We start from the raw sequence: 54,044 nt of genomic DNA on the forward strand, positions 1-54,044 counted from the left end.
TCTTCAAATATACCGGGCCTTAAAGCGATTTCAGGAAAAGTGCGCAGCGGTTTTTCGTCCGGAATCGCGCAAAGTAAGGGAACGAAGCGACTGCTGACAGAAATCGGGTGGCGGTGATGCCAAAACTCGTCTCGATTGACCGAATGGTTTCAGGAAGGGATAGCAACGATGAGAAAACCGGGATCGATGAAGGGGCTTGAGGATCTCGGCCGTGTCAGGCTGTCGAAGAACTTCTTCTTTCGCGATTTCCTGCATTCGGAAATCGCGGATTTCTATCGCATCCCCAACATTCCGGAAGACCCGGATCTGGCGATCGAGACGGGCCGCAAGCTCTGCGAGGAATTGCTGGAGCCGCTGGAGGCGACATTTGGCCGGCTACATATCCGCTCCGGCTACCGTTCGCCCGAAGTCAACGCCTTCGGCAACAGGAATGGGTTGAACTGCTCGACCAATCCCCATACCGCCGCGCACCACATCTGGGATATGCGCGATCTCGACGGCTGCATGGGCGCGGCCGTCTGCATCGTCGTGCCTTGGCTGATCGATCATCACAGTCATGAGGGCGATTGGCAGAGGCTCGCCTGGTGGATCCACGACCATCTACCCTATGCATCGCTCTGCTTCTTCCCGAAGCTCTGGGCTTTCAACATCCAGTGGCACGAGCGACCCAAGCGGACCATTCAGAGCTTTGTCAGCCCGCGCGGCATGCTGACCAAGCCGGGCATGGCCAACTGGGAGGGCGACCATTCCGCCCATTACGAAGGCTTTCCGAAGCTTAGAAGCTGATGCGGTAGCGAATATGCCCGTCGCTCTCGACATAGCTGTCGTAAAGCTTGCGGGCGGTCGTATTGCCTTCTTCCGTGTGCCAATAGAGCCGCGCCCAGCCGTTTTTCTTGCAGAGCGCGACGAGATCGTCGAGCAGCGCCCGGCCGACGCCGTGGCCTCTGGCACTTTCATCGACGAACAGGTCTTCCAGATAGCAGTCGGGCGCGCGCACCCATGTGCCCTCATGCGTGAGGCTGAGGGTAAAGCCCTTCACTTCGCCATCGACCTCGGCCACGCGCATGAAGATCGCCGACGCCGGATCGAAGACCCGGCGCCACGTCGCATCGGTGATGTCTGGCGCGACGCTGACGCCGTAGAAGGCCAGATAGCCGTCCCACAGCGCACGCCAGCGCGCTTCGTCGTCAGGTCTGGCGTCTCGGATCGTCACGGTCATCGGCCAGCCTCCGTTTACTTGCCGGCTTCGTCAAGCAGGCGCATGGCATCATCGGAAAGCGAGAGCTTCGCCGAATTGATGAGCGCGTCAAGCTGACTGAGGCTAGTGGCGCTGGCGATCGGAGCGGTGACGCCGCGTTTGCGCAAGAGCCAGGCAAGCGCGATCTCGGCGGGCTTGGCGCCGGTTTCAGCCGCGATCTTGTCGAGCGCTGCGAGAATCCGCAGGCCCTTGTCGTCGAGATAGGCGGCAACCCGATTCTCGCGTGCCCGTCCCTCCGTATCCGCCTTGGTGCGGTACTTGCCGGTCAGGAAGCCGGCCGCAAGGCTGAAATAGGTGATGACGCCGATCTCTTCCTTGAGGCAGAGATCCGCCAGCGGTCCTTCGAAACTGTCACGAGCGTAGAGATTATATTCGGGCTGCAGCACGTCGTAGCGCGGCAGGCCGGCCTTTGCAGCAGCACTGAGCGAAGCCTGGAGCTGCGTTGCATCAAGGTTCGAGCAGCCGACATGGCGGATCTTGCCCTGTTCCTTCAGCTTGGCATAGGCGGCGAGCGACTCCTCATGCGGCGTCTCGGGGTCCGGCCAGTGCGAGAGATAAAGGTCGATGTGATCGGTCTGCAGCCGCTTCAGCGAAGCCTCGGCGGCCTCGATGATATAGCCGGCCTTGAGGCCCTTCTTGCCTGGCCCCATCTCCGATCCGACCTTGGTGATGATGATGGCCTTGTCGCGCGAAACGCGGCCCTGCTTCAGCCACTTGCCGATGATCTCCTCGGAATCGCCGCCCTTATTGCCCGGAACCCAGCGGGAATAGACGTCGGCCGTGTCGATCGTGTTGAAGCCGGCGTCGAAGAAGGCGTCGAGCAGTGCATAGGAGGTTTTCTCATCGGCCGTCCAGCCGAACACGTTGCCGCCGAAAACGATGGGGGCGACAAACAGATCGGTTCGTCCAAGCTTGCGCGTGTCCATGCTATTTCTCCAGGTCATTTGAAAGATAGACCGGCGAGCGGACGCCGGAGGAAGGGACAAGGCAGGCTATCGGCCTTTCGCGGCGAAGACCACACACAATTTCTTTATTCCGCCGTTGAGCGCCGATAGTGGCTGGGCGGCAGCGCGTTGTATTTCGACCAGACGCGCCGCATATGCCGCGGCGAGGCGAAGCCGGATTTTTCCGCCACGCGCTCCATATCCAGCCGCGAATTGGCAAGCACGTCGCGCGCCAGCGTCACGCGCATCAGATTGACATAGGCCGTCACCGACAGGCCGGCATGCTCCTGGAACAGCCGCGAAATATGTCGTGCACTCATTGCGCCGATGCCGGCAAGCTCGGCAAGCGACCAGCCATGGGCCGGATCGGCCATGATCGCATCCTGAACGCGATGGATGGCAGGGTGAACATGGTTGCGGCCGCTGAGCCAGGGCGAAAGCTGCGGCTCGGCGCCGGTCCTGCGCATATAGACGACCATGTGCCGGGCAATGGTCAGAGCGGTCATCGGTGAAGTCAGCTTGGAGGCGAGGTGCAGCATCAGGTCGGTGCCTGTGGTGATGCCGGCGCTCGAATAGCGATCGCGGTCTTCGACGTAGAGCCGGTTGTCGAGAACCCTGGCCGTCGGAGCAAATTCCCTGACTTCGTCGAGACAGGCGGCATGTGTGGTGCAGGCATAGCCGTCCATCAGCCCGGCGCGGGCGGCGAGCACGGCTCCGGAGCAGATGGTGACGAGGGTGATGCCCGGACGGATCGCCCCGTTCAGCCAGGTCGCGAGCGTGGCGAGTTCCGGCTCTATATCCTCGGCATCGTCGGGCGGCGTGACGCTGCCGGACAGGATGACATAGGCGCCATCGGGAATGTGATCCGGCAATGGTTTGAGATCGGCAAGCGTCAGCCCGACCGAAGTCGTCTGCGATGGCTGGGCAGCGATGAATTGATAGTCGAACAGGACGTCGTCCTGTTCGATATTGGCACGGCGCAGCACCTCCACCGGTCCGGCTACGTCCATCAGCAGCGTATAGGGCGGCAGGAGGACGTAGACGGGAATGATCCGCCGATGGAGGTGGCGGTCGCTTTGGGTCATGCGGCATTCCGGATCGTTGCATCGGCGAGCGCCTCTTCGACCGTTGCGATACGGGCGAAACGGCCCGATAGCACCAGCTCGCTGCGCTTCTTGATATCGTCGGCGCTGAAGACCGTGCCCGAGGCATGCGTCATCGGAAAGGTCAGCGTCGCCTCGGTGACATAGTCGACCTCATAGCCGAGATCGGAGGCGTGCCGGGTCGTCGTCTCGCAGCACTGCTCGGTACGGATACCCGAGACGATCACCTTGCGGATGCCGTTTGCCACCAGCCAGACATCGAGGCCGGAGCCGACGAGTGCCGAATGGCGGCGTTTGTGGAAGACGGCATCGGCCTCGAGCGAGATCTCATCGAGCTTGCGCACATAGCCGCTGTTCAGGCTGAAATGCGCGTCGTTATCCTCGACATGGAAAATCTGGACGATGGGAATGCCTTTCGCCTTGGCGCCATTGATCAGCGCCTGCAGGCGGTCGGTAAAGACCGGCAGGTCGTCCGTTCTCCAATAGGGACGCTGGCGAAAGGATTCCTGGACATCGATGACGAGCAGTGCGGTATCCGCATGGGACATTTTCGTATCTCCTGTGCTTGAAGGATAGCCGAGATTAGGCGTCGCTTGAAAGCTTCGAAAGCCATCTGGCAGACAGAAAAGGGACAAATACGGACACAGCTTGATGGTCCTTATGCCCTTGGGTTCGTGCCTGCGGGCCGCCTCGGGCGTTGCGCCTTTGGCAAGGGCCGAATAAGATTGGCGTCGATTTCGTCCAGAGCGGAATGCCCCGTTCCGCTTTACCCCACCGTGTTCACAAAGGATCCCGCCGGAAAGGCCGTGTTGCGATCATCGCCATGCGGCCGTCTGCTTCGGGACAATGCTTCAGGAGAGAGATCATGCTGCGTTTCGGAATTCTATCGACGGCCAAAATCGGCCGCGATCTGGTCGTCCCCGCCATTCAGGACGCGGAAAACTGCGTTGTGACGGCCATCGCCAGCCGTGATCTCGCCCGCGCCCGGCAGATGGCAGACCGCTTCTCCGTGCCGCATGCTTTCGGTTCCTATGAAGAGATGCTCGCCTCCGACACGATCGATGCCGTCTATATTCCCCTGCCGACTTCGCAACATGTCGAATGGACGGTCAAGGCTGCCGATGCCGGCAAGCATGTGCTGTGCGAAAAGCCGATCGCCCTCAAGGCGGATGAGATCGACAGCCTGATCGCCGCGCGTGATCGCAACAAGGTTCTGGTGACGGAAGCCTATATGGTCACCTATGCGCCGGTCTGGCGGAAGGTTCGCTCGCTGCTGGCGGACGGCGCCATCGGCCGGCTGCGTCACATCCAGGGCGCCTTCACCTATTTCAACCGCGATGCCGGCAACATGCGCAATATCCCCGCGCTTGGCGGCGGTGGCCTGCCGGATATCGGCGTCTATCCGACGATCAGCACCCGTTTCGTCACCGGCCGCGAACCGCTGCGCCTCCAGGCGGTGACGGAGCGCGACCCGGAATTCGGCACTGACATCTATTCCAGCGTCAAGGCAGACTTCGGCGATTTCGAACTGACCTTCTATATCTCGACGCAGATGGCCAACCGGCAGGTCATGGTCTTCCATGGCACGGAAGGCTTCATCGAGGTGAAATCACCCTTCAATGCCGATCGTTACGGCGCGGAAGAGTTGGAGCTGACCAATCGCGGCCATTCGGAATCGCAGATTTTCCGTTTCCCGGACAGCCGGCAGTACAGGCGCGAGGCGGAGGCCTTCGCTTCTGCTGCGCTTGGTCAAGGCGCGGAGGTCGTGTCACTGGAAAGCTCGAAGCTCAACCAGAAGGTCATCGACGCCATCTACCGCGCCAGCGAGAAGGATGGGTGGGAGCCGGTCTGAGGGCGGTCCTCATTTCATGACGCAATTCCGGACGGAAAACCGCTGCGCACTTTCCTGGAATTGCCTCAGGAATTTTGCCGGTGGCGGAAGACGAAGCGTGAATAGCCGAAGAAGCTGAACGCCGTTGCCGCCGCCGATGCCAGCGTCAGGGCGATGATCGGCCGCAGCGCCGGCTCTGCCATCAGCAACGAGCTGAACAGGGCATAGTTCAAGAGTGCCGAGGTCAGGCCGACCGAACCATAGCGGAAGCCTTCGGCCGCCAGCGACCGGTCGGACCGGCCGAAGGTGAAGTTGCGGTTGATAAACCAGGTGGCAAGCAGCGCACTCGGGATCGAAATGGCACGGCCGACGAAGGGGCCGAAGGGCGTGAACCACAGCAGCAGATGCAGCACGCCGGCATCGACGACGAAGCCGACGCTGCCGGCGATCAGGAAGCGAAAGAGCTTCTTCATGCAGCCTTGGCCCTTTTCTTCCGGCTTGCCGGTTTTTCAAGCTCCGCCATATAGACCGTCCGGTCGTCGCCGTTTTCACGCGCGGCGGGCTTGGCGAGGCTCATATAGTGGATGCGCAGCTGTTCGGCGCGGGCGCGGGCGACCGAATCGAGGATCAGACCGGCCGTGAACAGCATGAAGGCGATCATTGTCAGTACCATGGAGAGTATCCAGGTCGGCACGCGCAATACCTGTCCGGTATCGAAATACTCGATGAAGACCGGGATGGAGAAGCCGATACTGAGCTCCATGGCAACGGCGCTCAGGATGCCGAAGAAGGCGAATGGCCGCGTTTCCTTCATCAGCATCGCGAACATCCAGAGGATTTTCCAGCCGTCGCGGAAGGTGGAAAGCTTCGAATGCGAGCCTTCCGGCCGCCGGCCGTAGTCGAGCTCCAGTTCGCTGACGGGCAGCTTCAGCCGCGAGGCATGGACAGACATTTCGGTCTCGATCTCGAAACCGCCCGACACGGCCGGGAAACTCTTGATAAAGCGGCGCGAGAAGGCGCGGTAGCCGGAGAAAATATCGGTGAAGTCGGCACCGAAAATGGTGCGATAGAGCCAGTTGAAGATGCGGTTGCCGAAGGCATGGCCTTGACGCCCGGCATCGCTCTGAACGTTGCGACGGGTACCGACGACCATATCGGAGCCTTCCGTCAGCAGCGTGCGGATCAGCTCTTCGGCGTCCTCGGGCGCATAGGTGCCGTCGCCATCGGCCATGACATAGATGTCGGCCTCGATATCGGCGAACATGCGCCGCACCACATGTCCCTTGCCCTGGCGGCGCTCGCGCACGACGGTCGCGCCTGCGAGCATCGCATGCAATGCGGTGCCATCGGTCGAATTGTTGTCGTAGACGTAGACCGTCGCCTGCGGCAGCGCCTTGCGGAAACCGCGCACGACGTCGCCGATCGTCGCGGCCTCGTTATAGCAGGGCAGAAGAACAGCGATGCTCAGCTTCTCATTCCACATGGTCTTGGCCGGTTGTTCCTACGCGTAAAGTCAAGTTGGGGCCTGATGGACGATCCGGATGAGAGCTTATCCCGCTGGCTGTTAATAAGACCCTATGGTTGCGTAATAAAAATGGCGGCACCCTAGCTCTGCGAAAAACATTATCGTGATGAATTCGGCGGCTCACCGGCGCTTTACTGTTTTTTGATGTGCAGCCGCTAGCGTATCGCCTCGACTATAATTCCAGCATGGGGTTCATCGAGATGGCGCAGAGCTTGGCAATGCCGCCCGAAGCAGCCGGAGCGGCAGGGAAGGCGGTGCCACGGCACTGGTCCCATCCTGCCCTGGTTGCGCTCATCTATGCCGTCGTCGTCATCATCGCGCAGCTCGTCGTTCATCGTCACCTCACGGACTACGTCGGTCCCGACAACGACGATGCGATGCGCCTTGTCGAAGTGCGGGATTTCCTCGCCGGTCAGGGCTGGTTCGACGTGATGCAATATCGTCTCGGCCTCGAAGGCGGGACACTGATGCACTGGTCGCGCTTCATCGACCTGCCGATTGCAAGCCTGATCCTCTTCTTCCGGATGTTCTTCTCTCCGGAAGGAGCCGAAGCGGCGGCGCTGACCGTCTGGCCGCTTGTGCTGATCCTGCCGCTGATGTTCTTCATGGGCCTTGCAGGCCGCCGCATCGCCGGCGTGGAAGGCATGCATTTCTCGCTGATCCTGACCTCGCTGTCCGTGCTCATCTCGCCGCGCTTCGTGCCGGGCTCCATCGATCACGACAATGTCCAGCTCGGCCTTGTCGCCCTCACGGTCGCCATGCTCACCGATGAGAGCTATCGGCCACGCAACTTCGCCATCGCCGCCATCGCTCTTGCGATCCAGCTCGGCATCGGTGCGGAAACCACACCCTTCGTCGCAGTCGCCTGCATGTCGGTCGCCTGCCTGTGGGCTTGGAAGGGCGAAGACTTCGCTCCTGCTGCCAAGGCCTTTGCTTTGACGCTGACGATTGCCGTCAGCGCCGCCTTTTTCTCGCTGGTGTCGCCGCGCCTCTATTCGACGATTACCTGCGACAATCTCTCGCTTGGCTTCTATGCCATCACCAGTGCCGGCTGCGTGGGGCTCCTCCTGTCGGCGCTCTTTGCCAGCCGTCTGCCCCGGCCATGGCGCATCGCGGTTTTGCTCGCCAACGGCGCGTTCGTGTTTGCCACCGCCATCGCGCTGGCGCCGCAATGCCTGCGCAATCCGCTTGCCGATCTGGACCCGATGCTGGTGGATCTCTGGCTCAGCAGGGTGACCGAAGCGCAATCGATCTTTTCGATGGCCCGCATTGAGCCGGATACGCTCGGCGTCTTCTATGCGACGGGCTTCCTGGCGATACTCGTGTGTGCATTCCGCATCTTGCGAGGCGACCGATCGGCTCTGCACGCGGTGCTGATGGCTCTGGTCGCCATCAACTGGGTGATTACGCTGGTACAGGTGCGGGGAGCCGAATTCGCCAATCTGCTCGCCATTCCGCCGCTCGTCCTTCTGCTTGCAGAATTGCGACAAAACTACATGGCCGACACAAGAAGCCTGCGTTCGGCGCTGCTTTATGTGATGGCGGTGTTGGCTTCGGTTCCGGCGGTCTGGGCCGTTGGCGGCGCCTTGGCAGGCAAGGGGGGCGTCCATGGTTTTACCGTCACTCAACCCACCAAAGCGGAGGAGACCGCCAACTGCGCCTCGAAGGAAGCGCTGGCGCCGATTGCCCATCTCGAGCCCGGTGTGATTGCCGCCGCCTCCAATATGGGCGCGCCGCTTCTGCGCTTCACGCCTCATCGCACCCTCTCCGGCCCCTATCATCGCGATCCCGACGGAATGCTGACCGAACTGCATATCGGACTGGCGGAGCCACAGCAGGCGGAAGCGCTTCTGCGCAACGCAAAGGTAACGATCGTTGCCTTCTGCAAGGGTGATCCGCAGGTGGAGCTTGTGAGTGAGCGTGCTCCCAAGGGCCTCTATGCCCAGCTAAGCGCAGGTGATGTGCCGACCTATCTGGAACCCATTCCGGCACCAGCCAATTCCGACGTTAAGTTCTTTCGCGTCAAGCCGCAGAGCTGAGTGAAATTGAGAAATAGCCACGCGCTTCAGGCGCGGCGATGTTCCACCATGTCGATGGTGACGAGATAGCCGATGAAGCCGAGATTGTAGCCGCCGAGTGCGATGAACAGCGTCGTCAGCGGCGGCGGAACGATCGATGTGGCGACGGCGACCATGAAGGCGATGCTCACCAGTGCCACGCCGAGCAGCGCGCCGATCGTCGAGCGCTGCAGGCCGGCGGCTATTCCGATGATCGTGGCGGTCGCGAATATCATCGCTCCATATCCTCTTTACCAAGAACCAGTTTGCACAGGTTTACGCATGGATGGCTAAGAAAGCCTTTGCCAGTAAGGTTAACGCTTGATGAAGCGATAGGCTCCGCGACCTTTATGGGACACGCAAAGGCGGCGGCAACACCTCAAGTATGCGCACAATCCTGTCTTTCGATCGATTCAGACTTAAGCAGTACGCAGCAGGCTCCGCATTTACCGCGACATCGGGTAGAAGGAGGACATGAGCAGCTTTTTTGAGAATGATTCGCCTTCGAACCTGACGGAATACTCCGTCTCGGAACTATCCGGATCGATCAAACGCACGGTCGAGAATGCGTTCGACCAGGTGCGCGTGCGTGGAGAAATCTCCGGCTATCGCGGCCCGCATTCCTCTGGGCACGCCTATTTCTCCCTGAAGGATGACCGGGCGCGCATCGATGCCGTGATCTGGAAAGGCACATTTTCCAAGCTGAAATTCCGCCCTGAGGAGGGGATGGAAGTCATTGCGACCGGCAAGGTGACGACCTTCCCGGGCTCTTCGAAATACCAGATCGTCATCGAGACATTGGAGCCGGCCGGTGCGGGCGCACTGATGGCGCTTTTGGAAGAGCGCAAGCGCAAGCTGGGCGCCGAAGGCCTCTTCGATCCCGCGCGCAAGCGCAGGTTGCCTTTCCTGCCCAAGGTGATCGGCGTCGTCACCTCGCCGACGGGCGCGGTCATTCGCGATATTCTGCATCGCATCTCCGATCGCTTCCCCGTGCATGTGCTGGTCTGGCCGGTGAAGGTGCAGGGGGATGGCTCGGGCGACGAGGTGGCGAACGCCATTCGCGGCTTCAACGAGTTTGCGCCCGGTGGCCCGATCCCGCGTCCTGACGTGCTGATCGTTGCGCGCGGGGGCGGCAGTCTCGAGGATCTCTGGAGCTTCAACGACGAGGCTGTGGTGCGCGCCGCCGCCGCCAGCGATATCCCGCTGATCTCCGCCGTCGGCCACGAGACCGATTGGACGCTGATCGACTACGCCGCCGACGTGCGCGCTCCGACGCCGACGGGGGCTGCCGAAATGGCCGTTCCGGTCAAAGCCGAGCTGGATGCGCAGCTTGCCAGCCTTGCCGCCCGGCTGCAGGGCGGAATGACGAGACAGATGGACCAGCGACGACAGGCCGTCCGCGCGCTGTTGCGCGCCCTGCCATCGCTCGACCAGATCCTGGCCCTGCCGCGCCGGCGCTTCGATGAGGCCGCCGCCGGCCTTGGCCGCGGATTGGAGTTGAACACGCTGAACAAGCGCCGCTCTTTCGAGCGCACGGCCTCGCACCTCCGCCCCGATATCCTGTCGAACCGGATCGCTGAGCGCCGCCAGCAATTGAGCGAACGAATGACCCGCGCGGAGCGGACCATCGAGCGCATGCTCGACCGTTCGCGTGCCCGTATCGAACGGGCCGATGCCGTCTTCGCCACGTTGCCATCGCGTCTCGAAGCGCAGACGGGCAGGGCTCGCGACCGCCTCGGCAATCTCGTTCGCCACGCCGATACCGCTATCCGCCATCAGCTGACCCGAGCGCGCAGCGAGCTTACGGCGCAGGAGCGGATCCTGCAGTCGCTCTCCTACAAGAATGTCCTGAAGCGCGGCTATGCCGTCGTGCGTGACGAAGATGACCGTCCGGTCTCGCTGGCGGCGGCCCTTTCGACGGGTGCAGCCATCTCGATCGAATTCGCGGATGGTCGCATCGCCGCGGTTACCGGCGATGATGCCTCCCCGCCGCTATCTTCATCAGCATCAGGCGCTCCGCCTGCGAAGAAGCGGGCGCCCAAGCCGACCGAGCCCGCTGTTCCGCCGAAACAGGGAAGCCTCTTCTGATGCGCATCCTGCTGGTGCTGGCCCATCCGCTGGAGGACAGCTTCGCCGCCGCCGTGGCGAAGGCTGCGCAGGAGACGCTTGCTGCCGGCGGGCACGAGGTCGATCTGCTCGATCTCTATCGCGAAGGCTTCGATCCGCGTCTGTCCGAAGCCGAGCGGCGCGGTTATTTCGACCAGCCCTATGATACCACCGGCGTCGATGCCATCGTCGCGCGGCTGCGAGCGGCCGAGGGGCTGATCCTCGTCTTTCCGCAATGGTGGTTCAATTTTCCGGCGATCCTCAAGGGCTTCTTCGATCGCGCCTTTGCGCCCGGCGTTGCCTTCACCCATGATCCCGCCGGCGGGCGCATCGTGCCGAAGCTCACCAATATCCGCCTGTTCTGGGCGCTGACGACGACCGGCTCGCCTTGGTGGATCGTGCATCTCTACATGGGCAATCCGGTGCGGCGCCTATTGAAGCGGGGCATTGCCGCCTTCTGTGCCAAGCGGCTGAATTTCCGTATGCTGGCCCTGCACGACATGGACCGCGTGAGCGAAGCCGGACGCAAGACGCATCTCGCCCGGATCAGGAAGGCGCTGGCCGCGATCTGATCCACGTTTCCAGCCAAAAAAGATGCCGCGGCAGGGATACCGCGGGATGATTGCATTCAGAGTGTCGGGACCTCGTCAGGCCCACTCGCCCTTGCGCATGACGGGCACGCGCGAGCCATCCGCATTGATGCCATCGATATCGACCTTGTCGGAGCCGATCATCCAATCGATATGGATAAGGCTGGAATTGCCGCCCTGTGCCTTGATCTGTTCAGGGCTGAGCTTGGCGCCGTCGATGAAGCACTTGGAATAGCACTGGCCAAGCGCGATGTGGCAGGAGGCATTTTCGTCGAAGAGCGTGTTGTAGAACAGGATGCCGCTCGCTGAAATCGGCGAGGAATGCGGCACCAGCGCCACTTCGCCGAGCCGGCGGGCGCCTTCGTCGGTGTCGAGCACCTTGTTCAGCACTTCCTCGCCACGCGTCGCCTTGGCTTCGATGATCCGGCCGCCTTCGAAGCGCACCTGGATATTGTCGATGAGCGTGCCCTGATGCGACAGTGGCTTGGTGGAGGAAACATGGCCTTCGACGCGCAGCGCATGCGGCGTGGTGAAGACCTCTTCCGTCGGGATATTCGGGTTGCAGGTGATGCCGTTTTTGGCAGTGGAAGCGCCGCCGTGCCATTCATGGCCATCCGCCAGGCCGACGGTCAGATCCGTGCCCGGTCCCTGGAAATGCAGGGCGGAAAAGCGCTGGCCGTTCATCCATGCCGAACGCTTGTGCAGATTGGCATTGTGCTCCGCCCATGCCGCGATCGGATCTTCGACGTCGACACGCGAGGCCGAGAAGATCGCCTTGGCGAGCTTGGCGACTGCGATCGCTTCCGGATCATTCGGGAAGACCAGCTTCGCCCAGGAGACGTTCGGATAGGAGACGATGTTCCAGTTGGTGTCGAAATTCGAGATCTTTTCCAGCGCCGGCTTGTAGGCGGCCGAATTGGCGCGGTTTGCGCGTGCCACCTTGTTCGGGTCCTGGTTGGAAAGCAGCATCGGATTGTCGCCGGCGATGGCGAGGCGGGCCGTATTGTTGGAGAAAGCCTTGGCCATGCCCTCGTAAAGCCATGTCGCTGCGCGGTCGAAGCTTGCATCCTGGCCGTATTCGTAACGGGCAAGCGTCGTCTCTTCGTCCGAATAGAAGGTGGAGACGAGACCAGCGCCGGCCTTGTAGGCCTCACGCGTGATCAGCCGCACCAGCGGCATCGCCGCCACCGGCGCCGTCATCAGCAGATCCTGACCTGCCTGCAACTGCAACCCGACCCTTACGGCTACTTCCGCAAGCTTTTCCAGCTTGGCGTGATCGACGGGATATTGGTGGGGGGAGGCTGATGTCATGGCAGAACCTGCTTGGCTGATATCGAAAGAATGGTCTGAAGACTTAGACCGGTTTGCGGCAAAATTGAAGGCGCTTTGTCCGACCTCGGGAGATCGTCAGGCGATCAGCGGCGCAGCTTTGGCCTTCAGAGCAGCCAATGCATCCTGCGGACTGAGACGCACCTGCAGCCCGCGCTGGCCGCCGTTGATATAGACGTAGGCTTCGGTCATAGCCTGCGCCTCTATGGCCGTCGGCACAAGCTTCTTCTGGCCGAAGGGGCTGATGCCGCCGACATGATAGCCCGTCAGACGCTCGGCATCGGCGGGCTTCATCATGGCCGCCGACTTGCCGCCGAAGGCCGCGGCGAGCTTCTTCATGCTGACTTCGTGATCCGAGGGCACGACGGCGCAGACAGGCTTGCCGTCCACCTCCGCCATCAGCGTCTTCAGCACGCGATGTGGCTCCTCGCCCAGCGCCTCCGCCGCCTGCAGGCCGACACGCTCCGCATTCGGATCGTAGTCATAGGCATGCACGGTGAAGGCGACTTTCGCCTGGGCCAGCACTTGCGTGGCGCGGGTGGTTTTCGACATGAGGCAATATTTCCCGGCGTCCGGTTTTAAGTGCGTTGGGAATGAGCACGATCGAGCTTTTCGAGAATGTCTAAACCGCGAGCTTTGTCACCTTTGGCTGCCCTGAGCCGAAACCGTGTCTCGGCATCGAACTCTGTAAGTGCTTTGGTGGTCAGTTCTTCGAAAAGCTTGTTGAGACTCGTGCCGCGAGATGCCGCAAGAGCCTTCAGCCGTTCGTGCTGATCGTTTGGAAGGCGAATTGTCAGCGTGCTCATGTCAAAGCTTCCTTCGAATAAGGAATTCACCTGCTGTATGAATTTCCAACTGCGGAAATAGCAATTCCGCTTGAGCGAAATCTTTCTTGTTTGCTGTTATCAGCGCTGAAGCGCCGCCACCAACCGCGAGTTCAACCAAATGATTGTCTCCTTCGTCGCGCAAGTTTGGACGCCATAAGTAATATATGGGAGTCCACACGCAGCTTGAAAGGAACGCATCGAGCAGCGTGATGCGCTCTTCTTTTGAGATGAACCGATCATCGAAAAGAACATCTCTTCCGCAAACATCTTCGTATTCGGCAAACAAAGCGTTGCTGATCAGCGGAATCAGGCGTTCTTCAAGACAGAGGCGGATGACCTGTCGCGGCGCGCCATCAGCGTTCATGATCGCAGAAACGAAAATGTTAGTGTCAAGGACAACCTTCATGGGAATTTGATAGCATATACGCTATCAAATTCAAGGATGTGGCGGCTGATTATGCCTTGCCGAATGCGGCCGCATAAACATCCGGCTTGAAGCCGATGAGCAATTTGCCGTCCGCTTCCAGCACCGGACGCTTGATCATCGAGGGCTGCGCCATCATCAGCTGAATGGCCTTGTCTTTCGAAAGATCGGTGCGATCCGCTTCCGGCAGGGCCTTGAATGTCGTGCCGGCGCGGTTGAGGACGACTTCCCAACCGGCTTCCTTCGTCCAGCGCTCCAGATGATCCCTGTCGATGCCGACGGCCTTGTAGTCGTGGAAATCATAGGCAATGCCATGGTTTTCGAGCCAGGTGCGGGCCTTCTTCATCGTGTCGCAGTTCTTGATGCCGTAAATGGTGATCGTCATATCGAATCCATCTTTTGCTGTCTGATAGCGCATAGCATGCGGATTAAGGCGGATGAAAGCCGCTCGGATGCGCAAGCAGTTCTCTCGCCCGTTGCAGTTGCCAGCGATAATCGCATAAATATGCAGCATGCATACTTATGGTGCGGGTTGGAAGCATGGCGACGGACAAGGAAATATTGCGGCTGGAAAACCTCTTTGGCGCCACGAGCCTTGCTCTGGTGGACAAGATGGAGAAGGCTTTCGCCGATGAAACCGGCCTTGGACCAAGCGCCGTTGCCGCCATCGTTCAGATCGGCACCGAGACGGGCCTGACGATCGAGAGCCTGCGGCGGATGATCGCGCTCTCCCATTCCGCCACGGTGCGCCTGGTCGATCAGCTGGTGGCGTCCGGCCTCGTGCTGCGGGGCGGCGGCGTCGAGGGAGACAAGCGAGCCCGCGCGCTGCAGCTGACAGAAAAAGGCCGCCTGCTCTTTGATAGATGCCTCTCCGCCCGCCGGGCCGTCATTCATCGGGCTTTTGGCGTTCTCAGTCCGGAGGAGACGGCCGAGTTCGGCCGCTTGGTCGAGAAGCTGCTTCCGGCCTTGGTCGATCTCGGCGATGACCAGGATGTGGTCTGCCGCGTTTGTGATCAAGGCGTTTGCGACCAGGATCGTTGCCCGATTGCCTTCATGAAATAGGCCCGGGATAGGGGCCTTGACATTTTCATCATATATATGCAGTCTGCATACATATATTTTGAAGGGCGGTAATTGCTGCCTTCGATGATCTGAACATTGCCTGCATCAACTCGATCGGAGGCATGATCGTGATGGAAAATCGTTCAATGTTTGCCCGGCTAACGAATATGGTACGTGCGTTCCTTGCTGGCGCGCGGTGTCACATTCGCTATTTGGGTGCCCTTCTGCGGGAATCAGCGGCGATCGCCTTCACCGTGCGCTGCAAGGTGATCGATCGTCGCTAAAGGAAATCAATCCTCGAGTGTTCCCGGCTTGCGGGCGACGGAGCTTGGTCTGTCCGAGCCGATCTTCATCAGATCGCCGCGCCGACGCACCAGCCGGTCCGAAACACGGGTCACGATCAGGCCTGCCTGTGGCGCGCGGACATCGATAGTCCCGTCCGGCATGCCGGGCTTGGTGATGATGGTCGCCAGCAGGTCACCCTCTTCGACCCGCTCGCCGATATTGCGATGGAAAAGCACGGTGCCGGCTTGTGGTGCACGGATCATCTCGACATTGTCGAGCGGCACGGCCGGGCCATCGAACCCGGCGAGCGTCACGCTTTCGTCCTGCACTGCGCCACGCGCGGCCAGGAAGCGCCAGAGCCCTGCGGCATCTTCCTTTGCCATCTCGGGATAGACATCGCGGGTGCCGCGCAACTCGACCGTCACCGAAAGCTTGCCCGGCAGTTTCACCTTCTTTTCACCGGGTACTTGATATTTCCACGCGAAACTGACCGCCTCTTCGAAGGCCGAGCTTTCGCCATCCGACAGCAGCACGGCATCCGTTTTCAAGGCGGTTGCAAGGTCTGCCGCCTCCGGCCAGAAGGCCTCGTCAATATAGGCATATTGCAGGGATTCATCGTCGCAATGCAGATCGATCACCAGATCGGCACCCAGCGCCATGTGGATCAGCTGGCGCTTCAGCCGATCGACGGCCGGATAGCGTTCCAGATTCTCGATGAGGAGATCGCGGTCGCGCAGCGAAATCAGCGGGAAGTCACGGTTGAAGTTGGTGCGCGAGCCCAGGTCGAAACGGCCCTGCATCTCGCCGAAATGCGATTGCGCCGCGCCGATCGGATTGGCATGCGGCACGACGATGATATCGCTTAGAATGGCGCCTTCGGCTTCCGCTTTCCGAAGCCGCTCACAGAGGAAATGAACCAGCGCCGTGCCGGGCAGCTCCCCGGCATGTAATGCCGCCTGAATGTAGGTTTTCGGCGCATCGGCCTTGTTGCCGGCAAAATGCAGAACCGGCAGTCGCCAGGCAATTCCTGGAGTGTCGCCTTCGATGACAATTTCGGTAACGTTCATGGGCGGTCCTCCTGCGCATTATCATTATAATGAGAGACGCATACCAAGCCTCGACCGCAAGCCGCAACCATTTGTCGTTGCGCACGGGAACAAGGATTGGGACGAGCGGCGAAAATGGCTTCAGAGATTGCGATTTCTGCGCAGGCAGGAACTCAGGATCAGGCTGAGTAGGACCGCGCCAACCCCGAAGGAGAAGGGGGCGGCATAGCCGAGATGATCGGCGAACAGGCCGGCGATCGGGCCGGTGCTCCCAAGCGACACGTCGAGGAAGATCGAATAGAGCCCGAGCGCGACGCCGCGGTTCTGTGGTGGGATACGTTCCATGGCCTCGTTGCCGAGCGCTGGAAAGACGGGCGCGAAGCCGGCGCCGGCGAGAGCCGCGCCGATGATGGCAACGGTTGGGGAGGGCGCAAGGGCAAGCGCCGCCAAGCCGATGATCTCGATGACAAGCGAGATGCGCACCAGCGGCAGACCGCCGAAGCGGGCGACTGCCTGCGCAAGACCCAGGCGCACGCCCATGAAGGCGATGCCGAAAGCACTCAGGGCGAACGAGGCGCCGTCCCAGTTGCGGCTATGGAAAAACAGCGCGACGAAGGCCATGACGACGCCGAAGCCGCTGGAGGCGAGCGCAAGCGCGACGCCGTATGGCGCCACACGGCTCAAGACTTGGCCGGTGCCGATGCCCTTTTCCTTCACGCCTGGAACGGGTGGGCGGGTCTGCGCCAGCAAGAACCCGGCAACCGCAAGAATGATGGTGACGGCACCGATGGCGAAGAAGCCGTATTGCCCCTGCAGCCAGGCGCCGAACGGAGCTGCGAGTGCAATGCCGCCATAGGTGGCGATGCCGTTCCAGGAGATGATGCGGACTGTTTCGCGCGATCCCATCAGGCCGATCGCCCAGGTGATCGCCGCGGTGCTCACCCAGCTTTCGCCGATGCCGAGCGCCAGCCGGCCGGCCAGCAGAAGGGCAAGGCTCGCCGTCGGAACATGGACAGTAAACGTAGAGGCGATCGTCAGTGCGCCGGAAAGCCCATAGGCGAGGAACCCGAGAAAGACCGAGCGGCGCGGTCCATATTGATCGCAGAGCCGTCCGACCTGCGCCCGGCTGACGATGGTCGCGACATATTGCGTACTGACGGCGATGCCGGCCCAGACGACGCCGAAACCGAGGCCGCTGTCGACATAGGTGGGCAGAACCGCAAGCGGAAGACCGATGGCGGCATAGCCGAAGAATGTCAGCGCGACGATTGAGAGGAGGGATAGGGTGGAGGTGGACCGGATGGTCTCGGAGGCAGTGTTCACGGGATATCGCCTGCGGACATCGATGACGATGTCCATGCTGTTTGCCACGAAGGAACGGGGTTTGGTATCGGATAGCCATGACGGTGGCGGCCGGAGAGCCGTGCATCGCTGACGATAACCGGTATCAGGCAACAGCAGCCGCGGTCAACGAATTGCTGCCTTGCAGCAAAAGCGATTGACGGGATGAATTGATTGTGCGTGCGAGCCGAAGCCAAGCATTGTGTAAGCGGGGCCGGTTTGCTGGCCCCGCTTGAAAGGCGTCACATCGTCAAGACGACACTCGCCGTCGTTCGTCCCGCCTCGAGATCGGCATGGGCTCTTGCCGCATCCTTCAGCTCGTATTCGGCGCCGATCGGGTTGATGAGCCCGTCCTGCAGCGCCGCCATCAGCGCGGTTGTGCCCTGGCGGTAGAGCTCGGGATCGTTGGCATAGGTCAATACGCTCGGGCGAGATAGGCCAATGGCTCTGGGCGCCGTCAGCTCCTCTATCTGGATCGGCGGAATGGGGCCGGCCGCCTGGCCGAGGCTTGCGACCATTCCGAAAGGACGGACGGCGGCAAACGTCTGCGACAGCATGGTGCCGCCGATGCCGTCGACGGCGAGATGCACGCCGCGGCGATCGGCGATGCGGCGGGTTTCCTCAACCCAATCCTCTGATGTGTGCAGGAGAACCACATCGGCGCCTGCTTCGTAGGCGAAGCCGGCCTTGGCTTCGGAGCCGACCGTCGCGATGACATTCGCGCCAAGTCGCTTGGCAAGGCGCGTGACGAGCTGGCCGAGACCGCCCGCTCCGGCGTGGACCAGCACCCATTCGCCGGCTTTCACGGGATAGGCCTTCTGCAGCACCATTTGCGCCGTCAGGCCGCGCAGCATCGTGCTGCCGGCAACCCGCTCGCTGACGCCATCGGGCAATTTCACCAGCCGGGTGGCCGAAAGCGTGCGCACCTCGGCATAGCTGCCGAGCGGATGGCCGATATAGGCGACGCGGTCGCCCACCTTCAGGTCGTTGACGCCGGGGCCTAGCGCCTCGACGACGCCCGCGCCCTCGAAACCGAGCACGCTCTGGCCGGGCGGCAGCGGATAGAGCCCGGACCGGACATAGATATCGACGAAATTCACGCCTGAGATGCTTTGGCGGATCCGAGCCTGGCCGGGGCCTGGTTCGGTGACGGGGAGATCGACGGCTTTCATGGCTTCGGGGCCGCCGGGGCCGGTAATGGCAATCGCTAGGGGCATGCTGAAGTCTCCTTTCGGGAGATCTTTGACCACAAACATCGGCCTGAATAAATTCGGTATGAACTCACCGCATCTGTGCAATAATGCACCGATGATCGACTGGCAGGACCTTCTTCATTTCGCCGCCCTGGCACGAACCGGTTCGCTTTCCGCCGCGGCGCGGGAGCTTGGGGTGGATCACGCAACGGTTGGTCGCCGTATTGCCGCGTTGGAGCGTTCGCTCGATTTGCGCCTGATCGATCGGCGGCCGCGCACCTCGCCGCTGACGGCCGATGGCCGCGCCATTGCCGAACTGGTGACGGGAATGGAGGAGAATGTCGAAGCGATCAGGCGCTATTCGAAGAGCGCCGTTGCCGGGCTCTCCGCTGCGGTCAAGGTCAGCGCGCCGCCGTCCATCGCCGCCCATCTTCTCGCGCCGAAATCGGCTCTCTTTCGTGAAGAGCATCCGGACATCACCTTGACGATTGCCGGCGTCACCCGCCGCGCCGCGCTCAACTACGGAGAGGCTGATATCGCCGTGCGCATGACGCGGCCGGAGGAGAGCGATCTCCTGGTCCGCCGTATCGGAGTCATGCGCTTCGGCCTCTACGCCATCCCGGCCGTCGCACAAAGACCCGAGGAGGAGTGGGTTTTCATCGGTTACGATGCGGCGATGGAGCATCTGACGCAGCAGACCTGGCTTCGAAGTCTGCTGGATGGCCGCCCGATCGTGTTTCGCGCCACCGATGTCTTCGGCCAGCTCGAGGCGGCCCGCGCCGGCCTCGGCGTCGTGGCGCTTCCAGCCTTTCTGGGTGATAGCGAAGCGGGGCTGACGCGCCTGCCGGTCGCGGTTCCCTCACCGACGCGGGACCTCTGGCTCGTGACCTATCCTGATCTGCGCCGTTCGCCGGCCATTCGCGCAGTAATGGATTTCGTCAGCGACATCATCGGCCGAAGCTGCCCGTTACGTGGCGGTGCGGAGACAGCCGGCTAAGGCCAGGTTTAGACTGCATTTTCCTATTGCAGGCCGGCGGCGAATCTCTATCCATTAGATAGGTGGGTCATACCTACGGTCGGTGATCGATGACGAAGCTGGGCAGTTGGTTCGTGATGGGCAGGGCGGATCTCGTCGCGGGCATATCGGTTGCAGGCCTGATGCTGCCTGAAGCGGTTGCTTATGCGGGCATTGCCGGCTTGCCGCCGCATCGGGCCATTCTGGCCGGCATTGCCGGATGCCTGGTCTATGCCATATTCGGCCGCAGCCGCTTTGCCATCGTCTCCCCCACATCCTCGTCGGCCGCCATTCTTGCCGCCACCTTGGCGGTGGTGCCGGGCGATGCCACGATCAAGGCGGGCCTTGCCACGGTTGCCGTGGCGCTTGCCGGCATTCTGTTCGCCGTTGCCGGCGCCTTGCGCCTCGGCGGCATCACCGGTTTCATCTCGCGGCCGGTCCTGCGCGGCTTCGCGCTCGGGCTGGCGATCACCATCATCCTGCATCAGCTGCCGATCATGGTCGGCGTGCCCGTGCAAGGTTCGAACATTCTCACCTATGCCGCAGCACTCTTCGGCGCGATCCTGCAGTGGAATCCACTCAGCCTTGCCGTCGGCGTTGTTGCGCTGGCGGCATTGCTGCTGCTGAAACGGCTGCCGGGCGTTCCCGGCGCCTTTCTCGTGCTCGCCGCCGGTATCCTCGCCTCCTACCTCTTTGGCCTTGAGGACTACGGCGTCAAGCTGGTCGGCCCTATCGAGATCCTGCCGCAATGGCCGTCGCTGCCGGATGCTGGCTGGGCCGCCTATTCGCGTCTGGTGCAGTTCACCGTGCCGCTCGTCCTCATCCTCTTTGCCGAATCCTGGGGCACGATGCGAGCCTTGGCGCTGCGCTACGGCGAGACGCTGGAAGTCAACCGTGAGCTTCGTGCGCTCGGCGCCGCCAACATCGCCAGCGCCGTTGTCCAGGGCATGCCGGTTGGTGCGGGCTTTTCCGCCGGTTTTGCCAGCGAGGCGGCCGGGGCGAAGACGCGGGCGACCACCGTCTTTGCCGCGATCGGTCTTGCGATCCTGATTGCCTGTGCCGGGCCGCTCGTTGCGCTTCTGCCTGAGCCGGTGCTGGCCGCCGTCGTGATCGCGGCCCTGACGCATGCACTCGACCCCAGTCCGATCCTGCGCCTGCGCCGCCTGCATCGCGATTTCTACGTGGCGCTGGGCGCGGCCATCGGCGTGCTGGCCTTCGGCGTCCTCAATGGCATGCTGCTGGCGATCGCCCTTTCGCTCGCCGCCATGATGCATCGCCTGGCCTCGCCTTATATCGCGCGCTTAGGCCGGCTGAACGACAGCCATGACTTCGTCGATATCGGCAGGCATGACGATGCCTCGGAGATACCGGGCATTGCCATCTGGCGCCCCGGTGAGACCCTGTTTTTCGGCAACGCCGATACGATCTTCGGCGAGATCCTGTCGGGCACCGGCGGTGAAACCGGTTTGCGGGCGGTTATCCTCAGCCTGGAGGAAAGCTCCGATATCGACAGTACGGCGATGGACGCCCTCATGGAATTCGACAGCGCCATGCAGCGCAGGGGTCTGCGCGTCCAGTTTGCCCGTGTGCATGATCGCGTCCGCGATCTCATGACGGCCGCAGGTGTTGCCGACGTCGAGCACCGCTGCAGCTTCAGTGTCGATGATGCGGTGGCTGCGGTGATGGCGTCTTCGGCAACCGTTGAACCTGTTCCAAAACCGTAAGCGCCAGATTTAGAACAATGGCCAGTGCCAGACATGGCCGTGTTCGCCGGCGCCCTGGAAGCTGTTGACCAGCGTGAACGTTTTCACTGTCCAGGCGACGGGCTTGTCTAACCTCACTTCGGGAAGAATGCGGTCGCAATAGAACAGCGTCATATGGGGTTGGAACGAGCTGGATATGCGGCTTTCAAAGCCCATGCTTTGCATGGCAGCATCCAATTCCCGACGAAGTGTCGTTAGCCCCTCATTTCCTTCCCTGCACCAGAGTACATATTGACGATTGTTGCCGTTGCCGAATGTGCCCGCCCGATCGAATATCAAGGGAAACGATTTTAGGCAGATGGTTGACCCGGCCTCCAATGCAGCGAAGGTGGCTTCCTCTTGTGAGCGGGAGACAATATCGATGGCATAGATGGTAGCATGGTAGAGATCATGCTTTCTCGCTATGCGCGTCAACCCGTTTCGACGACTTTGGTCGACGGTCATTTCAGCAGTCAATTTAGCGATTTCCGGGTCCGGCAACGCCGCAAAGTAGAGAGCTTGCCGGCGCTTTGGCGGGCTTTTGCCCTTGCGATTAATTGGCGGTTTGCCGAGATCAAATGACAACTGATCCATGTGTTGCATGGCTTCATTCAAAGCTGGCTTGGCTTTGCCTCCTTTTGTTTTCCGATCTCGAAAGCATATGACTCGATGGCTACGATTTCAAGAACAAAGCAAGAACATATGGCGGAATCGCGATTCCAAAATTCTGCAATCCTCACGTTAAAAATGCGGATCGAATAAAATGCAGGCCTGATCTGTTCATTCCAAGCGAGGCTTATTCTCCATTCTCTCCAACAGGGAATGACCGTCCATGTTTACCAGAGCCATCTTTTCAGCCTTATTTCTCGCCGTCATCGGGCTCGGCATTTCCGCTTGCTCCACGTCGGGCGATCATAATTCCGGCGGCGGCATGACGCTGAACGCGCCTCCGACTGGCGGTGGATATTGATCCTTCAGCTCGCAATCGCCTTGAAGCCACCCCGCTGTCGTTAAAGCAGTGGCAATTGCCGATCTTCGCAAGAATCGGGTTGAATTCGACGCCTCCGAAGACGATTTTCATGACAAGTGGAAACACAGGAGCTTTCGTCATGAATGAGACAAGGCAGAATTACCTGATCTTCGAAACCGCCGGCGGCTTTTGCGGCATCGCCTGGAATGATGTCGGCGTGCTGCGCTTTCAATTGCCGACGAAGGATGCGGCGGCAACCGAACGCCTGCTGCGCCGGCGCCTGTCGAATGCGCAGCCCGGCACGCCGACGCCGGAGATTGCGGGAGTGGTCGCCAAGGTGAAGCGCTATTTTGCCGGTGAGAAGATCGACTTTTCCGATGTCGCGCTCGACCTCGGCGATCAGGATGCTTTTTTCACGCAGATCTACGCCGCCGCCCGGCAGGTCGGCTGGGGTCACACGACAACCTATGGAACTTTGGCCAAGCAGCTTGGCGCAGGGCCGGAAGCCGCGCGCGATGTCGGGCAGGCCATGGCCAAGAACCCGGTGGCGCTGATCATCCCCTGCCATCGCGTTCTGGCTGCGGGCGGCAAGATCGGCGGCTTTTCCGCGCCGGGCGGCTCCAACTCCAAGGCTCGCATGCTGGAGCTGGAAGGCGTCCAGCTGGCACCACCGAAGCCGGTGCAGCAGTCGCTGGCGTTTTGAGCCGGACGATTGGGTGTACGGCTAAAGCTGCTCGCCTTATTCCTTCGGCCCCTGACGGGCTCGGGAAAACAACAGCGTCTGCTTGTCATTGAGGCGCATTGGCATCGGATCGCCATAGCCGACTTTTTCGGCGACTCGGATCGAGGCCCTGTTATCGGGCGAAATCAGACAGACGCTGCGCTCGAACCGCGGCTGCTCGTCGAGCCAGGCGAGGGCGGCGGCAAGCGCCTCCGTGGCAAAGCCCTTGCCGTGCGCCCATGCCGCCAAAGCCCAGCCGGCCTCGGGAATACCCTTGATCGGCGGCTCCATCACCCGATGAAAATCGGCAAAACCGAGATCGCCTGCATATCGGCCTGACGATTTCTCACGGATTGCCCAGTAGCCATGTCCCAGCAGCGGCCAGAGGCCGTGATAGGACAGTATCCGCATCCATGACTCCCTGGAGGTGGATACGACATTGCCGAAAATATGCTTCACGACCAGAGGGTCGCTCCACATGCCGGCAAGCGGTTCGAAATCATCGAGCGTATGACCCGTGAGAATGAGCCGTTCGGTTTCCAGTCGCGGCGGCGAGAGCGTGGGTTTCATTCAGGTCACTCTTTGGGTTCGGCATCGGGAAATCTGCTGCAGGCGTCCGGCCAGACCTTGCGTCGGTTATTTTTACTCATACACGAAATCATGCCGCTCGTTCCAATGCTCTCTTCCGCCATAGAATTGTGAAGGCGAGACCATGGTTGACAAGCAGCAATGGCACGAAAAGCGCGGGTATATAAAGGCCGGCGCCAAAGAGGCCGGGATTTCCGACCCTCGTTATGCCCATGTAGTAGGCGTTCAGAAGATCCATGGTTCCCCAGATATTGAATATCCAGACAATAGGAATAGCGATCGGCCACCGCCAGGAAAGTGCGGCCATTGAAACAAGCGCGAGAACGGCTGCGATGAGATCACCCCATCCAACCTGATAGGCGAAATCTGAACTCAACTCCGAAGATACGAATCCGGATACCAGAAAGTTCATCCCCAGGAACCTGAACGCATGGAAAGCCGCGAGAAGTCTCAACGCCTCATAGCGCGGCACTGCACGTATCGCAGGCCAGACATAGACGTAAGCCACAACCGAACTCGTCAGGAAGGCGCCGGCAACGCTGAGAACGAATGGAAGATTGAGGTCCGGTGGCATGCTGGGATTCCTTTATGTTTGCGGACATGTTTCGACATCTGCGGGTGCTTAGGGATTGGCCATGAGCAGGCGGAGCGGCAAAAGCGGGCCGATTGCGATGTATTCGTGATCCATGAGATTTTGCCTGGCTAAGGGCAGGTCCTCCATGATTGCCTGCGCCTCGGCGACGTCCCTGGAATCCAGCAGGAAGATGGCTCCACGTCCGTCGCCCCGCGAATACCATTCACGAATCTTCCCGCTGAGATAGAGCAGGACCGTCTGCCGGATTTCAGCCGGCATGACGCTCATGACTTGTTCGCGTGTGACGCCCGCCTTCACGGTAAGGATGATCATTACCCCTGTGGTTGCCGGCGAGACGGCCTGTGCCAGGTCAGCGGTTGGATGGGTCATGGAAGCAGCTCCTGTGAGAGTGAGTCAGGAAGAGGCTGATCGCTTTCACGGTCTCGTTTCGGCGACGTCCTGAACATAACGCAAACATAAGTCCGCTTTTCACGAGCGACTATTCTCGATAATGTCGACGAGTTATGAAGCAGAACTTCACAGTCAGACAGGGAGCCCTCGATGGCGTCGAGGCCTTCCTGAGTGTCGCCCAGCACCGCAGTTTTCGCAAAGCGGCCGCAGCGCTCGGGGTAACCCCATCGGCGATCAGCCAGGCGGTGCGAGCGCTCGAGGCGCGCATCGGCGCGGCACTTTTCATCCGCACGACGCGCAGTGTCAGCCTAAGCGAGGCCGGCGAGCGATTTCACGCCCGCGCAAAGCCGGCTTTCGAGGAGCTCATTGCCGCCAGCCATGGCGCGCGCGACCTTGGACAGCGACCCGCCGGACTGTTGCGCCTCACGGTGCCGCAGGCGGTGGTGCCGATCCTGCTGGAGCCGCTGATCGCATCCTTTTGCCAAGTCTACCCCGAGATCGAGGTGGAGATCGCCGCCAGCGCGGACCTTGTCGATATCGCCGCCGAAGGGTTCGATGCGGGCATCCGGTTCGGCCAGTTCATCGCCGCGGATATGGTTGCGGTTCGGCTGACGCCGCCTTTCCCCTTCGTGGTCGTCGGCAGCCCCGAATATCTGCGCCGGCAGGGAAGGCCGGAGCGTATCGACGATCTGCGTCGGCATGCCTGCCTGCGCATGCGCCGCTCAAACGCGTCGATCGCGCCCTGGTCCTTTGTCGACAACAACAAGTCGATCGAAGCGATCGTCTCCGGCCCGCTGATCGCCCACGATTTTCCCACCATTCTTGGTGCGGCAGCGGAAGATATGGGGCTCGCGCAAGTGCCCGAGCCGATCGCGGCGAGCCTGGTCAAAGCAGGCAAGCTCGTGCGTGTTCTGGAGCCATTCGCACCCATGGTGCCGGGCATGTTTCTGTACTATCCCAGCCGCCATCAAATGATGCCGAAACTGCGAGCCTTCGTTGACCACATCAAGCGCCGAAAACCTTAGGTTGCGCGGCATCGAGAAAGGAAGACGTCATGCAATATCCGTGGTCTTCCTGGATGGAAGGTAGCGCCATCCCTCACCTTTCCTTCCGGCTATTTGGATAGGTTCTAACGCTTTGTTATTGCCTTGCTTCGGAACTAAAGGTCGTGCGAGATCGTTTATCTTGAACTTTGATGCGACGTTGACGTCGTACCCGGCCGGCTGGGTTAAGCGGCGCTCTTGAGGAGTATCTCACTATGAAGATTTCGTCCGGATTTCGTTCAGTCGCGGTGGCCGCCATTGCCGCTGCGGGAATTGGCTTTGCCAGCGCTGCGCATGCCGACAGCGGCACGATCCGTTTTGCCGTCTACAAGGCGGCTTTCTTCGTCGGTGGTTCCGGAGGGGAGGGCACGCTGACCTTCCATGGCCGGCGCTATCCCATCTCGATCGGCGGCATCTCGGGCGGCCTCGCCTTTGGTGCTTCCAAGACCTATTTCAGCGGTACCGTGCGCCACATTCGCCGCGCCCAGGATGTCAGCGGCGTCTATGGTGCAGCGGGCGGCGGCGGCGCCGTCGGCAAGGGCGCCCAGATGATCGTCATGACCAATGATAAGGGTGCCCAGCTCGAACTGACAGGCCGGCAGGTCGGCCTGCAAGTCAACGCCGATATCAGCGGCATGAGCATCCGGGTAAAGTAAGGGCCACTTAGCTCGCCACTCCCCTGGACGGGCCCGATTTGCTGAATTGGCGATCGGCACGTCCAGGAAAATTACGTGCGGAGCGCTGGTCGTGCTCTATTCCCGTCCCATTGTTTCTTGACCTCAGAACGCATCGAAATCCAATCGACCTTGCCTCGCGCTCGATATGCCTTGGTTTTGATCAGCGCAGATGTAACGCCGGCAGTTCCGGCGTCGGTGTCTGCGCCGATCATTTCGTCCTGACAGTGAGCTCATTACCGCGTCCCGGATCGAGCGACAGCGAGAGTGAGAGATAACCGTTCCGAGGATCGCGGACATAGTCGATGTAGCCACCCGCCTCCGCGAACGCATTTTCGCCGATGATGATAGCGCCAGGTTTCAGATGAGGCTCCAGCAGCTTCAAGATCGGAAGATAGAGGGTGAAGGCGCCATCGAGCAGTACCATGTCAATGTCGCCGCCGACGCTGGGCTTCAAGGTTTCCCGCGCATCGCCGATCCGAAACTCGACCAGGTCGGCCAGCCCCGCGGCCATGAGGTTCGCCTTTGCCCGCTCGCCCTTGCTGGGTTCGAGCTCGGTGCCGATCAGGGCACCGCCGCCCATATCATGCAGCGCTGCCGCCATATAGATGGCCGAAATTCCCATCGAGGAGCCGAATTCCACGATGCGCTTCGCTTTGCAGCTTCGTGCGGACATATAGAGAAAGTGCCCGAACTCCGGGGAGACGCTAAGGAAATTATCGGCGTAACCGTGATAGAGCCCCGCCATATCCCTGGTTTCCGCCTCGATAACCTGGGTCATCGCCTGTTCGACAGTGCTGGCGTTGCTCTCGAAGGTCTGCATCAGCGGAGCATCCGCCGCGTCCGCTTCCTGATGAAGACGTTGAAGAACGTCCGCGATCGGGCCGTTGCTGAGTGAATCCATGTTTCGGGCTCCTTTGAAATGCGCAGCCGAGGCATCGGCGCTGTGTCTCGGAGCCAGCATACGAAATCATCGCCTGACCGCATTCCGCAAACAGGACAATATATTGCGATTTCTGGTCAATCCCTGGGATGGTACGAAGACAGCGATCAGGAGGCGATGCGGCGGTCCGCCAGATACCGCGCGGGCGGCTTGCCCAGGGTCTTGCGGAACATGGTGACGAAGGCGCTGGCGCCTTCGTAGCCGAGATCAAGCGCCACGGTCTGGACCGACGCGCCCTGGTCGAGCCATTGCAGGGCAAGAAGGATGTGGAGCTGCTGGCGCCAACGGCCGAAGCTCATGCCGGTTTCGCGTTTCAGGGTACGGGTCAAGGTCCGCGGGGCGACGGTCATGCGCTGAGCCCACTCCTCGATCGTCGCGCGGTCGGAGGGATCGGTCATCATCGCGGCGGCAATCTTCCGCAGCTTCGCATCTGCGGGCATCGGGAAGTTCAGCTTCTCGACGGGCGCCAGTGACAATTGATCGAGAAGCACGGTGGCGATGCGGCCGTCGGCACCGTCGATATCGTACAGCACAGGCATCTCGGTGACATGCAGCAGCAAACGCTCCAGCAATGGCGAGATCGACAGCGTGCAGCAATGCCGGGGCAGCGCCGGCACCGCACCCGTTTCGACATAAAGGACGTAGACCTCGACATTTCCGGCCATGATCACGCTGTGTGAGACGTTGTCGGGAATCCACACCGCACAACGCGGCGGCACGATCCAGACGCCCTGATCGGCTTCGCATCTGACAACGCCCCGCAAGGTCAAAATAAGCTCGGCTTTCCGATGCTTGTGCATGGCCAACTCCATGCTCTTCGTGACCATGTAGCCGCCGAGGGCGACGACCGCGCGGGGAACATCATCGGGAGCGAAATCGACACCATCGGCAAAGTCGAGGTCGTTTTCCTTGGCACGATAGAATGGCATGTGCGTGACAATCGATTCGAGGGAAGTTGGCTGGATTGGACAATATCAGTCTGCAATTGCGATTTTCAATGCGGGCAGATCCGAGCGCGACGGCTCAAACCACCGCGATCCGTCAGGAATTCGCACGCTTGAATTCGAAGCAGAATTCTGTCGATTCAGAATCGGCCAAGTTTCAGGTACTATCCCCGCCAATCGGTCGGTTCTTGCTGTCTCCACGAGGAAGGATCGAGACATCCGGGTCGGGAAAAGACCACCAGTCGTGCCTTCAACTCCGACTATATGCCCGGCTGGATAAAAAATCCGCCGCCGGTTAGTATGCAGCTCTCGCCGAATGAGTGGTCAGTTTTCATGCGCGCAATCGCCTTGGCCTGCCTCATCATTATGTTTGTATCGCCGCAAGCCGCAGCAGACTCTGGACGGTTGATCGAAGCCAAACCCGCTTCAGACGCACCTGCGGGCGCGATAGCCTGGCGCATCCTGTACGAGACAAGCGACAAGGATGGCCGCCCCACGCAATCGACCGCGCTTCTCATCGCCCCCAATACCCCTGCACCACCCGGTGGCAGGCCAGTCGTTGCCTGGGCGCACGGCACCACCGGTATCGCGGAAGAATGTGCACCCTCGCTCGGCCCGCATGCCTTTTCATCAATACCCGGGCTTATGCAGATGCTGCGCGATGGCTGGGTGGTCGTCGCCACCGACTATCCCGGCCTCGGGACATCCGGTCCTCACGCTTATCTGGTCGGTAATGCCGCCGGATATGCCGTCCTGGACTCGGTTCGCGCGGCGCGGCGCGTGCCGCGCGTCGGCGCCGGATCGCGCTTTGCCGTATGGGGCTTGTCACAGGGGGCGCACGCAGCCCTTTTCACCGGGCAAGTCGCCGGACGGTACGCGCCTGACTTGCAGCTCGCAGGTGTGGTTGCTGCGGCGCCGCCAACGAATCTGGCTTCCAATCTTGGCGGCGACGTCAATCCATCCGTGCGAACGATGCTGACGGCACTTGCGACAGCAAGCTGGTCGAAGGTCTACAATATCAGTCTTGCCACGATCGCGAAGCCCGCCGGACAGAGAGTCATTGGCCGGCTGGCGCAAACATGCGGCAGCGAGGACCCTGCGCTTCGAACCAAAATTCAGGTGCTGCGGCTTCGCCGTCAGCTTGGCAACACAGATCTCTCGCGCATCGAACCTTGGCGAAAGCTCCTGGCGGTGAACTCCGCCGGCCACAGCCCGGCTGGTGCGCCGCTGTTCGTCGCACAGGGCGGGGGCGATAAGGTTGTGTCTCCCAACGTGACCCGGCAATTTGCGGATGACGCCTGCCGGCGCGGCGAAAAAATCACTTTTGTCGAACTGCCCGGTGTCGTTCATGCCGACACCGCCAAGGCATCCGCCAATCAGGCATCGAGCTGGATGAAGGACCGGTTTGCGGGCATACCGGCAAAGACGACGTGCCGGGGTCATTGACCAAGCGAGCGCGCCGCGTGCGGTTCGCCAATACCCCTACCCCACTCTATTGTTCAAAACCCAGGTCGATCATTGAATTGGTTTGGCTTTTCTTGCCTTCGACGCCGAAAATCGACCCTTGGCACGGTACGCGACTCAACAGCTGCTGTTTGCGCTGAGGGCTTTAGATAAGCACAGCACCGCCATCCACGACTACGGATTGGCCGGTGGCATAGGCATTGCGCATGAACGACAGGTACGCTTCAGCGATATCCGAAGGCTCGCCGATACGTCCCACGGGCAGCTTCCCGGCTGCCGAGCGGAAGATCTGGTCCCGTGCCTCGGATGGAATACCGGACCACAGATCGGTGGCAACCATCCCGGGCGTCACAACGTTGACGCGCAGAGGCGCGAGCTCGAGGGCGAGCGCGCGGGTCAATGATTCGATCGCGCCGCAAATGCTTGCCGCGAAGGCAAAACCTGCCGGCGGCCGCCGGGCCGAGGTTCCGCTCGTCAACACGATGGACCCGCCATCGCGCATGTGTGGCCGCGCCGCCTTCACGGCAGCGACCGCCCCCCAATAACGCAATTCAAAAAAGCTGCGCGCAGTTGTCAGCTCGATTTCGGCGACGGGCTTGCCGAACGGCAAAGGCTCGCCGGCGGTGAAGACCAGATGATCGAACGCGCCGAGTGTCGTGAAGAATGCCGAGAGGGACTCCATCGACCTCACATCGACGACCGCACCTGTGGCGGTCCCTTCCGGTAAACGCGTGATGGCGCTCGCGACATTCTCTTGTTGGCTGGAGGCGATGATGACATGAGCCCCTTCATGGACGGCTCCTTGAGCGACCGCAAAGCCGATCCCCCGCGATCCGCCAAGGATCGCGACCCGCTTGTTGTGCAACATGACTTTTCCTTTCGCAGATGCGGATGGATTGCCCGCCAGGTGCGGCCCGCCTCTTGAAGGAAAGACTACTTCGATCTAATCATTCGATCGATAATGTATCTTCCATATTAATTTATCAATCGACCAAAAATTTGGATCCGTTTCTCGACCTCATCCACCTGCTTCGCCCAAGCGCCACGCTCTGGGGCGGAATCGAGGGCTATGGCCGATGGGCCGTGTCGTTCCGCAAACGGGACGACCTGTTGTTCTGCTGGCTGGAGCGCGGCGCCTGCCAGTTGATCCGAGCCGACAAGGAACCGCTCCTGCTGCAGGAAGGCGACTTCGTCCTAATCAGAACCGACAAAAGCTTTGTCCTTGCCTCGGACGCCCAAGCTGTTGCTCAGGACAGCGAGGCGATGGTCGCAAGCACAGGTAAAACGCTTCTGAAGATGGGTGCAGGCTCGGAAACGCCTGTGGTATTACGTGGCGGGCGGTTCGTCTTCGACACGGCGAACGAGGGCCTCCTCACCTGGCTAATGCCATCCTTTGTCCATGTCATGCGTGATGACGTCTCCTCTTGGCGTGTTCGCAGTTTGCTGAGTTTGAACCTGTCGGAGTCATCGCAACCGAGAGCCGGTAGCGACTTCGTCATTACGCGTTTGATGGAATTGACATTTGTCGAGATTCTTCGTGGCGCCGTCCCTGACGCAACCCGGGAGCACAGGGGCTTGCTCGCCGGATTGAACGATCCCGTGATAGCCCGGGCGCTGACGGCACTACACGAAGACGCCGCGAAAGACTGGACGTTGGCAGACTTGGCGCGGCTCTGCGGCGTTTCCCGATCCAGCCTTTCCAGCCGGTTCCGCAGCGTCGTCGGCATGGCGCCGATCGGCTATCTTCAGCACTGGCGCATGGCCGTTGCGAAGGATGCGTTGCGTCGCGGTGACAAAACTATTGGGGAGATCGGGCTCGCCATAGGCTTCCTGTCACCAAGCGCCTTTAGCACCGCCTTCACCCGATTTGTCGGCGTCTCGCCCAAGACGTTCGCCGCACGAGAGCGCCAAGCCCCATCCCCCGTCATTCCCACTCGATCGTGCCGGGCGGCTTCGATGTGACGTCGTAGACCACGCGGTTGATGCCGCGGACTTCGTTGATGATGCGGGTCGCGGCGCGGCCGAGGAATTCCATGTCGTAGTGATAGAAATCCGCGGTCATGCCGTCGACCGAGGTGACGGCGCGCAGCGCGCAGACGAATTCATAGGTGCGGCCGTCGCCCATGACGCCGACGGTCTGGACCGGCAGCAGCACCGCGAAGGCTTGCCAGATGGCGTCGTAGAGGCCGGCCTTGCGGATCTCGTCGAGATAGATGGCATCGGCTTCGCGCAGGATTTCCAGCTTCTCGCGGGTGATGCCGCCTGGGCAGCGGATGGCGAGGCCCGGGCCGGGGAAGGGATGACGGCCGATGAAGCTGTCCGGCAGGCCGAGCTCCTTGCCGAGCACGCGTACTTCGTCCTTGAACAGTTCGCGCAGCGGTTCGACGAGCTGCATCTTCATGCGCTCCGGCAGGCCGCCCACATTGTGGTGCGACTTGATGGTGACCGAGGGGCCGCCGGTGAAGGAAACGCTCTCGATGACATCGGGATAGAGCGTGCCCTGGCCGAGGAAATCGGCGCCGCCGAGCTTCTTGGCTTCATCCTCGAAGGTTTCGATGAAGAGCCGGCCGATGATCTTGCGCTTGGTCTCGGGGTCGGAAACGCCTTCGAGCTCGCCGATGAAGCGGTCGGAGGCATCGACATGGATCAGATGCAGATTGTAGTGCTCGCGGAACATGGCGACGACGTTTGCCGCCTCGTCCTTGCGCATCAGGCCGTGGTCGACGAGGATGCAGGTCAGCTGGTCGCCAACGGCCTCGTGGATCAGTAGCGCGGCAACGGAGGAATCGACGCCGCCGGAAAGCGCGCAGATGACGCGCTTGTCGCCGACCTGATCGCGGATCGCCTGCACCGCCTTGGCGCGATAGGCCGACATCGACCAGTCGCCCTTGATGCCGGCAATGTTATGGATGAAGTTGCCGATCAGCTTTGCGCCATCGGGCGTATGCACGACTTCCGGATGGAACTGCACGCCGTAATATTTGCGCTTCTCGTCGGCGATGAAGGCGTAAGGTGCGTTCGAGGACGTCGCGACCACTTCGAAGCCTTCCGGCAGCGCGGTGACGCGGTCGCCGTGGCTCATCCATACCTGATGGCGCGAACCGTTCGACCACAGCCCTTCGAAGAGGGCGCAATCCTTGTCGACTTCGAGGAAGGCGCGGCCGAATTCGCGATGGTGACCGCTCTCGACCTTGCCGCCGAGCTGCATGCACATGGTCTGCTGGCCGTAGCAGATGCCGAAGACCGGGATGCCGCTGTCGAAGATGATCTGCGGCGCCCGCGGCGAGCCTTCGTCCACGGTCGAGGCCGGGCTGCCTGACAGGATAACGGCTTTCGGCTGCAGCCGCTTGAAGCCGGCTTCGGCGGATTGGAAGGGAACGATTTCGCAGTAGACGCCCGCTTCGCGCACACGCCGTGCGATGAGCTGCGTCACCTGGCTGCCAAAATCGACGATGAGAACGGTGTCTGGATGTGCTGTCTGGGTCATGGCGAGCCTTTAATGAAAAGCGCTTTCCCTGGCAATCGGGCAAATCACGCGAGCGGCGATTTTATTGTCCCGATTGTCCTTAATTCTCGTCGTTTCCGGCCTTTAGAACCAGAATACGCCGTCTTCCAGCGCCGTAAACAGCCTATCGACGGCGTAGGAGAGTTTGCGGTCGATCACATGCAGATATTCCGTCCAGTCGGAAATGTGCTGCAGATCGACCTTGCCGTCGGAAATGCCCCGCAGGCCGATCAGCGGCAGATCATAGGTCTGGCAGGCGCGCAGTACTGCGAAGGTTTCCATGTCGACCATGTCGGTGCCGATGCGTTCATAAGCTTCCGAGCCCGAGACAATATTGGCACCTGTCGAAAGGCTGCCCTCGGCAATGGTCGGGATGCGCAAGGGCAGCTCGATCGTCGCTGGCAGATCGAGGAAAGGCGTGCGGCCTTTTTCGAAGCCGAGCGGCGAGGCATCCATGTCGCGATAGGAAACCGAGGTGACCTGGTAGACCTCCGTCTGCTCCAACTTGGCGGAGCCCGCCGAACCGAGCGACACCACGAGATCGGGCAGGTCACCCTGCGCCTCGAGCTGCGCGAAGGCGCGGGTGAGCGCGATCGCAGCCTCGACCGGGCCGACGCCCGTCATCAGCGGATCGATGCGCGAGCGCAGGAAGGGCCCGTATTCAGCCTCGGCCGCCATGACGAACAGGATCGATTTGCCCGATACCCGCTTCAATTCGAATTTCATCCGCTAATTCCCTCTCTGCCCCGGATGACCATCATCGTTCCCGTCATCGAGGCAATCAGCTTGGCCGGCCCATCACCGATGGCATAGCCGCGCCCGTCGGCGACGATGATCGTCGTGCCGGGCTTGGTGACATCGCCGCGAAACAGGAAGCGCTCGCCGCGCCCGGGCGACATCAGGTTGACCTTGAATTCGATCGTCAGGATCGATGCCGAGGGGTCGATGACGCTGTAGGCGGCAAAGCCGCAGGCCGAATCCAGCGCGGCGGCGATGATGCCGGCGTGCAGTATGCCGTGCTGTTGCGTCAGCTTCATATCGAACGGCAGCTCGATTTCCACCGTGCCATGCTCCACGCGCGTCAACTCCGCGCCGATCGTCGCCATCGCCGCCTGCCGTTCGAAGCTCGTTCGGATGCGCGTTCGAAAATCGCCGCTGGTCCCCGTGTCGTCTGGCCGTGTCATGCCGTCCCCTTTCGCGGGTGCGAAATTGGCACGGAGAGGCCGTTTGGACAAGGGTTATCCGGTGGAAAAGCGGAGGCGTCCCGGCCTGCCGTGCCGACATCGAATTTCCACGATCGGATCGCCATGCTATCCGGAACTGGGATGCTGACGGCGAGGGCGAAGATGACGACGATCCTGCAATCGGTAGCGGCTTATGAAACCTGGATGCGGGCGCAGCTCGGCGCCGATCTGGTGGAAGCGGGGCTGGCGAAGAAGCATAAGCTGATGAAGGCCGACAGCTTCTCTTTCCTGCGCGGAACCTATTGGCGCTGGGCGGAGACCATCCTCGACATTTGCCCCGACCTCAGGAATGCCCCGCAGCTATTGGCGATCGGCGACACGCATCTCGAAAATTTCGGTACCTGGCGCGATGATGAGGGAAGGCTCGTCTGGGGCGCCAATGATTTCGACGAGGCTGCTGTCATGCCCTTTGCGCTGGACCTCGTGCGCCTCGCGACGAGTGCCATCTTGGCGCGCGGCGAAGACGGCCCGACGCCGCGCGTCGTTGCCGACAGCATACTGGCGGGCTATCGCCGCGGCTTGCGGCAACCGTCTCCCGTCGTTCTCGAGCGCGATTACAAATGGCTGCGCAATGCCGTGCTGCTGCCGAATGCCGAGCGCAAGGCTTTCTGGGAAAAATATCGCAATCTGCCGCCAGCGACGGATCCCGTGGCGGAGCGCTATCTCAAGGCACTGCACGAGGCATTGCCGGATCCGGTGACGGCATTCGAACCGAAGCCGCGTCTGGCCGGCACCGGCAGCCTGGGCCGTCCGCGTTTCGTCGCCTATGTCGAATGGCGCGGCGGGCCGGTATTGCGCGAGGTCAAGGCACTGCTGCAATCCGGCTGGTCGTTGAAGCACGATGCATCGGATAGGAATATCCGCACCGGGATCATCGCCGGCGGCCGGGCGCGTTCGCCTGATCCGCGTTATCAGGTCGCCGGAACCCTGCTGGTGCGCCGCCTGTCGCCCAACAGCCGCAAGATCGAAGTCGAAGGCGACGCGCAGGTGCTGCTGTCGCCCGAGATGCTGGATCTCATGGGCTTCGAGATCGCCAACTGCCATGCCAATGATGCGTCGCTCATCCCGGGCGTTCTGGCTGATCTCGATGCGCGTGGTTCGGATTGGTTGCGTGCGGCGGCCAAGGCGGCCACCGTCGCGGTCGGTGCGGAACAAGCCGAATTTGCCAGGAAGGGCTAGGCCGGTAAAAAGATCGATCAATGCCCGGCGGCTTCCACAATCAGATGGGCGATCGTATCGGGATGCGAGATCAGCGAGAGATGGCTGGCCTTCACTTCGATGGTCTTGGCGCCCATGCGCTTGGCCATGAAGCGTTCCAGATCCGGATTGATCGTCCTGTCTTCGGTGGAAACGGCATACCAGCTTGGCTTGCTGCGCCAGGCGGCCTGGGTGGTCTTGCCCGTCAGCAAAGCCTTATGGAAAGGCTCTTGCACGGCGTAAAGCACCTCTGCCTTGGCCTTGGGCAGGTCGCCGGCGAAGTCGCGCAGGAAAGCTTCCTCGGTCAGCCGTCCTTCATCGCCATCGAAGACGATGCCGGCGGAGGCAGGTGGTGTCGGGTATGTCTTGGCGAGCGCCGTATAATCTTCACCGGCATCCGGTGCGCGGGCTGCGACATAGACGAGCGCCGAAACCTTCGGATGAACGCCGGCTTCGGTGACGAGCATGCCGGAGAAGGAATGGCCGACGAGAACGGTCGGACCGTCCTGGCGATCGAGCACGCGCTGCACCGATGCGACCGCTTCGGGAAGCGTCGTCAACGGGTTCTGCACTGCTGTGCAGTTCAGCCCCTTGGCCTGCAGCCGGGCAATGACCTCGGTCCAGCAGGAGCCGTCCGCGAAAAGCCCATGCGCCAGCACGACGTTGCGAGCCTTCAATGGCACGGACTTAGCCGCGCCGGAGGCCGCAGCCGGATTGCTGGCGGCCATGCCGTGCGTGGAAATGAGGGAGGCGGCGGCGCCGGCGACAATGGCGGTCGAGAAATTCCGTCTGGTCATCATCATGATCGTGATCCTTATGGTGTTGAGGATAAATGGGCACCAAAAAGCCGTCCGCGCCGAATGTCGGAACGGTGAAGCTTCTGAAATCTTGTATGTCTCGGAGCGGCAAATGACCGAACGCGGGTCGAATTTGCCCCATCCTGTATTCCGGTTCAGCGTCGAGCTTTCCTCGTGTATGCAAAAGCGAGGCTGTTGAGCGTTTTGTATTCCAAATAGCGTCGTTAGTCAATTATTGGATGCGTAACGGTTGCGTGATTGGTTATTTGTATGCGTAAGCGGTGAAGGCTGATGCTTTTGCATACGGCCCAGGTCGATCTTGGGAAACTCGGAGTGGTGGATGGGCTGCGTGACGCGGCTGGGGATCGCGAGTTGCTGCCCGCCGTATGCGCAGCATGAAACGGCCATCATGCAGGCCATCGCGAAAGGAGGAGGATATGACGTCAGGCGCATGCGAGCGCCCATGCTGAATGCAGCGACGGCGTTGCGGTGCTTCATCGAGGCCGGCGAGCTCGCTTAGGGCAGTTCAGCCACCGATCAGCCGCGGGCGATGCGCACGATGTGCTGGTCCCAGGCGACATCGCTGTGCTCGCCGAGGAAATCGCCGCCATAGGAGGAAACGGCAAAGCCATGGCGGGTCGGCGCGATGCCGGCCGCATCGGCGATGCTCTCCACCTTCAGCACCTTGCCGGTCTTCGCATCGAGCGTTACCGAAGTCCCTTCGATCGGTGAAGTGACGCCAACGAGATTCTCGGTGCGATTGACCGCGATGGCTCCGACATAATTGCCAAGAGCCCGGGTCGTCTCGTCGGGCAGGGCAACGAAGGTCAGGTCCTCGCCCCTCGCGAAATGGCCGACAAGCGGCGGCAGGTCGTTGCGGTGGCCTTCATACTGGCAGGCGAACCAGACCCGGCCGCTGGCATCGATGTCGACATGACGGGTCGAGACCTGGGCATATTGCGACGGTAGCGTGTGCTTCTCGATCAGCCGGCCGCTCGCGGCGTCGATCAGTGTCAGCGACGGTTCCATATGGTCGAGATTGAGCTTGGTGCGGCCGAAATCCGGATGGGTCTCGATGCCGCCATTGGCGACGACCAGAAACCTGCCATCGTCCGAAACCGTCATGTCGTGTGGGCCGACGCCATAGGTCTCGTATTCGCCGATGCGGGCAAAGCGGTTGTTGCTGTCGTAGAGCCCGATGATACCGCGATTATTGTCGAAATCATTCTCGCTGGCATAGAGCAGCCTGCCATCGGGCGAAAACGTGCCGTGGCCGTAGAAAAGCCTGCCTTCTCTAGCGGAAATGACGATTGGCTCGGCCTTGTTCCAGGGATCGAAGATCATCGCATAGGTACCGGGCCGGCGCGCGAAAGCGACGGTCTTGCCGGTCGCCTTCGAAAAGGCCATGCCGTGGGCGCGGGCGGGTAGCGCCACCTGATCGATGATGCGGCCCTGTTCGGTCACCGTCGCCACGGCAAAGGAGCCGTCAGTGGCGCGGATGCCGGAGGCGTACACCGCATCGGCTCGTTCCAGCGCCATCAGCGCGCTAGGCTTCAGGGCCGCAAGGAAGGTCAGCCCCGCCGCCTTGACGAAGGTTCTCCGATCGATCAGGCTACTACGCATCGCCTTCAGTCTCCATCTGCGAAGGAAAAGCCGGCTGAAAGGCCGATGGCGCCGCCATACTCGTCGCTGAAGCTGGTGGCGAGATCGCGGCTGACGGAGAGCAGCTTGTCGATCTTGGCGCGTTCCGCATCGTTGCCGATGGCTGCCTCGATATCCGGATTGATCGTCGGTGCTGTAGCCGCGAGTTCGTTCAGCAGCCCGTCGATCTTGGAGGCGACGGCGCGCTTGTCCGATGGGAGCAGGTTTGCCATGTCGGCCTTTTCCCAAAGCGTCTTCAGGCCTTCGATGTTACCGGTAAACGAGGCCCAGGTGTTGGCCGAGCGCCAGTAGATCGCCATCTTCGGCCGGGCCGCCGCCGCATCGCCCTTGTAGAAGGTTTCCAGCCGCTGGTCGCGGACATTGGCCGCGCCATGCACGAGGATGCCCAGCAACGCCGTCACGGCCTCCTTGTTATCCATGAAATCGTCGCTGGACTTGCCAGGAAACTTCCAGGATTTCTGCACGCCGTCGGGCGCATCCCATTCGTCGGCGATTTCCTTGGCCGTATTTTCGATATTGCCGGCAACCGCCGCGCCATAGCGGCAGCGGAAACTCTGCTTGTCCTTGCCGAGAATGTCGGAACCGTTGCCGAAGAGCACATATTCCAGCGCCGTCATGCTCATCAGCGCCACGCTCTTGCCGGCGACGGCCTCGACGGTGGTGTCCTGCTCGTCCGCCCTGGCGATCAGCGCCTGCACCTGCTTGAGACCGACGCCCTTGCGATCGGGATAGAAGAGGATGTGCTCGAAGCGGTTCTGTTCGATGATCGGGCCGGTATCGACGATCTCGATGCGCGACCAGGTCTTCACCGTATCGCCGAAGGCGGCTTTAGCGCCGGAAAGCGTCGCGTCCGTGGGGTCGGCGCAAAGCGCCTTCATTGCCGCCGTCAGCTTCGATGCGGAGTCGTGCATGGCGCGGTAGCCCGGGCGAATGACCTCGTCCACCGCCTTCTGCAGAGTGGCCGGCACCGCCGCCTCGTTCAGGCCGGCACCATCGGTCGTCGCGTCTTCGGCAAGGGCAGGCAGGGCTGCAACGGTAAGCAGAAGGCTGGCGGCCAGAGCAATTCCAGCAAAAATGCGCAGCGGTTTTGCGTCCGGAATTGCGTGAAAACAATGGGACGGAACATTTCGGTGACTCCGTTCAGAGCGGAAATGCTCCGGGCGTTTCCAATGGCGCATCAAAGGGACTCCAGAAAGTTGACGAGGGCTTGCCGGTCGTCCTTCGAAAGACCGGCGAATGCGTTGCGGGCTTTTTCCGCCTCTCCTCCGTGCCAGAGGATGGCTTCGGTCAGCGTGCCGGCGCGGCCGTCATGCAAGTAGGCCTGCCGGCCGCTCACCGTCTGCGTCAGGCCTATACCCCAGAGCGGCGGCGTGCGCCAATCGCGACCGGATGCCACGCCCACCTGCTGCCCATCCGAAAGACCTTCGCCCATGTCGTGCAGCAGGAAATCGGAATAGGGCCAGATCAGTTGGAAGGCCTGCGGGGAGTCCTTGCCATCGCTGCCCTTGAGGTCGTCGCGGGTCACGAATTTCGGCGTGTGACAGGCCGCACAGCCGGCGCTGTAGAATAGTTCCTTGCCATGCAGCACATCGGGAAAGCTCGCCTTGCGGCGAGCCGGCACGGCGAGATTTTCGGAATAGAAGGTGACGAGGGGAAGGACGGGATCCGGCGCTTCCGTATCGCCCAGCCGCTTCTGGATGCCGTTCGGCATGACCAGGCAGCGCGGCTCCCTGGACGTGCAATCGCCATAGGCGTCCGGCCGGTCTGGCGTCGAAATGCCGATATCGGCCGAGAAGGCATCCGCCACCTGGTCGCGCACGGTGGCATTCTGCGCCTTCCAGCCGAATCGGCCGAGCGCGATCTTACCTGTGCGATGATCGCGGACGATGGCGGGGCGGCCGCGAATGCCGGTGCCTTTCCTGTCGTCAGGGTCGGCATTGGCAAGGATATCGGCATCCGCAATGGCCTCGATCAAGCCGAGGCCGATCATCGGCGGCGCGATACGCGCTGAAATCGTCGTGGTAATGTCGAGCGGTCCATAGGCAAGATCGCTCATGCCGTATGTCGGCTTGCGCAACATCACTGTCTCACCGCCCGCAAGCGTCACCGTCTCCTCGCTATAGCTGAGCGTCACCTTGCCTTCGGCGGCAAGTCCGGGCGCGGCGAGATCCTGCAGTTGCGCCCCATAGGTGGAGTCCGGAAAATTCAGCGCGCGGAAGTCCCTGACCGCCTGCTCCTCTTCCGGCGTGACGGCGGTCCGTGCCAGGCGCAGGACCATCGTGGTTGCGGCCGTTCCGGCGGCATCCGGCGCATGGCCGCGGCCATCCCGGATGTGGCAGCTCTGGCAGGAGCGGGCATTGAACAGCGGCCCCAGTCCATCGGAGGCCTGGGTCGAAGAGGGGGCCGAAACCCAGAGCTTGCGGAAGAGGGCGTTGCCGAGATGGAAATCCTGTCCGCGCTCCGAGCTGAGATTGGCCGAGGGCTGCGAGAAGATATCGCGGCTGACGGGATCGATCGAGGTCAGCGCACCGCCCTGCATCGCTTCATAGGGCTCGGCCTTGGAGAAATCCGTAGTCGCGCGGGTGACGTCGCGCACCCGCTTCAGCTGTTCGGGTGCAAGATCGGTGCGGGTCGCCGGAAAGTCGAGAATGCCGGCGGTGGCCAGCGTGAGCGAAAAAACCAAAAAACCCGCAGCGAAGGCGGGCAGCAGGGCGCGGTTGGCCGGAATGCTTGTCATGGGTGTCGGGGTGGCAGCGCGGTGCGCGCTGCCACCGTCCCTATTACTTCTTGAAGACGGCGTTAGGATTGTCCAGGCTGTCCGAACCTTCAAGCTTGATCGTGCCGAGGTCGAGAGCGGCGATGACGCGCTGGATGCTCTTCGTCTGGTCGAGCAGGCCGTCAATGGCCTTCTGAACCGTCGCGTTGCCTTCCTTGTTGCCCTCGCCGATCATCTGGTCGTATTTTTCGACCGTTTCGCCGCGATGCACCAGTGCCTTCATGGCCGCAAGCGTCGTGTCGAGCTTGCCTTCCATTTCCTTGTCGAGCGCCGGATCTTTGGCCTTGACCAGATCGTGCAGCGACGGACCCTTCATCTTGGTGCCGTCGGCGCGGGTGTAGGTGCCGGTATAGGCGGAGGCGATGCCGATCGCGTCGCCATTGTGCTCGTTATAGGTATTGTCGGAGAAGCAATCCTGCTCTTCTTCCGGATCGTGCAGAAGCAGGCCGAGCTTCATGCGCTCGCCGGCAAGTTCGCCGTAGGAGAGCGAGCCCATGCCGGTCAGGATGGCGGTGAGGCCAGCCTTCGGATCCGCTTCGAGATGCTTGGTGGCTTCGCCGTCCGGCTCCCACTTGTCCGTCATGTCCTGCAGGTCGGCAACGAGCAGCGTCGAGGCAGATTTCAGATATTCGGCGCGGCGGTCGCAATTGCCGTGCGTGCAATTCTTCAGATCGTAATCGGTTGCCGGGCGTTCGCCGGCGCCCGCCTTGGTGCCGTGCAGGTCCTGACCCCAGAGCAGGAATTCGATGGCGTGGTAGCCGGTCGCGACATTGGCCTCGACACCGCCCGCCTGATGCAGTGTGCCCGACAGGAATTCCGGCGTCAGATGCGAGGCATCGACATCCTTGCCGTTGATCTTGATCGTCTTGTTGGCGATGACATTGGCGACATAGAGCGCGTTCTCGTCGCTTTCCGTGCCATAGGAGGCGTCGACATAGTCGATCAGGCCTTCGTCCAGCGGCCAGGAATTCACCTTGCCTTCCCAGTCGTCGACGATCGGGTTGCCGAAGCGGTAGACTTCCGTCTGCGCATAGGGAACGCGAGCCTTGATCCAGGCTGCGCGCGCCGCCTTCAGCGTCTTGTCGCCGGGATTGGCGAGCAGGGCATCGATCGCCTTGTCGAGCGCCTTCGCCGTCGTCAGCGAGTCCTGATATTTGGCATGGGCAAGCTCTGCATAATGTTTGAGAACGGCAGCCGGTTCAGGGGCAGCAGCGAGGGCGGGCAGGCCGGATGCGGCAGATGTGGCAACGGCCACCGCAAGCACGGCGCCAAAATTGATCTTAAATTTCATGTTCCTCTCCTGAGGACGGCGGGGGCACCGTCAAAAACTTGGCGTTTTGTGTCATGTATGAAAAATAAACTTGTGTCAAACGCTCTAGTTTAGAATGGTTTTAAGCCGAACCTTGCGGGTTCGGCCTTAAAAACGGAGTGGATTGTTGAGAAGAAGAGGTGTCCGCTCGCCGTCCATCGCGGGCGGATGGATTGAGCCTCATCCCTTCCGCTGCAGGCGGCAGAAGAAGAAGCCATCCGTATCGGTGGAGGCGGGCGTCAGCGTGATAGTCCGGCCGTCGGAAGAATGGGGCCGCGGCATCTCCTTGCCGAACAGCTTTTCCCAGGAGTTCAGGGCTTCAACGACCTCGAAATCCGGATTGAGGCTGGCGAAGCGGTTGACCTGCGCCTCATTCTCCTCGGGCAGGACCGAGCAGGTGACATAGAGCAGCGAGCCGCCGGGGCGGACGAATTCGCCGGCCTGGGCGAGAGCTTCCTGCTGCTGGCTGGTGCGCTCGTCGAGATTCTTCTGCGTCAGCCGCCATTTCGTGTCGGGCCGACGTCGCCAGGTGCCGGTACCGGTGCAGGGCGCATCGACGAGAACCTTGTCGAACTTGCCGCGCAGAGGAAGCAACCCGTTGCGTTCGTCATGCACTTGAACATTGCGGGTGCCGGCCCGCTTTAGCCGCTCGATGATCGGTGCCAGCCGCCGGCGATCGGTATCATAGGCGTGGACCTGGCCCTTATTGTGCATTGCCGCCGACATGGCGAGCGTCTTGCCGCCGCCGCCGGCGCAATAGTCGAGTACTTGGTCGCCTTCCTCCGGCAGGACGAGATCGGCGACGATCTGCGAGCCCTCATCCTGCACCTCGAACCAACCCTTCTGGAAGGAGAGCTCGGCGGTAACGTTCGGCAGGCGCGATGCGCCTTCGCCAGCGGGAATGCGGATGCCGAAACGGGCGATCTTCGATGCCTGCGCGCCTGCGCGTTCCAGCGCCTTTACGACTTTGGCCCGGTCTGCTTTCAGGGCGTTGGCGCGAAGGTCGAGCGTGGGGCGTTCGGAAAGAGCCTTCGCCTCGGCAAGCCAGCCGTCGCCGAAGGCGTGCTGGAATGAAGGCTCGACCCATTCGGGGATATCGCCCTGGATGTGAAGCGGCGCGTCTTCGAGCTTGCGGGCCGCAAAGGCGGCCAGATTTTCAGCGCTCGGCGCTTCGGGAGCGAATTTATCGCCCTCAAGCTCGGCGGCCAGCGCCTCGGGTGTCAGTCCCCATTGGCGAAAGAGTACGGCATGTGCAAGCGCCGAAGGGCTGTCGTCACCCATTAGCCAGGCATGGGAAAGCCGCATACGCAGGGCGTCGTAGACGATATTGCCGATCGCGGCCCTGTCGCCGGAACCGGCGAAGCGATGAGCAAGGCCCCAGTCCTTCAGGGCGTCGGCCACCGGTCGCTTGCGCGCTTCGATATCGGCAAGAACTTCGATGGCCCCCTGCAATCGGCCGCCCAGACGCATTCACACTCTCCTGCTTGCGCACCGTCCCGAACTCAGCGGAGTTTACCGGGAAGCGTTGCGCCCTATCAAAATAGCCGACACCTCATCAATCCGCACGAAAAATGCACGTGGCGGCGGATTATTGAGACGTCCCAACCGCGTCGTAGCCGCGATTGACGGAGAGAGCAAGCGTCGCGCCGAAATGCCTGACGGATCCGGCTTGATCGAGCGATTACTTCGAGGCGACGACGTCGTAACAGACCTTGGCCGTACCGGAGGCGACCATGCCGATATTCTGTGCGGCGGCGCGGGAGAGATCGAGAACGCGGCCGCGAATGAAAGGTCCGCGGTCGTTGATGCGAACGACAACGCTGCGGCCGTTATGCTTGTTGGTGACCCGCAGGCGCGTGCCGAAGGCGAGCGAGCGATGGGCTGCGGTGAGATTTTTGGAACTCATACGTTCACCGGAAGCTGTTTTGGAACTTCCTCCGTACCATGAGGCGCCTCCGCATCCGGTAGATGCAGATGCCGGTGTCGAAACGACAATAATGGAGGCGGATATAGTTGCGGCGATTGCCAAAGAACGTGCGAGTTTCTTCAAACCGATTTTTCCCTCAAGCTATTGAACTTGCGCCCTGGGTAGGCGGCGGGCTTAAATCAGGCCAAAAATGGCGAAAAAGTGCCACTATCGATCACGGAATGTTACAGGCTGTAACATTTGTGATTCAAGGCAAATACCGTGACTAATCAACGGCTTTGCTTGATTGTGGAAAAAACCTAATAAAATCAGTTAAAAATGGAATAAATTTTCCCATACGCGAGGCGCGTTGTCGGAGATCACGAAATTCGGAAAAATAATTTTCCGAATTTGCCATAATTGCTGCCTCATTTGTGCAATTTTAGAGGTCGTTAACCATAAATACGGAGTAAATTGAACTAGGTCAGCCGGCTAAGTAGGAATTTTCGTGCGATTTTTCTCCGCGCGGAGAAGGGCCTTTAGCCGCGCCACCGTCCAGACGACCAGAGCTCGGCAAGCGACATACGATATTCCGGATAGCGGAAGGCAAAGCCGAGTGAACGCAGCTTCTTGTTCGAGACCCGCTTGTTCTCGCCATAGAAGGAGCGTGCCATCGGCGTCAGCTCGGCTGTCTCGAAAGCCTGCTCCGGCGGTGGTTCGACACCCATGAGGCGGGCAGCCTCGGCGACTACATCCTGCGGAGGCGCGGGTTCGTCGTCGGTGACATTATATATGCCGCCTAGCTTGTGCTCGGACAGGAAGCGGGCGCAGGCGCCGATATCCTCGACGCGGATACGGTTGAAGACCTGGTTCGCCTTGATCAGCCGCCGTGCCGTGCCCTTTTCCAGGTTGCAGAAGGCGTTGCGGCCTGGGCCGTAAATGCCGGAAAGCCTGAGCACGGCAACGGGAAGATCAAGCCTGATGCCGACGCGCAGCCAGCCGTCTTCGGCCTCGACGCGCTCGACCGAACGATCCGCGATCGGATGCAGCGACGTCTGTTCGCTGACCCAGGCGCCCTTGTGGTCGCCATAGACGCCGACGGTCGAGAGATAGCAGATCCATTCCAGCTTCGGCATCAGCGCCTTGAGATCGAGCTGCGCCAGCCGCAGCAGCGGATCGCCTGATTTGCCCGGCGCGATCGACTGCACCAGATGCGTCGCGGTTTGCATGGCCTCGGTCAAGGCGGGATCGAGCGTCTCGCCGTCGAAGACGAAGGCCTCGATGCCTTCTTTCGTCAGCAGCTCGGCCTTGTCGGCGGAGCGGGTCGTGCCCGTGATGTGAACGCCTGCGCCGGCGAAAGCCTTGGCGATGGCTGTTCCCGAATAGCCGCAGCCGAAAATCATCACATGCATCATACTACTCCCGCCAATGTCCATTCCGCGCGAACCTCTTCGTTCGCTTCGTCGTCCCTTTCTGCCGCAAATGCTCGGAACTCGCCAGCCGTCATCAGTCGCGACAGCGCCCAGATCGCCATGCCGCGTACTACGGGTGAGGGATCCCCAGCCAGTTGGCGGCATCTCTCGATAAAGGAACGCTCGCCCGAATTGCCGGCCGCGATCAGTACATTGCGGATGAACCGGTCCCGGCCGATGCGCTTGACCGGCGAGCCGCTGAAGAATGTGCGAAAGGCCGCGTCGTCCAGATCAAGCAGAAAGGCGATCGACGGTTCCTTCAGATCGTCGCGGGCGACCAGCTTCATTTCCGAAGCGGCGCTTGCGAACTTGTTCCAGGGGCAGGCGGCAAGACAGTCGTCGCAGCCATAGATGCGGTTGCCGATCAATGGTCGTAGCTCAGGATCGATCGGTCCCTTGTGCTCGATGGTGAGATAGGAAATGCAGCGGCGCGCATCGAGCTGGTAGGGCGCAGGGAAGGCTGCGGTTGGACACACGTCGAGGCAGGCCCGGCAGGAGCCGCAATGGTCTATCTCCGGCTCATCGAGCTCGAGATCGGCCGTAGTGAACATCGAGCCGAGGAACAGCCAGGAACCGAAGGCGCGGCTGACGAGATTGGTATGCTTGCCCTGCCAGCCGAGGCCGGCAGCCTCTGCGAGCGGCTTCTCCATGACCGGCGCCGTATCGACAAAGACCTTGACGTCCTCCTTCGAGCGCGCCGCGAAGCGCGTGGCGATCTCTTTCAGCCGACCCTTGATGATGTCGTGATAGTCGCGGTTTCGCGCATAGATGGAGATCGCAGCCTTCTCTTTTTTCTCCAGGATGCCGCGCGGATCCTCATCGGGGCCATAATTGAGACCAAACACGACGATGGAGCGCGTCTCGCTCCAAAGCACGCGCGGATCGCCGCGCCGGTCGCGTGTCTCCTCCATCCAGCCCATAGTGCCGTGATGGCCTTTGTCGAGAAACTGGCCGAGCCGGACAGCCGCTTGCGGAATGGCGTCCGGCCTCGTGATGCGACAGAGATCGAAGCCTTGCGCGCGCGCTTCCTCCCGCAGGAAAGCAGTCAGCGTGCTTCTGCGCTTGTTCGCTTTTTCCGTTTCGCGATCATCGGGCATATCGAGCCCTCGTCATGGCAATTCCAGGATAAAGTGCGTTAGCGGTTTTCGGCCGGAATTGCGTGAAAAAACGCTCTAGAAATCCAGGTCGGCGTAGTGCGAGACCGGAGTGACACCGCGCACGCGCTCTGCCAGGATCGGGCGGAAGGACGGGCGCGATTTCAGGCGCTGATACCATTCCTTGGCAACAGGCGATTCCGTCCAGTCGATCTCGCCCAGATAGTCTAGCACGGAAACCGAGGCAGCGGCGGCAAGATCGGCATAGCTCAGCCGCTCGCCGGCAAGCCACTGCCGCGATCCCGCAAGCCAGGACAGATATTTCATGTGCTGGCGGATATTGCCGCGTGCCATGCGCATCACCTTGGAATCGGGCGCGCCGCCGCCCTGCTCGGCGGTCATCTGCAGCTTGAACACACGCTCGCGCGTCAGCGGACGGGTGACGTCCTGCTCCATCTTCTGCATGAACCATTCCGTCAACCGGCGGATTTCGGCCCGCTGGAACGGATCTTCGGCCAGCAGCCGGCGATCCCGCTTCAACACCCCATGTGTCTCGTCGAGATATTCGGAAATCACGGTCGCGCCACAGAGCGCCCGCATGCTGTCATCGACGTAGACGGGCAGGGTGCCGGCGGGATTGAGCGCCAGGAAATCGCGTCGCTTTTCCCAGGTCTGTTCCTCGATCAGTTCCGTCTGATAGCCGTACTCGGTCAGGATCAGACGAACGAACCGTGAGGAGGATGACATCGGGTGGTGATACAGCGTCGGCATTGATACTCGGGTGTTTCTGATTGATGCTACGGAGCTTTTGGTCGCTATTCTGCGGCCCTAGTCATTTGTCATCGGTTGAAGCTATAGGATCTTGGCCTAGTTTGCACAAGCGAATCGGGCCGCCCGGCCGTTTGACAAAGGACACGATATGGCTGAACAAATTATTATCGCGCTGGTTTTGGGCCTTGTGGAGGGGCTTACGGAGTTCATTCCGGTCTCCTCGACGGGCCATTTGATATTGCTCGGACATTTTCTCGGCTTCAAGGAAGCCGCCACTTTCGACGTTTTGATCCAGCTCGGTGCGATTCTCGCCATCCTGCTCGTCTATTTCAATCGGCTCGTTCAGATTGCCAAGGCACTGCCCGTCAGCGTCAAGGCCCGCCATTTCGTTCTGGCCGTCCTGTTCGGCTTCCTGCCGGCCGCCGTCATCGGCGCCCTGGCGCATGATTTCATCAAGACCGTGCTGTTCGACTCGCCGAAGGTCATTTGTATCTCGCTGATTCTCGGCGGCATCGTCCTGCTTGTGATCGACAAGATCCAGTTCAAGCCGAAATACACCAGCGCCTATGAATTCTCCTGGCCGATGGCCATCAAGATCGGCTTCTTCCAGTGCCTGGCCATGATCCCGGGAACCTCGCGCTCCGGCTCAACTATCGTCGGCGCGCTCCTGCTCGGCGCCGACAAGCGCTCCGCCGCCGAATTTTCCTTCTTTCTCGCCATGCCCACAATGGCGGGCGCCTTTGCGCTCGATCTCTGGAAGAGCCGTCACGACCTGAGCATGGATCAGGGGCTGCTGATCGTCGTCGGCTTCTTTACCGCATTCATTTCGGCGCTGTTCGTGGTGCGCGCGCTGCTCGATTTCGTCTCGCGTCGCGGCTACGCGCCTTTCGCATGGTGGCGCATCATCATCGGCGTACTCGGCCTGATCGGTCTTTATACGATCGGCTGAGGCGAATCGCCTGATACCAGGATACCGAAGAGCAGGAAGGCCGGTGAGAACCGGCCTTTTTCGTGCCTGATCAGTTCTGGGAGGACGTGTCGATAGAGCCCGTTGTGCAGGGATCGACGCCGTAGGTCGGCGCACATTCGCCCTTTACCGAGGCGATGCTGCCGCGGGCTACGAAAGAGCCGGCGAGAATCACCAATGCCGCGCACGCAAACAAAAGCGCGATAGACTTGCCCATCGAAAAATGCCTTTCCGCAGAAGTGTGAAGCGCGCCGCGGACCGGTTCATTGTCCAAGCCTGAGACGCGCGGCTGTGTTAGTCAGTGAGATGAGCAATAGCAATAAATGTTCATGTTAAATTTGACGTTAATGCGACTATTTCCGCAGTGCGTCTTTTAGGCAACGCTAAGCTGTGAATGAGAGCGGGATTGCGGGGCACGCAAGCCCTCTGCCGCGGCATTCGAACGACAAAAAAACACCGCGCGGCGGAGCCGGCGGCGTTTTGAATTCGTTGAGCTGCCGAATCGTCAGGCAGCCTTGCCGGAACCGGTGAACTGACCCTGCGGACGATAGCGGACGAGATAGGACGGCAGCACGGAGATGAGCAGCGTCGGCAACAGGCCGATGCCCTTCAGCGTGCGTCCTTCCGCTTCCGCCTGCTTGGAAACGACGTTGTCGCTCTTCAGCAGCGTGACCTGATCGGAGGTGATCGGCGGCGTAATGAGCGGCACGAGCGAAGCAACCGAGCCGATCAGCGAAGCCAGGCCGAAGGGAATGGAGACGAGCGACTTCTTGCGGTTGATGACGGAAAGCGTGGTCTCGAGACATTCGCGGAAGGACAGCACTTCCGGGCCGCCGAGCTCATAGGTCGTGCCGGCCTTCAGCTTGCCGTCGACGCTGCGGGCAACGGTCTCGGCAATGTCCCCGACGTAAACAGGCTGGAACTTCGTCTTGCCGCCGCCGATCAGCGGCAGGAACGGCGCGGTGCGCGACATGTCAGCGAACTTGTTGAAGAATTCGTCTTCCGGTCCGAACACGATCGAAGGGCGCAGGATGATTGCATCCGGCTTGATCGATAGGATCGCGGTTTCGGCGCGAGCCTTGGTTCGGGCATAGACCGAAGGAGAGTTGGCATCGGCGCCCAGTGCCGAAATATGCGTCAGCGAGGCACCGGCATTGCGGGCGGCTTCCGCAATCGCCTTGGCGCCGAATTCCTGCACGGCGTCAAAGGTGTTGCGGCCGCTTGGGGCAAGGATGCCGACGCAGTTGACGACATGCTGAGCGCCTTCGACCGCGCGGTCGATGGAATTGCGGTAGCGCACATTGGCCTGAACGATCGAAATCTGGCCGAGATTGCCGAACGGCTGCAGGAAGCCGGCAAGATCGGGACGGCGCACGGCAACGCGAATGCGATAGCCGCGCTTGGCGAGCGCACGCACGACATGCCGCCCGATGAAGCCTGATCCTCCGAACACGGTCACGAGCGGCGGGAGGTTGGACAGGGTCATGGTAGGCTCCTCGAAAGGCTTTGATTGGGCTGATCTGGTTTCGTCTTAGCCGATCCCGGCGCCGAGGTGAAGTGCTATCGCGCTGCGTTGCAGCGTCGCGTTTTCAAAGGGTTTAAACCCCTTCGACGACGACCATTTCTGCATCCGCGACCTGCTGGCGGATTTTGGCGGCGATCTGGTATTCCGGCGAATTGTAGCAATCGACGGCATGCTGCAGCGATGGAAATTCGATGACGACGTTGCGGCCGCGTGCCTGTCCCTCAAGCGGGGTAAACGCTCCGCCGCGGGCAAGGAAATTCGCGCCGTATTTCTCGAAGGCAGGCTTCGCGGCGGCGACATAATCCTTGTAGCGCTCGGGGTCGCGGACATCCACGCGCGCGATCCAATATCCCTTTGGCATGTTTTCCTCCCTGATTGTTGTCGTGGTTTAGAGCGCGGCGTCCATCTCGGCGAGGATGGCGCGGGCGGCTTCCTTCGGATCGGCCGCCTTGACGATCGGCCTTGCGACGACCAGATGGCTCGAGCCGGCCTTGATAGCAGCGGCCGGCGTCATCACGCGCTTCTGGTCGCCCTTGTCGCTGCCGGCTGGCCGGATGCCGGGGGTCACCAGCGCCATATCGGGCCCGATGATCTTGCGGACGGCGGCCGACTCCTCCGCCGAACAGACGATACCGCCCATGCCGGCGAGATGCGCCTGTTCGGCCCGGCGCAGCACCAGCGTATGCGGATCATATTCATATCCTGCGGCGATGAGATCGCCTTCGTCCATCGAGGTCAGCACGGTGACGCCGAGCAGGCAGAGGTCGGAGCCCTTGGCCGCTTCGACAGCCGCCTTCATGGCTTTCGGATACGCGTGCAGCGTCAGCATCGACATGCCCATCTTGACGATATTCTCCACGCCGGAGGCGACCGTATTGTCGATGTCGAGCAATTTCATATCGAGGAAGATCTTCTTGCCGCTGGCGGCAAGGTCGCGCGCGAATTCCAGGCCGCCGGCAAAGGCGAGCTGATAGCCGATCTTGTAATAGAGGATATCGTCGCCGAGGGCGCCGACCACTTTTTCGGCCTCCTGAAGGTTTGGAACATCCAGTCCAACGATCAAGCGGTCGCGTGCGGTCATCTCAGGCCCATCCCATCCAATCTTCCATGGGTGTCCAGTCGCATGAGACGGCGCGCTTCGCAAGATCGAAACAGAAAAGATTGCCGCCACCCGGCGGCTGATCACCCTGGCGCGCGATCGGCTTTCCCTCCAGATGACATTTCAGCAGCGTGCCGACGCCGCCATGGCCGACGAAGGCGATCGGCACGTTCGGATCGTGGCGCGCAAGAACGGTCTCGACATTGGAGACGATTCTCGCCTGCGCGTCGATGGCGCGCTCCCAGCCCTTGAAGCTTTCATGCGGGTGGGCGAAGAACCAGTCCGCTGCTTTCTCGAACTCCGGCGGCGCCAGAAAACCTGTGGCACTGCGATCGTTTTCATGCATGGCCTCGATGATCTCGATCGGCGCACCGCTTGCCGCCGCCAAAGCTTCGGCCGTTTCGATCGCCTTGCGTTCGCCGCTGGAGACGATCAGGCTCAGCTTGCTGGCCCAAGGCCGGCTCGCCGCCAGCCGCGCACGCTCGGCGCCAGTGTCGGACAAGCCCCATTGCGGCACCGGCACATTCGGGTCGATCCGCACCTGCGGGTGCGTGATATAGAGAGCGTACATGGATTTCTCAGCGATTGCCTCAGCCGCGGCTATAGACCCAGAGCTGGGCCGGCGGAATATTGCGGACGATGAAATCATAGTGGCGGATATGATAGCGGTCCGGCTTGGCGATAATAGGCGAAACCGGCCCGTAGGAAATCTGCACCACCGGCCGGCCGGGCGGAATGCGGTCCAGCAGGTTTTCCAAAAGCGCGACACGCGCCTTCATGGGAAAATTGAGCAGAGGAATGCCTGAGACGACGGAATCGAAGGTCTGGCCGCGCAGCACGCCAAGCGTCGTATCGAGATCAAAGGCGTCGCCATTGATGAAATGCACGCCGGGATAAAGTTTTACGAGGTGGTTGTAGAAATCGGTCGAATATTCGATGGCGACGAGGTTTTGCGGCTCGACGCCACGTGCCAGGATCGCCTTGGTGATGGCGCCAGTTCCCGGCCCGAGTTCCAGCACGGGCAGGCCCGATTGCGTGTTGATGACGCCAGCCATCTTGCGCGCCGTGATCGATGAGGTGGGAACGATCGATCCCACGGTCTTCGGCCCTTGCATCATGCCCTTGAAGAAACGGATCTCCTCGTCGAACTTCTTGCCCAACCGTTCCTTGAGACGCAGCGCCATGCTCTCCCCCACCAGATGTTACGATCGCGACTTACATACCGCTTCTCTAGGATCTTGCAATGCGATGACGTAAAAACAAGAGAAAATGTCGCAATTCACAAAGGATCAAATAAAAGCGCCCTTGCGTTGCATAAACGCATGAAAGGGCGCTTTGGTTTCGCAGAGCCGGATGATTTCAGGTCTGTTCGACCTGAAATCATCCGGCTCTTGAATCAAAAAAGTGGAGCATGATGTCGTCCGAAATCCCCTGACACTTTTCGGCATCATGCTCTACACGCGCATCGGCATCAGCACATAAAGCGCGTCGTCGCCGGCCGTGTCGCGGATGAGCGTCGGCGATCCGGCATCGGCCAGCAGGAACACGGCCGCGTCGCCGGAAAGCTGCGCGGTAATGTCGAGCAGGTATTTGGCGTTGAAGCCGATTTCCATCGGATCCATCTCGTAGCCGACGGCGACTTCTTCCGTCGCACTGCCCGAATCCGGGTTGTTGACGGTCAGCAGCAGCTGGCCGTCGGATAGCGCCAGCTTCACGGCGCGGCCACGCTCGGACGAAATGGTCGAGACGCGGTCGACGGCCTGGGCGAAGGTCTGGCAATCGACCCGCATTTCCTTGTCGTTGTTGGCCGGGATGACGCGCTGGTAATCGGGGAAGGTGCCGTCGATCAGTTTCGAGGTCATGACGATGGAGCCGATCGTCAGGCGGATCTTGGCGTCGGAGACTTCGACGGTGACGATCGCATCCGGCGTGTCCACGAGCTTCTGCAGCTCGCCGACTGTCTTGCGCGGGATGATGATGCCGGGCATGCCTTCGGAGCCCGAAGGGGCGCTGACATCGGCGCGAGCCAGGCGATGGCCGTCCGTGGCAACAGCCCTGAGCTTCAGGTCGCCGCCGCTCTCAATCGTGTGGAAGAAAATGCCGTTCAGGTAGTAACGAGTCTCTTCGGTGGAGATCGCAAACTGCGTCCGGTCGATCAGCATCTTCAGATCCGAAGCCTTCAGCTTGAACGAATGGCTGAAGCTGCCGGCGGTGAGATCCGGAAAGTCCGATTCCGGCAGGCATTGCAGCGAAAACTTCGAACGGCCGGAGGCGACCGTCATCGAGCTGCCGTCGGTGTTGGTGGCGAGAAGCACTTCCGAGCCGTCGGGAAGCTTGCGCACGATATCGTAGAGCAGATGCGCAGGAACCGTGGTGGCGCCGGCCTGTTCGACATTGGCGGGCGTCGCCTCGGTGATTTCGAGGTCGAGGTCGGTCGCCTTCATGTCGAGGTTCGTGCCATCGGCCTTGAGCAGCACGTTGGACAGGATCGGGATCGTGTTGCGACGCTCGACCACGCGATGCACGTGGTTCAGCGACTTCAGGAGGTTCGACCGCTCTATTGTAATACGCATGGATGCTACCGCTTTCGACCGTGACTAGCCGGGCGGCCCGAGGCGCCCGAGCGACATGTTTTCGGACAAGGCCCGAAAGATTGGACAGGCAACTTGGCAGACTTCTCCATCCGAATGCAAGAGGCATGGATCAATTG

At 61.1% G+C, this 54,044-nt stretch carries 59 protein-coding genes and 1 pseudogene (1 of these 60 only partly in view); 18 read left to right on the plus strand and 42 right to left on the minus strand.

Annotated features, from left to right (window positions below; genetic code table 11):
• Together DQ393_RS20360 and DQ393_RS20365 are read left to right on the plus strand one after the other, a co-directional pair.
• Positions 1-23 carry the final stretch of a LysR family transcriptional regulator gene (locus DQ393_RS20360; RefSeq protein WP_112343544.1) on the plus strand. The gene continues 871 nt to the left of window position 1, outside the view, so the window shows 23 of its 894 coding nt (coding positions 872-894); the start codon falls outside the window, past its left edge; its stop codon occupies positions 21-23.
• A 145-nt stretch (positions 24-168) separates the two neighbouring features.
• Positions 169-786, plus strand: a complete 618-nt coding sequence (locus DQ393_RS20365; RefSeq protein WP_112343545.1) for a hypothetical protein — start codon at positions 169-171, stop codon at positions 784-786.
• Here DQ393_RS20365 and DQ393_RS20370 read toward each other — a convergent pair.
• The 4 genes from DQ393_RS20370 to DQ393_RS20385 form a co-directional block, all read right to left on the minus strand.
• A complete protein-coding gene (locus DQ393_RS20370) occupies positions 776-1,219 on the minus strand; it encodes a GNAT family N-acetyltransferase (RefSeq protein ID WP_112343546.1) in 444 nt (147 codons plus the stop codon). The genes DQ393_RS20365 and DQ393_RS20370 overlap by 11 nt on opposite strands.
• Before the next feature lie 14 nt (positions 1,220-1,233).
• Positions 1,234-2,184, minus strand: a complete 951-nt coding sequence (locus tag DQ393_RS20375; RefSeq protein WP_112343547.1) for an aldo/keto reductase — start codon at positions 2,182-2,184, stop codon at positions 1,234-1,236.
• A 104-nt stretch (positions 2,185-2,288) separates the two neighbouring features.
• Complete coding sequence (locus tag DQ393_RS20380; protein ID WP_112343548.1) at positions 2,289-3,287, minus strand: GlxA family transcriptional regulator; 999 nt, start codon at positions 3,285-3,287, stop codon at positions 2,289-2,291.
• A complete protein-coding gene (locus DQ393_RS20385; protein WP_112343549.1) occupies positions 3,284-3,853 on the minus strand; it encodes an isochorismatase family protein in 570 nt (189 codons plus the stop codon). Before DQ393_RS20385 ends, DQ393_RS20380 begins: the two co-directional genes overlap by 4 nt.
• A 317-nt stretch (positions 3,854-4,170) precedes the next feature.
• On the opposite strand from DQ393_RS20385, the gene DQ393_RS20390 reads away from it, so the two are divergent.
• A complete protein-coding gene (locus tag DQ393_RS20390) occupies positions 4,171-5,157 on the plus strand; it encodes a Gfo/Idh/MocA family protein (protein ID WP_112343550.1) in 987 nt (328 codons plus the stop codon).
• Positions 5,158-5,222: 65 nt separating this feature from the next.
• On the opposite strand, the gene DQ393_RS20395 is transcribed toward DQ393_RS20390, so the two are convergent.
• Both DQ393_RS20395 and DQ393_RS20400 read right to left on the minus strand, forming a co-directional pair.
• Positions 5,223-5,609, minus strand: a complete 387-nt coding sequence (locus DQ393_RS20395) for a GtrA family protein (protein WP_112343551.1) — start codon at positions 5,607-5,609, stop codon at positions 5,223-5,225.
• Positions 5,606-6,619, minus strand: coding sequence for a glycosyltransferase (locus tag DQ393_RS20400; protein ID WP_112343552.1), 1,014 nt, complete (start codon positions 6,617-6,619; stop codon positions 5,606-5,608). Before DQ393_RS20400 ends, DQ393_RS20395 begins: the two co-directional genes overlap by 4 nt.
• Before the next feature lie 242 nt (positions 6,620-6,861).
• On the opposite strand from DQ393_RS20400, the gene DQ393_RS20405 reads away from it, so the two are divergent.
• Positions 6,862-8,700 (plus strand): hypothetical protein, encoded by a 1,839-nt coding sequence (locus DQ393_RS20405; RefSeq protein WP_112343825.1) that lies wholly within the window; start codon positions 6,862-6,864, stop codon positions 8,698-8,700.
• A gap of 26 nt (positions 8,701-8,726) precedes the next feature.
• Here DQ393_RS20405 and DQ393_RS20410 read toward each other — a convergent pair whose 3' ends face one another.
• The gene (locus tag DQ393_RS20410; RefSeq protein ID WP_112343553.1) at positions 8,727-8,954 is read right to left on the minus strand and encodes a homogentisate export protein; all 228 of its coding nucleotides are present in this window, start codon (positions 8,952-8,954) and stop codon (positions 8,727-8,729) included.
• Positions 8,955-9,192: 238 nt separating this feature from the next.
• Here DQ393_RS20410 and xseA point away from each other — a divergent pair, with 238 nt between their 5' ends.
• Positions 9,193-10,806: an exodeoxyribonuclease VII large subunit gene (gene xseA / locus DQ393_RS20415; protein ID WP_112343554.1), complete on the plus strand. Its 1,614-nt coding sequence runs from the start codon at positions 9,193-9,195 to the stop codon at positions 10,804-10,806.
• Positions 10,806-11,396, plus strand: a complete 591-nt coding sequence (locus tag DQ393_RS20420; RefSeq protein WP_112343555.1) for an NAD(P)H-dependent oxidoreductase — start codon at positions 10,806-10,808, stop codon at positions 11,394-11,396. The genes xseA and DQ393_RS20420 overlap by 1 nt, the downstream gene beginning before the upstream one ends.
• A gap of 75 nt (positions 11,397-11,471) precedes the next feature.
• Here DQ393_RS20420 and DQ393_RS20425 read toward each other — a convergent pair whose 3' ends face one another.
• The 5 genes from DQ393_RS20425 to DQ393_RS20445 all read right to left on the minus strand — a co-directional run bounded on the left by DQ393_RS20425 (position 11,472) and on the right by DQ393_RS20445 (position 14,379).
• Entirely contained in the window at positions 11,472-12,725 is a 1,254-nt protein-coding gene (locus tag DQ393_RS20425; RefSeq protein WP_112343556.1) for an aminopeptidase, read from the minus strand.
• 96 nt (positions 12,726-12,821) lie between these two features.
• Complete coding sequence (ybaK, locus tag DQ393_RS20430) at positions 12,822-13,295, minus strand: Cys-tRNA(Pro) deacylase (RefSeq protein ID WP_112343557.1); 474 nt, start codon at positions 13,293-13,295, stop codon at positions 12,822-12,824.
• Positions 13,296-13,321: 26 nt separating this feature from the next.
• Positions 13,322-13,549, minus strand: coding sequence for a toxin-antitoxin system HicB family antitoxin (locus DQ393_RS20435; protein ID WP_112343558.1), 228 nt, complete (start codon positions 13,547-13,549; stop codon positions 13,322-13,324).
• Between the two features lies 1 nt (position 13,550).
• Positions 13,551-13,976, minus strand: a complete 426-nt coding sequence (locus DQ393_RS20440) for a putative toxin-antitoxin system toxin component, PIN family (protein WP_112343559.1) — start codon at positions 13,974-13,976, stop codon at positions 13,551-13,553.
• Between the two features lie 49 nt (positions 13,977-14,025).
• A complete protein-coding gene (locus tag DQ393_RS20445; RefSeq protein ID WP_112343826.1) occupies positions 14,026-14,379 on the minus strand; it encodes an ArsC family reductase in 354 nt (117 codons plus the stop codon).
• A 155-nt stretch (positions 14,380-14,534) separates the two neighbouring features.
• Here DQ393_RS20445 and DQ393_RS20450 point away from each other — a divergent pair, with 155 nt between their 5' ends.
• On the plus strand, positions 14,535-15,056 hold the full coding sequence (locus tag DQ393_RS20450; protein WP_112343560.1) for a MarR family winged helix-turn-helix transcriptional regulator: 522 nt from the start codon (positions 14,535-14,537) through the stop codon (positions 15,054-15,056).
• A 290-nt stretch (positions 15,057-15,346) separates the two neighbouring features.
• On the opposite strand, the gene DQ393_RS20455 is transcribed toward DQ393_RS20450, so the two are convergent.
• The 3 genes from DQ393_RS20455 to DQ393_RS20465 all read right to left on the minus strand — a co-directional run bounded on the left by DQ393_RS20455 (position 15,347) and on the right by DQ393_RS20465 (position 18,945).
• Positions 15,347-16,408, minus strand: a complete 1,062-nt coding sequence (locus DQ393_RS20455; protein WP_112343561.1) for a succinylglutamate desuccinylase/aspartoacylase domain-containing protein — start codon at positions 16,406-16,408, stop codon at positions 15,347-15,349.
• Positions 16,409-16,528: 120 nt separating this feature from the next.
• On the minus strand, positions 16,529-17,710 hold the full coding sequence (locus DQ393_RS20460; protein WP_112343827.1) for an MFS transporter: 1,182 nt from the start codon (positions 17,708-17,710) through the stop codon (positions 16,529-16,531).
• 260 nt (positions 17,711-17,970) lie between these two features.
• Complete coding sequence (locus DQ393_RS20465) at positions 17,971-18,945, minus strand: quinone oxidoreductase family protein (protein ID WP_112343562.1); 975 nt, start codon at positions 18,943-18,945, stop codon at positions 17,971-17,973.
• 25 nt (positions 18,946-18,970) lie between these two features.
• Between DQ393_RS20465 and DQ393_RS20470 the strand changes: the two genes are divergently transcribed.
• Complete coding sequence (locus DQ393_RS20470; protein WP_245430414.1) at positions 18,971-19,918, plus strand: LysR family transcriptional regulator; 948 nt, start codon at positions 18,971-18,973, stop codon at positions 19,916-19,918.
• 89 nt (positions 19,919-20,007) lie between these two features.
• Entirely contained in the window at positions 20,008-21,660 is a 1,653-nt protein-coding gene (locus DQ393_RS20475; protein ID WP_112343563.1) for a SulP family inorganic anion transporter, read from the plus strand.
• A gap of 9 nt (positions 21,661-21,669) precedes the next feature.
• Here the strand turns inward: DQ393_RS20475 and DQ393_RS20480 are convergent, their stop codons facing one another.
• Positions 21,670-22,281: a 2'-5' RNA ligase family protein gene (locus DQ393_RS20480; protein ID WP_112343564.1), complete on the minus strand. Its 612-nt coding sequence runs from the start codon at positions 22,279-22,281 to the stop codon at positions 21,670-21,672.
• A gap of 229 nt (positions 22,282-22,510) precedes the next feature.
• Here DQ393_RS20480 and DQ393_RS33495 point away from each other — a divergent pair, with 229 nt between their 5' ends.
• Entirely contained in the window at positions 22,511-22,648 is a 138-nt protein-coding gene (locus DQ393_RS33495) for a hypothetical protein (protein ID WP_162737052.1), read from the plus strand.
• A 139-nt stretch (positions 22,649-22,787) separates the two neighbouring features.
• Positions 22,788-23,351, plus strand: a complete 564-nt coding sequence (locus DQ393_RS20485) for a methylated-DNA--[protein]-cysteine S-methyltransferase (RefSeq protein WP_112343829.1) — start codon at positions 22,788-22,790, stop codon at positions 23,349-23,351.
• A 36-nt stretch (positions 23,352-23,387) separates the two neighbouring features.
• Here DQ393_RS20485 and DQ393_RS20490 read toward each other — a convergent pair whose 3' ends face one another.
• The 3 genes from DQ393_RS20490 to DQ393_RS20500 form a co-directional block, all read right to left on the minus strand.
• Positions 23,388-23,939, minus strand: a complete 552-nt coding sequence (locus DQ393_RS20490) for a GNAT family N-acetyltransferase (protein ID WP_112343565.1) — start codon at positions 23,937-23,939, stop codon at positions 23,388-23,390.
• An 88-nt stretch (positions 23,940-24,027) separates the two neighbouring features.
• On the minus strand, positions 24,028-24,531 hold the full coding sequence (locus tag DQ393_RS20495) for a hypothetical protein (protein WP_112343566.1): 504 nt from the start codon (positions 24,529-24,531) through the stop codon (positions 24,028-24,030).
• 48 nt (positions 24,532-24,579) lie between these two features.
• Positions 24,580-24,921 (minus strand): hypothetical protein, encoded by a 342-nt coding sequence (locus DQ393_RS20500; protein ID WP_181592395.1) that lies wholly within the window; start codon positions 24,919-24,921, stop codon positions 24,580-24,582.
• Positions 24,922-25,055: 134 nt separating this feature from the next.
• Here DQ393_RS20500 and DQ393_RS20505 point away from each other — a divergent pair, with 134 nt between their 5' ends.
• Together DQ393_RS20505 and DQ393_RS20510 are read left to right on the plus strand one after the other, a co-directional pair.
• Positions 25,056-25,967 (plus strand): LysR family transcriptional regulator, encoded by a 912-nt coding sequence (locus DQ393_RS20505; RefSeq protein WP_112343567.1) that lies wholly within the window; start codon positions 25,056-25,058, stop codon positions 25,965-25,967.
• A 233-nt stretch (positions 25,968-26,200) separates the two neighbouring features.
• Complete coding sequence (locus DQ393_RS20510) at positions 26,201-26,641, plus strand: hypothetical protein (RefSeq protein ID WP_112343568.1); 441 nt, start codon at positions 26,201-26,203, stop codon at positions 26,639-26,641.
• A gap of 229 nt (positions 26,642-26,870) precedes the next feature.
• Here DQ393_RS20510 and DQ393_RS20515 read toward each other — a convergent pair whose 3' ends face one another.
• Positions 26,871-27,563 carry an O-methyltransferase gene (locus DQ393_RS20515; protein WP_112343831.1) on the minus strand — a complete coding sequence of 231 codons (693 nt, stop codon included), beginning with the start codon at positions 27,561-27,563 and terminating at the stop codon, positions 26,871-26,873.
• A 146-nt stretch (positions 27,564-27,709) separates the two neighbouring features.
• Complete coding sequence (locus DQ393_RS20520; protein ID WP_112343569.1) at positions 27,710-28,531, minus strand: AraC family transcriptional regulator; 822 nt, start codon at positions 28,529-28,531, stop codon at positions 27,710-27,712.
• A gap of 420 nt (positions 28,532-28,951) precedes the next feature.
• Here DQ393_RS20520 and DQ393_RS20525 point away from each other — a divergent pair, with 420 nt between their 5' ends.
• Entirely contained in the window at positions 28,952-29,992 is a 1,041-nt protein-coding gene (locus DQ393_RS20525) for an alpha/beta fold hydrolase (RefSeq protein ID WP_162737053.1), read from the plus strand.
• A 163-nt stretch (positions 29,993-30,155) separates the two neighbouring features.
• On the opposite strand, the gene DQ393_RS20530 is transcribed toward DQ393_RS20525, so the two are convergent.
• A complete protein-coding gene (locus DQ393_RS20530; protein WP_112343571.1) occupies positions 30,156-30,878 on the minus strand; it encodes an SDR family oxidoreductase in 723 nt (240 codons plus the stop codon).
• 23 nt (positions 30,879-30,901) lie between these two features.
• Between DQ393_RS20530 and DQ393_RS20535 the strand changes: the two genes are divergently transcribed.
• Positions 30,902-31,972, plus strand: a complete 1,071-nt coding sequence (locus DQ393_RS20535; RefSeq protein ID WP_245430415.1) for an AraC family transcriptional regulator — start codon at positions 30,902-30,904, stop codon at positions 31,970-31,972.
• Here the strand turns inward: DQ393_RS20535 and guaA are convergent.
• From guaA to DQ393_RS20550, 3 genes are all read right to left on the minus strand, one after another.
• Positions 31,935-33,497 carry a glutamine-hydrolyzing GMP synthase gene (gene guaA, locus DQ393_RS20540; protein ID WP_069611063.1) on the minus strand — a complete coding sequence of 521 codons (1,563 nt, stop codon included), beginning with the start codon at positions 33,495-33,497 and terminating at the stop codon, positions 31,935-31,937. The genes DQ393_RS20535 and guaA overlap by 38 nt on opposite strands.
• Before the next feature lie 102 nt (positions 33,498-33,599).
• Positions 33,600-34,241 carry a 5'-methylthioadenosine/S-adenosylhomocysteine nucleosidase gene (locus DQ393_RS20545; protein ID WP_112343572.1) on the minus strand — a complete coding sequence of 214 codons (642 nt, stop codon included), beginning with the start codon at positions 34,239-34,241 and terminating at the stop codon, positions 33,600-33,602.
• The gene (locus DQ393_RS20550) at positions 34,238-34,699 is read right to left on the minus strand and encodes a PaaI family thioesterase (protein WP_112343573.1); all 462 of its coding nucleotides are present in this window, start codon (positions 34,697-34,699) and stop codon (positions 34,238-34,240) included. Before DQ393_RS20550 ends, DQ393_RS20545 begins: the two co-directional genes overlap by 4 nt.
• Positions 34,700-34,861: 162 nt before the next feature.
• Here DQ393_RS20550 and DQ393_RS20555 point away from each other — a divergent pair, with 162 nt between their 5' ends.
• On the plus strand, positions 34,862-35,938 hold the full coding sequence (locus DQ393_RS20555; protein WP_112343833.1) for a DUF2252 family protein: 1,077 nt from the start codon (positions 34,862-34,864) through the stop codon (positions 35,936-35,938).
• A gap of 17 nt (positions 35,939-35,955) precedes the next feature.
• On the opposite strand, the gene DQ393_RS20560 is transcribed toward DQ393_RS20555, so the two are convergent.
• A complete protein-coding gene (locus DQ393_RS20560; RefSeq protein WP_112343574.1) occupies positions 35,956-36,759 on the minus strand; it encodes an alpha/beta hydrolase in 804 nt (267 codons plus the stop codon).
• Positions 36,760-37,144: 385 nt separating this feature from the next.
• On the opposite strand from DQ393_RS20560, the pseudogene DQ393_RS34340 reads away from it, so the two are divergent.
• Positions 37,145-37,273 (plus strand): annotated as a pseudogene (locus DQ393_RS34340) (GntR family transcriptional regulator); the annotation flags it as partial.
• 17 nt (positions 37,274-37,290) lie between these two features.
• On the opposite strand, the gene DQ393_RS20570 reads toward DQ393_RS34340, so the two are convergent.
• The 9 genes from DQ393_RS20570 to DQ393_RS20610 all read right to left on the minus strand — a co-directional run bounded on the left by DQ393_RS20570 (position 37,291) and on the right by DQ393_RS20610 (position 47,743).
• On the minus strand, positions 37,291-38,376 hold the full coding sequence (locus tag DQ393_RS20570; RefSeq protein WP_112343576.1) for a DUF1513 domain-containing protein: 1,086 nt from the start codon (positions 38,374-38,376) through the stop codon (positions 37,291-37,293).
• A 5-nt stretch (positions 38,377-38,381) separates the two neighbouring features.
• Positions 38,382-39,593, minus strand: a complete 1,212-nt coding sequence (locus DQ393_RS20575) for an imelysin family protein (protein ID WP_245430416.1) — start codon at positions 39,591-39,593, stop codon at positions 38,382-38,384.
• The gene (locus DQ393_RS20580) at positions 39,593-41,152 is read right to left on the minus strand and encodes a di-heme oxidoredictase family protein (RefSeq protein ID WP_112343577.1); all 1,560 of its coding nucleotides are present in this window, start codon (positions 41,150-41,152) and stop codon (positions 39,593-39,595) included. Before DQ393_RS20580 ends, DQ393_RS20575 begins: the two co-directional genes overlap by 1 nt.
• Before the next feature lie 43 nt (positions 41,153-41,195).
• A complete protein-coding gene (locus tag DQ393_RS20585) occupies positions 41,196-42,482 on the minus strand; it encodes an imelysin family protein (RefSeq protein WP_112343578.1) in 1,287 nt (428 codons plus the stop codon).
• A 198-nt stretch (positions 42,483-42,680) separates the two neighbouring features.
• A complete protein-coding gene (locus DQ393_RS20590) occupies positions 42,681-43,970 on the minus strand; it encodes an RsmB/NOP family class I SAM-dependent RNA methyltransferase (RefSeq protein WP_112343579.1) in 1,290 nt (429 codons plus the stop codon).
• Between the two features lie 211 nt (positions 43,971-44,181).
• The gene (locus DQ393_RS20595; RefSeq protein WP_112343580.1) at positions 44,182-44,550 is read right to left on the minus strand and encodes a septal ring lytic transglycosylase RlpA family protein; all 369 of its coding nucleotides are present in this window, start codon (positions 44,548-44,550) and stop codon (positions 44,182-44,184) included.
• A 395-nt stretch (positions 44,551-44,945) separates the two neighbouring features.
• Positions 44,946-45,818 (minus strand): SDR family oxidoreductase, encoded by an 873-nt coding sequence (locus DQ393_RS20600; protein WP_112343581.1) that lies wholly within the window; start codon positions 45,816-45,818, stop codon positions 44,946-44,948.
• Positions 45,818-46,975 carry a tRNA epoxyqueuosine(34) reductase QueG gene (gene queG, locus DQ393_RS20605; RefSeq protein ID WP_112343582.1) on the minus strand — a complete coding sequence of 386 codons (1,158 nt, stop codon included), beginning with the start codon at positions 46,973-46,975 and terminating at the stop codon, positions 45,818-45,820. The genes DQ393_RS20600 and queG overlap by 1 nt, the downstream gene beginning before the upstream one ends.
• A 75-nt stretch (positions 46,976-47,050) precedes the next feature.
• Positions 47,051-47,743, minus strand: a complete 693-nt coding sequence (locus DQ393_RS20610) for a glutathione S-transferase family protein (RefSeq protein WP_112343583.1) — start codon at positions 47,741-47,743, stop codon at positions 47,051-47,053.
• A gap of 148 nt (positions 47,744-47,891) precedes the next feature.
• Between DQ393_RS20610 and DQ393_RS20615 the strand changes: the two genes are divergently transcribed.
• The gene (locus DQ393_RS20615; RefSeq protein ID WP_112343584.1) at positions 47,892-48,692 is read left to right on the plus strand and encodes an undecaprenyl-diphosphate phosphatase; all 801 of its coding nucleotides are present in this window, start codon (positions 47,892-47,894) and stop codon (positions 48,690-48,692) included.
• 70 nt (positions 48,693-48,762) lie between these two features.
• On the opposite strand, the gene DQ393_RS33500 is transcribed toward DQ393_RS20615, so the two are convergent.
• From DQ393_RS33500 to dnaN, 7 genes are all read right to left on the minus strand, one after another.
• Positions 48,763-48,927 (minus strand): hypothetical protein, encoded by a 165-nt coding sequence (locus DQ393_RS33500; protein WP_169644184.1) that lies wholly within the window; start codon positions 48,925-48,927, stop codon positions 48,763-48,765.
• A 288-nt stretch (positions 48,928-49,215) separates the two neighbouring features.
• Positions 49,216-50,196 (minus strand): complex I NDUFA9 subunit family protein, encoded by a 981-nt coding sequence (locus tag DQ393_RS20620; protein ID WP_112343585.1) that lies wholly within the window; start codon positions 50,194-50,196, stop codon positions 49,216-49,218.
• A 112-nt stretch (positions 50,197-50,308) separates the two neighbouring features.
• Positions 50,309-50,596, minus strand: coding sequence for a DUF1330 domain-containing protein (locus tag DQ393_RS20625; RefSeq protein ID WP_075856622.1), 288 nt, complete (start codon positions 50,594-50,596; stop codon positions 50,309-50,311).
• 27 nt (positions 50,597-50,623) lie between these two features.
• Positions 50,624-51,316, minus strand: coding sequence for an orotidine-5'-phosphate decarboxylase (pyrF, locus tag DQ393_RS20630; RefSeq protein WP_095433732.1), 693 nt, complete (start codon positions 51,314-51,316; stop codon positions 50,624-50,626).
• A 1-nt stretch (position 51,317) separates the two neighbouring features.
• Positions 51,318-51,905, minus strand: a complete 588-nt coding sequence (locus tag DQ393_RS20635) for a histidine phosphatase family protein (protein ID WP_112343586.1) — start codon at positions 51,903-51,905, stop codon at positions 51,318-51,320.
• A 19-nt stretch (positions 51,906-51,924) separates the two neighbouring features.
• Positions 51,925-52,518, minus strand: coding sequence for a phospholipid N-methyltransferase PmtA (pmtA, locus tag DQ393_RS20640; RefSeq protein WP_112343587.1), 594 nt, complete (start codon positions 52,516-52,518; stop codon positions 51,925-51,927).
• 270 nt (positions 52,519-52,788) lie between these two features.
• Positions 52,789-53,907, minus strand: a complete 1,119-nt coding sequence (gene dnaN / locus DQ393_RS20645) for a DNA polymerase III subunit beta (protein WP_112343588.1) — start codon at positions 53,905-53,907, stop codon at positions 52,789-52,791.
• Positions 53,908-54,044 lie beyond the last annotated feature (137 nt).

This window comes from Martinezella tropici (genome assembly GCF_003287875.1).
GTDB classification, from domain to species: domain Bacteria; phylum Pseudomonadota; class Alphaproteobacteria; order Rhizobiales; family Rhizobiaceae; genus Rhizobium; species Rhizobium tropici_C.

Bases quoted from the DNA above. Each gene is read 5' to 3' on its own strand.
- DQ393_RS20480 (WP_112343564.1), bottom strand. From the start codon at position 22,281: ATGCAACACATGGATCAGTTGTCATTTGATCTCGGCAAACCGCCAATT.
- DQ393_RS20520 (WP_112343569.1), bottom strand. From the start codon at position 28,531: ATGCCATTCTATCGTGCCAAGGAAAACGACCTCGACTTTGCCGATGGT.
- DQ393_RS20585 (WP_112343578.1), bottom strand. From the start codon at position 42,482: ATGAAATTTAAGATCAATTTTGGCGCCGTGCTTGCGGTGGCCGTTGCC.
- DQ393_RS20535 (WP_245430415.1), top strand. From the start codon at position 30,902: ATGGATTGCCCGCCAGGTGCGGCCCGCCTCTTGAAGGAAAGACTACTT.
- DQ393_RS20405 (WP_112343825.1), top strand. From the start codon at position 6,862: ATGGCGCAGAGCTTGGCAATGCCGCCCGAAGCAGCCGGAGCGGCAGGG.
- queG (WP_112343582.1), bottom strand. From the start codon at position 46,975: ATGCCCGATGATCGCGAAACGGAAAAAGCGAACAAGCGCAGAAGCACG.
- DQ393_RS20450 (WP_112343560.1), top strand. From the start codon at position 14,535: ATGGCGACGGACAAGGAAATATTGCGGCTGGAAAACCTCTTTGGCGCC.
- pyrF (WP_095433732.1), bottom strand. From the start codon at position 51,316: ATGACCGCACGCGACCGCTTGATCGTTGGACTGGATGTTCCAAACCTT.
- DQ393_RS33495 (WP_162737052.1), top strand. From the start codon at position 22,511: ATGTTTACCAGAGCCATCTTTTCAGCCTTATTTCTCGCCGTCATCGGG.
- DQ393_RS20380 (WP_112343548.1), bottom strand. From the start codon at position 3,287: ATGACCCAAAGCGACCGCCACCTCCATCGGCGGATCATTCCCGTCTAC.
- DQ393_RS20485 (WP_112343829.1), top strand. From the start codon at position 22,788: ATGAATGAGACAAGGCAGAATTACCTGATCTTCGAAACCGCCGGCGGC.
- DQ393_RS20500 (WP_181592395.1), bottom strand. From the start codon at position 24,921: ATGACCCATCCAACCGCTGACCTGGCACAGGCCGTCTCGCCGGCAACC.
- DQ393_RS20635 (WP_112343586.1), bottom strand. From the start codon at position 51,905: ATGTACGCTCTCTATATCACGCACCCGCAGGTGCGGATCGACCCGAAT.
- DQ393_RS20510 (WP_112343568.1), top strand. From the start codon at position 26,201: ATGAAGATTTCGTCCGGATTTCGTTCAGTCGCGGTGGCCGCCATTGCC.
- DQ393_RS20620 (WP_112343585.1), bottom strand. From the start codon at position 50,196: ATGACCCTGTCCAACCTCCCGCCGCTCGTGACCGTGTTCGGAGGATCA.
- DQ393_RS20545 (WP_112343572.1), bottom strand. From the start codon at position 34,241: ATGAAATTCGAATTGAAGCGGGTATCGGGCAAATCGATCCTGTTCGTC.
- DQ393_RS20465 (WP_112343562.1), bottom strand. From the start codon at position 18,945: ATGCCCCTAGCGATTGCCATTACCGGCCCCGGCGGCCCCGAAGCCATG.
- DQ393_RS20375 (WP_112343547.1), bottom strand. From the start codon at position 2,184: ATGGACACGCGCAAGCTTGGACGAACCGATCTGTTTGTCGCCCCCATC.
- guaA (WP_069611063.1), bottom strand. From the start codon at position 33,497: ATGACCCAGACAGCACATCCAGACACCGTTCTCATCGTCGATTTTGGC.
- xseA (WP_112343554.1), top strand. From the start codon at position 9,193: ATGAGCAGCTTTTTTGAGAATGATTCGCCTTCGAACCTGACGGAATAC.
- DQ393_RS20400 (WP_112343552.1), bottom strand. From the start codon at position 6,619: ATGTGGAATGAGAAGCTGAGCATCGCTGTTCTTCTGCCCTGCTATAAC.
- DQ393_RS20625 (WP_075856622.1), bottom strand. From the start codon at position 50,596: ATGCCAAAGGGATATTGGATCGCGCGCGTGGATGTCCGCGACCCCGAG.
- DQ393_RS20600 (WP_112343581.1), bottom strand. From the start codon at position 45,818: ATGCATGTGATGATTTTCGGCTGCGGCTATTCGGGAACAGCCATCGCC.
- DQ393_RS20570 (WP_112343576.1), bottom strand. From the start codon at position 38,376: ATGCGTAGTAGCCTGATCGATCGGAGAACCTTCGTCAAGGCGGCGGGG.
- DQ393_RS20445 (WP_112343826.1), bottom strand. From the start codon at position 14,379: ATGACGATCACCATTTACGGCATCAAGAACTGCGACACGATGAAGAAG.
- DQ393_RS20580 (WP_112343577.1), bottom strand. From the start codon at position 41,152: ATGACAAGCATTCCGGCCAACCGCGCCCTGCTGCCCGCCTTCGCTGCG.
- DQ393_RS20505 (WP_112343567.1), top strand. From the start codon at position 25,056: ATGAAGCAGAACTTCACAGTCAGACAGGGAGCCCTCGATGGCGTCGAG.
- ybaK (WP_112343557.1), bottom strand. From the start codon at position 13,295: ATGTCGAAAACCACCCGCGCCACGCAAGTGCTGGCCCAGGCGAAAGTC.
- pmtA (WP_112343587.1), bottom strand. From the start codon at position 52,518: ATGGCGCTGCGTCTCAAGGAACGGTTGGGCAAGAAGTTCGACGAGGAG.
- DQ393_RS20455 (WP_112343561.1), bottom strand. From the start codon at position 16,408: ATGAACGTTACCGAAATTGTCATCGAAGGCGACACTCCAGGAATTGCC.
- DQ393_RS20550 (WP_112343573.1), bottom strand. From the start codon at position 34,699: ATGACACGGCCAGACGACACGGGGACCAGCGGCGATTTTCGAACGCGC.
- DQ393_RS20410 (WP_112343553.1), bottom strand. From the start codon at position 8,954: ATGATATTCGCGACCGCCACGATCATCGGAATAGCCGCCGGCCTGCAG.
- DQ393_RS20395 (WP_112343551.1), bottom strand. From the start codon at position 5,609: ATGAAGAAGCTCTTTCGCTTCCTGATCGCCGGCAGCGTCGGCTTCGTC.
- DQ393_RS20370 (WP_112343546.1), bottom strand. From the start codon at position 1,219: ATGACCGTGACGATCCGAGACGCCAGACCTGACGACGAAGCGCGCTGG.
- DQ393_RS20490 (WP_112343565.1), bottom strand. From the start codon at position 23,939: ATGAAACCCACGCTCTCGCCGCCGCGACTGGAAACCGAACGGCTCATT.
- DQ393_RS20590 (WP_112343579.1), bottom strand. From the start codon at position 43,970: ATGCGTCTGGGCGGCCGATTGCAGGGGGCCATCGAAGTTCTTGCCGAT.
- DQ393_RS20420 (WP_112343555.1), top strand. From the start codon at position 10,806: ATGCGCATCCTGCTGGTGCTGGCCCATCCGCTGGAGGACAGCTTCGCC.
- DQ393_RS33500 (WP_169644184.1), bottom strand. From the start codon at position 48,927: ATGGGCAAGTCTATCGCGCTTTTGTTTGCGTGCGCGGCATTGGTGATT.
- DQ393_RS20560 (WP_112343574.1), bottom strand. From the start codon at position 36,759: ATGATGATGACCAGACGGAATTTCTCGACCGCCATTGTCGCCGGCGCC.
- DQ393_RS20365 (WP_112343545.1), top strand. From the start codon at position 169: ATGAGAAAACCGGGATCGATGAAGGGGCTTGAGGATCTCGGCCGTGTC.
- DQ393_RS20575 (WP_245430416.1), bottom strand. From the start codon at position 39,593: ATGCGCCATTGGAAACGCCCGGAGCATTTCCGCTCTGAACGGAGTCAC.
- DQ393_RS20610 (WP_112343583.1), bottom strand. From the start codon at position 47,743: ATGCCGACGCTGTATCACCACCCGATGTCATCCTCCTCACGGTTCGTT.
- DQ393_RS20555 (WP_112343833.1), top strand. From the start codon at position 34,862: ATGACGACGATCCTGCAATCGGTAGCGGCTTATGAAACCTGGATGCGG.
- DQ393_RS20475 (WP_112343563.1), top strand. From the start codon at position 20,008: ATGACGAAGCTGGGCAGTTGGTTCGTGATGGGCAGGGCGGATCTCGTC.
- DQ393_RS20435 (WP_112343558.1), bottom strand. From the start codon at position 13,549: ATGAGCACGCTGACAATTCGCCTTCCAAACGATCAGCACGAACGGCTG.
- DQ393_RS20385 (WP_112343549.1), bottom strand. From the start codon at position 3,853: ATGTCCCATGCGGATACCGCACTGCTCGTCATCGATGTCCAGGAATCC.
- DQ393_RS20615 (WP_112343584.1), top strand. From the start codon at position 47,892: ATGGCTGAACAAATTATTATCGCGCTGGTTTTGGGCCTTGTGGAGGGG.
- DQ393_RS20515 (WP_112343831.1), bottom strand. From the start codon at position 27,563: ATGGATTCACTCAGCAACGGCCCGATCGCGGACGTTCTTCAACGTCTT.
- dnaN (WP_112343588.1), bottom strand. From the start codon at position 53,907: ATGCGTATTACAATAGAGCGGTCGAACCTCCTGAAGTCGCTGAACCAC.
- DQ393_RS20425 (WP_112343556.1), bottom strand. From the start codon at position 12,725: ATGACATCAGCCTCCCCCCACCAATATCCCGTCGATCACGCCAAGCTG.
- DQ393_RS20530 (WP_112343571.1), bottom strand. From the start codon at position 30,878: ATGTTGCACAACAAGCGGGTCGCGATCCTTGGCGGATCGCGGGGGATC.
- DQ393_RS20440 (WP_112343559.1), bottom strand. From the start codon at position 13,976: ATGAAGGTTGTCCTTGACACTAACATTTTCGTTTCTGCGATCATGAAC.
- DQ393_RS20495 (WP_112343566.1), bottom strand. From the start codon at position 24,531: ATGCCACCGGACCTCAATCTTCCATTCGTTCTCAGCGTTGCCGGCGCC.
- DQ393_RS20390 (WP_112343550.1), top strand. From the start codon at position 4,171: ATGCTGCGTTTCGGAATTCTATCGACGGCCAAAATCGGCCGCGATCTG.